The organism is Hydrogenophaga sp. (assembly GCF_030373225.1).
Lineage (GTDB): Bacteria > Pseudomonadota > Gammaproteobacteria > Burkholderiales > Burkholderiaceae_C > Hydrogenophaga.
The window spans coordinates 1-56,515 of the sequence record NZ_JAUCZG010000021.1 but is presented as its reverse complement, the minus strand read 5'-3'; the positions used below and the strand labels follow the sequence as shown (position 1 = coordinate 56,515).

Annotated in this window: 50 protein-coding genes and 1 tRNA gene (1 of these 51 cut by a window edge); 16 read left to right on the top strand and 35 right to left on the bottom strand. The window is 66.4% G+C overall.

Annotation, left to right across the window (positions count from 1 at the left end; all coding sequences use genetic code 11):
- The 18 genes from serA to gcl all read right to left on the bottom strand — a co-directional run.
- On the bottom strand, positions 1–475 hold the beginning of the coding sequence (serA, locus tag QUV35_RS12790; protein WP_300874517.1) for a phosphoglycerate dehydrogenase. 788 nt of this gene lie to the left of the window's left edge; 475 of the gene's 1,263 nt are visible here — the first part of the coding sequence; it begins with the start codon at positions 473–475; the stop codon falls past the left edge of the window.
- A gap of 60 nt (positions 476–535) precedes the next feature.
- Positions 536–1,537 carry a lipoyl synthase gene (lipA, locus tag QUV35_RS12785; protein WP_300874514.1) on the bottom strand — a complete coding sequence of 334 codons (1,002 nt, stop codon included), beginning with the start codon at positions 1,535–1,537 and terminating at the stop codon, positions 536–538.
- A gap of 61 nt (positions 1,538–1,598) precedes the next feature.
- Positions 1,599–2,933 carry an NAD(P)/FAD-dependent oxidoreductase gene (locus QUV35_RS12780; protein WP_300874511.1) on the bottom strand — a complete coding sequence of 445 codons (1,335 nt, stop codon included), beginning with the start codon at positions 2,931–2,933 and terminating at the stop codon, positions 1,599–1,601.
- A 110-nt stretch (positions 2,934–3,043) separates the two neighbouring features.
- Complete coding sequence (locus QUV35_RS12775; protein ID WP_300874508.1) at positions 3,044–3,697, bottom strand: NifU family protein; 654 nt, start codon at positions 3,695–3,697, stop codon at positions 3,044–3,046.
- Entirely contained in the window at positions 3,690–4,937 is a 1,248-nt protein-coding gene (locus tag QUV35_RS12770; protein WP_300874505.1) for a P-loop NTPase, read from the bottom strand. The genes QUV35_RS12775 and QUV35_RS12770 overlap by 8 nt, the downstream gene beginning before the upstream one ends.
- Positions 4,938–5,024: 87 nt before the next feature.
- The gene (locus QUV35_RS12765) at positions 5,025–5,585 is read right to left on the bottom strand and encodes a NifU family protein (protein WP_300874502.1); all 561 of its coding nucleotides are present in this window, start codon (positions 5,583–5,585) and stop codon (positions 5,025–5,027) included.
- A 56-nt stretch (positions 5,586–5,641) separates the two neighbouring features.
- Positions 5,642–5,962 carry a Grx4 family monothiol glutaredoxin gene (gene grxD / locus QUV35_RS12760; RefSeq protein ID WP_300874499.1) on the bottom strand — a complete coding sequence of 107 codons (321 nt, stop codon included), beginning with the start codon at positions 5,960–5,962 and terminating at the stop codon, positions 5,642–5,644.
- Positions 5,963–5,975: 13 nt separating this feature from the next.
- Complete coding sequence (locus QUV35_RS12755) at positions 5,976–6,224, bottom strand: BolA/IbaG family iron-sulfur metabolism protein (RefSeq protein WP_300874496.1); 249 nt, start codon at positions 6,222–6,224, stop codon at positions 5,976–5,978.
- A 35-nt stretch (positions 6,225–6,259) separates the two neighbouring features.
- A complete protein-coding gene (gene sufU, locus QUV35_RS12750) occupies positions 6,260–6,709 on the bottom strand; it encodes a Fe-S cluster assembly sulfur transfer protein SufU (RefSeq protein ID WP_133611376.1) in 450 nt (149 codons plus the stop codon).
- Positions 6,709–7,965 (bottom strand): cysteine desulfurase, encoded by a 1,257-nt coding sequence (locus QUV35_RS12745; protein ID WP_300874492.1) that lies wholly within the window; start codon positions 7,963–7,965, stop codon positions 6,709–6,711. The genes sufU and QUV35_RS12745 overlap by 1 nt, the downstream gene beginning before the upstream one ends.
- Positions 7,962–9,287 carry a Fe-S cluster assembly protein SufD gene (sufD, locus tag QUV35_RS12740; protein WP_300874490.1) on the bottom strand — a complete coding sequence of 442 codons (1,326 nt, stop codon included), beginning with the start codon at positions 9,285–9,287 and terminating at the stop codon, positions 7,962–7,964. Before sufD ends, QUV35_RS12745 begins: the two co-directional genes overlap by 4 nt.
- The gene (gene sufC / locus QUV35_RS12735) at positions 9,284–10,084 is read right to left on the bottom strand and encodes a Fe-S cluster assembly ATPase SufC (RefSeq protein WP_300874488.1); all 801 of its coding nucleotides are present in this window, start codon (positions 10,082–10,084) and stop codon (positions 9,284–9,286) included. Before sufC ends, sufD begins: the two co-directional genes overlap by 4 nt.
- Positions 10,081–11,517: a Fe-S cluster assembly protein SufB gene (gene sufB / locus QUV35_RS12730; protein WP_300874487.1), complete on the bottom strand. Its 1,437-nt coding sequence runs from the start codon at positions 11,515–11,517 to the stop codon at positions 10,081–10,083. Before sufB ends, sufC begins: the two co-directional genes overlap by 4 nt.
- Positions 11,518–11,571: 54 nt before the next feature.
- A complete protein-coding gene (locus QUV35_RS12725) occupies positions 11,572–11,922 on the bottom strand; it encodes an iron-sulfur cluster assembly accessory protein (protein WP_133611371.1) in 351 nt (116 codons plus the stop codon).
- A gap of 1,270 nt (positions 11,923–13,192) precedes the next feature.
- On the bottom strand, positions 13,193–14,518 hold the full coding sequence (locus tag QUV35_RS12720) for a glycerate kinase (protein ID WP_300874480.1): 1,326 nt from the start codon (positions 14,516–14,518) through the stop codon (positions 13,193–13,195).
- A 72-nt stretch (positions 14,519–14,590) separates the two neighbouring features.
- Positions 14,591–15,499, bottom strand: coding sequence for a 2-hydroxy-3-oxopropionate reductase (glxR, locus tag QUV35_RS12715; protein WP_300874478.1), 909 nt, complete (start codon positions 15,497–15,499; stop codon positions 14,591–14,593).
- A 20-nt stretch (positions 15,500–15,519) separates the two neighbouring features.
- Positions 15,520–16,317 (bottom strand): hydroxypyruvate isomerase, encoded by a 798-nt coding sequence (hyi, locus tag QUV35_RS12710; RefSeq protein WP_300874476.1) that lies wholly within the window; start codon positions 16,315–16,317, stop codon positions 15,520–15,522.
- Between the two features lie 42 nt (positions 16,318–16,359).
- Positions 16,360–18,150 (bottom strand): glyoxylate carboligase, encoded by a 1,791-nt coding sequence (gcl, locus tag QUV35_RS12705; RefSeq protein WP_300874473.1) that lies wholly within the window; start codon positions 18,148–18,150, stop codon positions 16,360–16,362.
- A gap of 130 nt (positions 18,151–18,280) precedes the next feature.
- On the opposite strand from gcl, the gene QUV35_RS12700 reads away from it, so the two are divergent.
- Both QUV35_RS12700 and QUV35_RS12695 read left to right on the top strand, forming a co-directional pair.
- Positions 18,281–19,195 carry a LysR family transcriptional regulator gene (locus tag QUV35_RS12700; RefSeq protein ID WP_300874470.1) on the top strand — a complete coding sequence of 305 codons (915 nt, stop codon included), beginning with the start codon at positions 18,281–18,283 and terminating at the stop codon, positions 19,193–19,195.
- Positions 19,192–20,637, top strand: a complete 1,446-nt coding sequence (locus QUV35_RS12695; protein WP_300874467.1) for an 8-oxoguanine deaminase — start codon at positions 19,192–19,194, stop codon at positions 20,635–20,637. Before QUV35_RS12700 ends, QUV35_RS12695 begins: the two co-directional genes overlap by 4 nt.
- Before the next feature lie 20 nt (positions 20,638–20,657).
- On the opposite strand, the gene QUV35_RS12690 is transcribed toward QUV35_RS12695, so the two are convergent.
- Together QUV35_RS12690 and QUV35_RS12685 are read right to left on the bottom strand one after the other, a co-directional pair.
- On the bottom strand, positions 20,658–22,247 hold the full coding sequence (locus QUV35_RS12690; RefSeq protein ID WP_300874464.1) for a methyl-accepting chemotaxis protein: 1,590 nt from the start codon (positions 22,245–22,247) through the stop codon (positions 20,658–20,660).
- Positions 22,248–22,260: 13 nt separating this feature from the next.
- Positions 22,261–22,749 carry a Cache 3/Cache 2 fusion domain-containing protein gene (locus QUV35_RS12685; RefSeq protein WP_300874462.1) on the bottom strand — a complete coding sequence of 163 codons (489 nt, stop codon included), beginning with the start codon at positions 22,747–22,749 and terminating at the stop codon, positions 22,261–22,263.
- A 304-nt stretch (positions 22,750–23,053) separates the two neighbouring features.
- Between QUV35_RS12685 and QUV35_RS12680 the strand changes: the two genes are divergently transcribed.
- The gene (locus QUV35_RS12680) at positions 23,054–23,863 is read left to right on the top strand and encodes an EamA family transporter (protein ID WP_300874460.1); all 810 of its coding nucleotides are present in this window, start codon (positions 23,054–23,056) and stop codon (positions 23,861–23,863) included.
- Here QUV35_RS12680 and QUV35_RS12675 read toward each other — a convergent pair.
- The 7 genes from QUV35_RS12675 to QUV35_RS12645 are packed head-to-tail and all read right to left on the bottom strand — an operon-like array spanning position 23,850 to position 31,445.
- The gene (locus QUV35_RS12675) at positions 23,850–24,137 is read right to left on the bottom strand and encodes a hypothetical protein (protein ID WP_300874458.1); all 288 of its coding nucleotides are present in this window, start codon (positions 24,135–24,137) and stop codon (positions 23,850–23,852) included. The two genes, QUV35_RS12680 and QUV35_RS12675, sit on opposite strands and share 14 nt — an antisense overlap.
- A complete protein-coding gene (locus QUV35_RS12670) occupies positions 24,137–24,820 on the bottom strand; it encodes a carboxylesterase (RefSeq protein ID WP_300874456.1) in 684 nt (227 codons plus the stop codon). The genes QUV35_RS12675 and QUV35_RS12670 overlap by 1 nt, the downstream gene beginning before the upstream one ends.
- A gap of 32 nt (positions 24,821–24,852) precedes the next feature.
- Positions 24,853–26,154, bottom strand: a complete 1,302-nt coding sequence (locus tag QUV35_RS12665) for a TRAP transporter large permease (RefSeq protein ID WP_300874454.1) — start codon at positions 26,152–26,154, stop codon at positions 24,853–24,855.
- Positions 26,144–26,650, bottom strand: coding sequence for a TRAP transporter small permease (locus QUV35_RS12660; RefSeq protein WP_300874452.1), 507 nt, complete (start codon positions 26,648–26,650; stop codon positions 26,144–26,146). Before QUV35_RS12660 ends, QUV35_RS12665 begins: the two co-directional genes overlap by 11 nt.
- Positions 26,650–27,681 carry a TRAP transporter substrate-binding protein gene (locus QUV35_RS12655; RefSeq protein ID WP_300874449.1) on the bottom strand — a complete coding sequence of 344 codons (1,032 nt, stop codon included), beginning with the start codon at positions 27,679–27,681 and terminating at the stop codon, positions 26,650–26,652. Before QUV35_RS12655 ends, QUV35_RS12660 begins: the two co-directional genes overlap by 1 nt.
- Before the next feature lie 41 nt (positions 27,682–27,722).
- A complete protein-coding gene (locus tag QUV35_RS12650) occupies positions 27,723–29,294 on the bottom strand; it encodes an indolepyruvate oxidoreductase subunit beta family protein (protein ID WP_300874446.1) in 1,572 nt (523 codons plus the stop codon).
- Between the two features lie 3 nt (positions 29,295–29,297).
- Positions 29,298–31,445 (bottom strand): indolepyruvate ferredoxin oxidoreductase subunit alpha, encoded by a 2,148-nt coding sequence (locus QUV35_RS12645; RefSeq protein ID WP_300874444.1) that lies wholly within the window; start codon positions 31,443–31,445, stop codon positions 29,298–29,300.
- Between the two features lie 122 nt (positions 31,446–31,567).
- Here QUV35_RS12645 and QUV35_RS12640 point away from each other — a divergent pair, with 122 nt between their 5' ends.
- The 4 genes from QUV35_RS12640 (at position 31,568) to QUV35_RS12625 (ending at position 36,129) form a co-directional block, all read left to right on the top strand.
- Positions 31,568–32,500 carry a LysR family transcriptional regulator gene (locus tag QUV35_RS12640; RefSeq protein WP_300874442.1) on the top strand — a complete coding sequence of 311 codons (933 nt, stop codon included), beginning with the start codon at positions 31,568–31,570 and terminating at the stop codon, positions 32,498–32,500.
- Positions 32,501–32,516: 16 nt separating this feature from the next.
- Complete coding sequence (locus tag QUV35_RS12635) at positions 32,517–33,326, top strand: fumarylacetoacetate hydrolase family protein (protein WP_300874440.1); 810 nt, start codon at positions 32,517–32,519, stop codon at positions 33,324–33,326.
- A 91-nt stretch (positions 33,327–33,417) separates the two neighbouring features.
- Positions 33,418–35,109, top strand: a complete 1,692-nt coding sequence (locus QUV35_RS12630) for an AMP-binding protein (protein ID WP_300874438.1) — start codon at positions 33,418–33,420, stop codon at positions 35,107–35,109.
- Between the two features lie 42 nt (positions 35,110–35,151).
- Positions 35,152–36,129: an NAD-dependent epimerase gene (locus QUV35_RS12625; RefSeq protein WP_300874435.1), complete on the top strand. Its 978-nt coding sequence runs from the start codon at positions 35,152–35,154 to the stop codon at positions 36,127–36,129.
- Positions 36,130–36,203: 74 nt separating this feature from the next.
- On the opposite strand, the gene QUV35_RS12620 is transcribed toward QUV35_RS12625, so the two are convergent.
- Complete coding sequence (locus QUV35_RS12620) at positions 36,204–36,509, bottom strand: H-NS histone family protein (protein ID WP_300874432.1); 306 nt, start codon at positions 36,507–36,509, stop codon at positions 36,204–36,206.
- Between the two features lie 70 nt (positions 36,510–36,579).
- Entirely contained in the window at positions 36,580–37,584 is a 1,005-nt protein-coding gene (locus QUV35_RS12615) for an RluA family pseudouridine synthase (protein WP_300874429.1), read from the bottom strand.
- A 615-nt stretch (positions 37,585–38,199) separates the two neighbouring features.
- On the opposite strand from QUV35_RS12615, the gene QUV35_RS12610 reads away from it, so the two are divergent.
- Positions 38,200–41,388, top strand: a complete 3,189-nt coding sequence (locus QUV35_RS12610; RefSeq protein ID WP_300874426.1) for an Rne/Rng family ribonuclease — start codon at positions 38,200–38,202, stop codon at positions 41,386–41,388.
- A gap of 94 nt (positions 41,389–41,482) precedes the next feature.
- Here the strand turns inward: QUV35_RS12610 and QUV35_RS12605 are convergent, their stop codons facing one another.
- The 4 genes from QUV35_RS12605 to hemC are packed head-to-tail and all read right to left on the bottom strand — an operon-like array spanning position 41,483 to position 45,780.
- Entirely contained in the window at positions 41,483–42,769 is a 1,287-nt protein-coding gene (locus QUV35_RS12605; protein WP_300874547.1) for a heme biosynthesis HemY N-terminal domain-containing protein, read from the bottom strand.
- A gap of 23 nt (positions 42,770–42,792) precedes the next feature.
- A complete protein-coding gene (locus QUV35_RS12600; RefSeq protein WP_300874423.1) occupies positions 42,793–43,962 on the bottom strand; it encodes a uroporphyrinogen-III C-methyltransferase in 1,170 nt (389 codons plus the stop codon).
- Positions 43,959–44,822 carry a uroporphyrinogen-III synthase gene (locus QUV35_RS12595; protein ID WP_300874421.1) on the bottom strand — a complete coding sequence of 288 codons (864 nt, stop codon included), beginning with the start codon at positions 44,820–44,822 and terminating at the stop codon, positions 43,959–43,961. Before QUV35_RS12595 ends, QUV35_RS12600 begins: the two co-directional genes overlap by 4 nt.
- A gap of 4 nt (positions 44,823–44,826) precedes the next feature.
- The gene (gene hemC, locus QUV35_RS12590; RefSeq protein WP_300874418.1) at positions 44,827–45,780 is read right to left on the bottom strand and encodes a hydroxymethylbilane synthase; all 954 of its coding nucleotides are present in this window, start codon (positions 45,778–45,780) and stop codon (positions 44,827–44,829) included.
- A gap of 152 nt (positions 45,781–45,932) precedes the next feature.
- Between hemC and ppc the strand changes: the two genes are divergently transcribed.
- From ppc to QUV35_RS12555, 7 genes are all read left to right on the top strand, one after another.
- A complete protein-coding gene (gene ppc / locus QUV35_RS12585; RefSeq protein ID WP_300874415.1) occupies positions 45,933–48,803 on the top strand; it encodes a phosphoenolpyruvate carboxylase in 2,871 nt (956 codons plus the stop codon).
- A 24-nt stretch (positions 48,804–48,827) separates the two neighbouring features.
- On the top strand, positions 48,828–49,682 hold the full coding sequence (locus QUV35_RS12580; protein WP_300874412.1) for a 3',5'-nucleoside bisphosphate phosphatase: 855 nt from the start codon (positions 48,828–48,830) through the stop codon (positions 49,680–49,682).
- On the top strand, positions 49,682–50,590 hold the full coding sequence (locus QUV35_RS12575) for a DMT family transporter (protein ID WP_300874409.1): 909 nt from the start codon (positions 49,682–49,684) through the stop codon (positions 50,588–50,590). Before QUV35_RS12580 ends, QUV35_RS12575 begins: the two co-directional genes overlap by 1 nt.
- A gap of 12 nt (positions 50,591–50,602) precedes the next feature.
- Positions 50,603–51,238 (top strand): L-threonylcarbamoyladenylate synthase, encoded by a 636-nt coding sequence (locus QUV35_RS12570; protein ID WP_300874406.1) that lies wholly within the window; start codon positions 50,603–50,605, stop codon positions 51,236–51,238.
- 61 nt (positions 51,239–51,299) lie between these two features.
- Positions 51,300–51,968 (top strand): site-2 protease family protein, encoded by a 669-nt coding sequence (locus tag QUV35_RS12565; protein WP_300874403.1) that lies wholly within the window; start codon positions 51,300–51,302, stop codon positions 51,966–51,968.
- A gap of 18 nt (positions 51,969–51,986) precedes the next feature.
- Positions 51,987–53,279 carry a tryptophan--tRNA ligase gene (locus QUV35_RS12560; RefSeq protein ID WP_300874400.1) on the top strand — a complete coding sequence of 431 codons (1,293 nt, stop codon included), beginning with the start codon at positions 51,987–51,989 and terminating at the stop codon, positions 53,277–53,279.
- A 247-nt stretch (positions 53,280–53,526) separates the two neighbouring features.
- Entirely contained in the window at positions 53,527–54,120 is a 594-nt protein-coding gene (locus QUV35_RS12555; RefSeq protein WP_083239785.1) for a response regulator transcription factor, read from the top strand.
- A 25-nt stretch (positions 54,121–54,145) separates the two neighbouring features.
- Here the strand turns inward: QUV35_RS12555 and QUV35_RS12550 are convergent, their stop codons facing one another.
- Positions 54,146–55,576: a HAMP domain-containing sensor histidine kinase gene (locus QUV35_RS12550; protein WP_300874395.1), complete on the bottom strand. Its 1,431-nt coding sequence runs from the start codon at positions 55,574–55,576 to the stop codon at positions 54,146–54,148.
- Between the two features lie 116 nt (positions 55,577–55,692).
- Here QUV35_RS12550 and QUV35_RS12545 point away from each other — a divergent pair.
- Positions 55,693–55,780: transfer RNA gene (locus tag QUV35_RS12545), tRNA-Ser, on the top strand.
- A gap of 406 nt (positions 55,781–56,186) precedes the next feature.
- Here QUV35_RS12545 and QUV35_RS12540 read toward each other — a convergent pair.
- Positions 56,187–56,462, bottom strand: a complete 276-nt coding sequence (locus QUV35_RS12540; protein WP_300874392.1) for a hypothetical protein — start codon at positions 56,460–56,462, stop codon at positions 56,187–56,189.
- Positions 56,463–56,515: the final 53 nt, after the last annotated feature.

The following is a 56,515-nucleotide window of genomic DNA, read 5'->3' as shown; positions in this document are numbered from 1 at the left end:
CGAAGGCGCCCTTTGCCGACTTGAGCCATCCGCCGCGATGCGCCGCAGCGCTCTTCTCAGGGATGCCGCGCATCAGCAGGATGGCTTCGGCCAACACCAGCTCGGCCACCGATCGGGTGTTGGAGAAGGGCGCGTTGAAGACCGCGATGCCCAGATCACGCGCCGCCGCCAGATCCACCTGGTTGGTGCCGATGCAGAAGCATCCCACTGCGGCCAGCCGGTTGGCATGCGCCAGCACTTGCTGTGTCAGCTGGGTGCGCGAACGAATGCCCAGGAAATGCACGCCACGGAGCTTGCTCTCGAGCGCTTCGCCAGACAGAGCGCCCGCGATGCTTTCTATCTGCGTGTACCCCGCCGCCTGGATCACGGCGACGGCCGAGGGATGAATGCCTTCGAGCAGCAGGAACTTGATCTTGTCCTTGTTGGTCGAGGTCTCGGTTTCGGTCACAAGCGCATCACGGGTGGGTTGTTGCATGGTGATTGGAGGGGATGAAAGCAGAAGCAGGGATTGCTGGAACCGGGGTTGGACAGCGCGTCAGCGTGGAAGGAGACCCACCGCTCGCGCCTGTTCGTCGGCGTGGTACGAGCTGCGGACTAGGGGACCGGAAGCCGCGTGCCTGAAGCCCATGCGGTTGGCTGCATCGGCATACATCCTGAAGACATCGGGATGTACATAGCGCCGCACGGGCATGTGGCCACTGGTGGGCTGCAGATACTGGCCGATGGTCAGCATGTCGACGCCATGGGCGCGCAGCGCCTGCAGCACGTCCAGCACTTCTTCGTCGGTTTCGCCCAGGCCGACCATCAGGCCGGATTTGGTGGGAATGCCGGGCTGCCGCGCCTTGAAGCCCTGCAGCAGGTTGAGGGTGTTCTGGAAGTCTGCGCCGGGGCGCGCTTCCTTGTACAGGCGCGGCACGGTTTCGATGTTGTGGTTCAGCACGTCGGGCGGCGCGGCGTCCAGGATGTCCAGCGCCAGGTCGAGCCGTCCGCTGAAGTCGGGCGTCAGGATCTCGATGGTGGTGCTGGGTGCCAGCGCGCGTATGCGCTGGATGCACCGCACAAAATGGCCGGCGCCGCCGTCGCGCAAATCGTCGCGGTCGACTGAGGTGATGACGACGTAGTTGAGTTTCATCAGCGCGATGGTCTCGGCCAGGCGCTGCGGCTCGTCGGCGTCCAGCGGGTCGGGCCGGCCCGTGCTGACGTTGCAGAAGCGGCAGCGGCGCGTGCATTTGTCGCCCATGATCATGAAGGTCGCCGTGCCCTTGCTCCAGCACTCACCGATGTTGGGGCAAGAGGCTTCTTCGCACACGGTGATCAGTTGGTGGGCGCGCACGATGTCCTTGGTCTCGCGAAAGCGGCCTGTCGGACTCGCCGCCTTGACGCGGATCCATTCGGGCTTGGGCAGGCGGTCGTCGGGATTGGTCGCGTCGCGCTTGGTCTTGAGGGCGCCCCTTTGCTGGTCCGGCCGGGGGTTGATCGTGGACGCGTGCGGCAGCACCGACACGATGCTTCTGAAGCGGATGGTTTCAATGTTCATGATGCTGTTGTCCTGGTTGACGCGCAAGCCGCAGTGCTGGCCATTCACTCATTTCAATCCTTCAGTCAAAAAATCTGGATTTGGTGCGCATGCCCGTAATGAGCCGGGCACCGCGCTCGTAGCTGACGTAGGACCAGAGCCACTGCGTCACGACGATCAGCCGATTGCGCACGCTGATCAGGAAGAAGACGTGAGCGATGCCCCATATCCACCATGCAAACCATCCCTTGAGCCGCAGGCGCCCGAACGCGATGACAGCGGTCTTGCGGCCGACCGTGGCGAGCAGGCCCCGGTCCCGATAGCGAAAGGGTGGCAGCGCGGTCTTGCCGGCGAGGTGCGCCCTGATGGCCTCGGCCACATAGGCCCCCTGCTGCTTGGCGACCGGGGCGATGCCGGGAAGTGGCTTGCCGGCAACATCCTGGACGAGCGCCGTGTCGCCGATGACGAAAACGTCGTCCATGCCGGGTGGCCGCAAATCGGGCCCGACCACTACACGACCAACCCGATCGCCTGCCACGGCGAGCCAGTTGACAGCTGGCGAAGCAACGATCCCGGCGGCCCAGATCATCGTGCCTGCGGACACGCTTTCGTCGCCCAGCGTGACCCCGGTCGCACTGCAGTGCGTGACGGCCTTTTGCAGGCGCACATCCACGCCGACTCGACGAAGCGCCCGTTCGGCATGGTTCGACAGTGGCTCTGGAAAGCCTGGCAGCAGGCGTGGCCCGGCCTCGACCAGAAGCACGTGCGTCTGCTGTGGATCGATGGAGCGGAAGTCGGCCGCGAGCGCTTTGCGCGCCAACTCGACTACAGCGCCGGCCAGTTCGACCCCGGTCGGTCCGCCGCCCACGATGACGATGGTGAGGAGCCGTTCACGCTCGCGCGCATCGGATTCCATCTCCGCGCACTCAAAGGCGAGCAGCAGACGGCGGCGGATCTCCGTGGCATCGTCGATCGTCTTCAGGCCGGGCGCATGGGCGGCCCAGCTGTCATTGCCAAAGTAGCCATGGGTCGCCCCGGTCGCGAGCACCAGAACGTCATAGCCAATATGGTGGTGCGCCATGATCACGCGCTTTTGCACACAATCGACGCCCGTGACCGCGCCCAGCAGCACGCTCGTGTTGCGCTGGTCCCGCACCAGACTTCGAATGGGCCAGGCGATGTCCGCCGGCGACAGGCCGGCCGTGGCCACCTGGTAGAGCAGCGGCTGAAAGAGGTGGTGGTTCTCCCGGTCGATCAGGGTGATGTCCACCGGCGCCCTGGCGAGCCGCTTCGCGACACTGAGGCCGGCGAAGCCGGCGCCGACGATGACCACGCGCGGGCGTCGGCCGTCCACGCTGCTGCTGGTCAAAGGTTGAAGCCGGCTTGGCCTTAGGGACTGCGCCGAATCGGTGGTCATGAACACGTTCCAAGATAGAAGGCACGTATGGCACCGCTGTTTCCGGCTTGCTGCCTGAGAGACGTGAAGACTTCGTGGGGCAGTCGTTTTGACATGCAGCTACTTTCTGATCACCCTGGCATCGAACCAGCGCGCGGGTAGAAGGGCTGCTTCCCCGCCGCGTGGTCCGTCGCATCGACAATGGCCGTGATCTCGGGCGCCACCCGTTTCACCATGACTTCGAAGCCCTCGCGCAGCGTCACCTGCGACGAGGCGCAGCCCTGGCAGCCGCCGCTCATGGTGATGAAGAGCCGGCCACCCTGCACCTCCACCAGCGAAATCTTGCCGCCGTGACTGGCAATGGAGCGATTGACCTCCCGGTCCAGCAGTTCCTGAACCGCTGCGCCCAGTTCGGCGTCTGACCTGGCCAGCGTGCCGCCGGGAGCCACCGTCTCCAGGATCGCCGGCATGCCGCTGAGCAGCTGCGCTCGGATGACCGAGCCTATGGCCGCTTTGAGTCCGGTCCAGGAAGCGTCCGGTGCCTTGCCGGTGGTCACCACGTTCCCGGCAATCAGCACGCTGGCGACACCGCCCAGCGCAAACAGCCGCTCGCCTAGCGGCGACCCGGCTGCGCGTTCTCTGTCGGCAAAAAAGAAGGAGCCGCCCGGATGCACGCTGCAGCTGACTGTGAATTTGCAGCTGTCGGGATCGACCAGCGATGCCTCGGCGCGGATGCTGACCGGCTGTTCCGCCCGAATCCGATCCGGCGCCAGGGCTTCAGACATCTTCGACGCTTTGCAGACCAGCCCGTTCGCCCAGGGCGCGCAGGTCGTTGAAGGCATAAATCCCGCTGTTGTGGCCGTCGTTCCAGTCGAACTGGATCGCGTAGTTGCCGATGCTGGTGATCTGGCGCGGGCTCACATCGGCCCGCACCGTCCGGGGGTCGAGCAGCTTGCGCCCGCTCATCTCCTCCAGACAGAGGGCGCAGCGACAGGCCAGGCGCAGGTCGCGCACATCGAGGTCGTCGCGATGGCCGTCTTCCCACAGCAGCGACAAGGTGCGCAGATCGCGGCGCAGCAGGCCCACCGGGACGGTGCGCGCGCCGGCAGGCTGCACAGCGCCTTCCATCCAGGCTGGTGCACCCTCGTTGCTGTCCCATTTCCAGACAAAGGGCTTGAGCACCGTGACCGCCGCGTGCACCTGCTCGACCAGCGCGTCGGCGATGGCGGCATACACCCGTGCGCTGAGCGACGCCGGTTGCGCGACCACGATGGGACGCCCTTCATCGCCGCAGGTGACGACCTCGGCGGCCAACGGCAAGGCGCCCAGGAACGGCACACCGAGTTCCTCGCTCATCAGCTCGCCGCCGCCGTGGCGGAAGATGTCCGTGGTCTCGCCGCAGTGTGGGCAGGTGAAGGTCCACATGTTCTCGACGATGCCGAGAATCGGGACCTGCACCTTCTCGAACATGCGCAGGCCCCGGCGGGCGATCTTCAGGCTCACGGCCTGCGGTGTCGTCACGATCACCACGCCCGACAGCGGCATGCTCTGCGCCAGAGTCAGCTGGGTGTCGCCGGTGCCGGGCGGCAGGTCCAGGATCAGGTAGTCCAGCTCGCCCCATTGCACGCCATCAACGAACATTTTGAGGTACTTCCCCACCATCGGCCCGCGCAGTACGGCCGGCTGGTCGTCGCCGGTCAGCATGCCCATGGACACGACCCTCAGGCCGTGCCGCTGCGCCGGGATCATCCGGTTGTCTGCCGTCATTGCTGGTGGCTCACCGGTCGGGATGCCCAGCATGCCTGGGATGCTGGGGCCCAGGATGTCGGCATCGACCAGCCCGATGCGCGCCCCGCGCTGCTGCAACGCCAGCGCCAGATTGACGCTCACCGTGGACTTGCCGACGCCGCCCTTGCCGCTGCCAACCGCAATGAGGTGACGGATGCCTGGCAGTTTCCCGGAGCCTATGGCTGGCTGGGGCCGGGCGCCTTGCGCGGGCTTTTGTGCGGGGTCTGTTTTCTGCATTGCGGTGTTACCTGCCTTGTGAGTTCAGGGATGAAGAGTTGTCATGGCAGGGTGTCTCGCGGGCTGCTGGCCTGTCGCGGCGGCAAGCTACACCGACACCACGGCGAGTTCCGGCTCGATCGTGCGCACCAGGTTCTGGATCGCGGCCAGCGTGCCGGAGATCGAGCTCGGGCAGCTGCCGCAGGCACCCTGGTAGTGGATGCTGAGGTAGTTGCCGGCCAGGCCCACCACATGCAGGTCGCCTCCGTCGGCCTGCAGCGACGGCCGGATTCGCTCATCGAGCAGCTCGCTGATGACATCCAATCGCCCCTGGTCTTCCTTGCTCATGTGGTCGATGGACACCCGTGCCGCAAACACGGCGGCGGCCGATTGCGCAGCGGCGGCCGGCGCGGCGCGCAGCGGTACGGCAATCAGCCGCACCAGCTCCGGCCAGTCAGCGCCGCCGTCCTGCGTCACGGTCAGCCAACGGTCCACGTAAAACACGTTGCTGACATGGGGAATGGCGAACAGCGCCGAGGCCAGCGCGTCGCCGCTGGCTTGCTCTGCAGTCTCATAGGAGTGCGAAACACCCCAGGTCAGCGGCTCGTGAAGCGTGAACTTGACCGCGTTCGGGTTCGGTGTGTCGTCGATTTCGGCAATTTTCGGCATTCAAGCCTCCTGAAGAAAATGCACCTAGCGGATGTGACGCGAGGGCAATGGCAAGGTCATGAAGCCCCTGACGGATTGACCAGCGTCTTTAGCTCGCCCGACTCGTACATCTCTCGCACGATGTCGGCGCCGCCCACCAGTTCGCCGTTGACGTAGAGCTGCGGAATGGTCGGCCAGTTGGCATAGGCCTTGATACCGGTGCGGATCTCCGGGTCGGCCAGCACGTCAACGGCAGCAAAGTTGTGCACGCCGCAGGCCTTGAGTATTTGCACCGTGGCGCCTGAAAAGCCGCACTGCGGGAACTGCGGCGTTCCTTTCATGTAGAGCACCACCGCATTGCCATTGACCTGTGCGTGAATTTTTTCGTGGGTGTTCATGTGAGTTCCAAAGTTATTGAGGAATCGATTTCGCCCAGGCCTCGGGCGTGAAGGTTTGCAGCGACAGCGCGTGGATTTCCGAGCGCATGCGATCGCCCAGCGCCTGGTAGACCTGCTGGTGCTGCTGGACCCGGGTTTTCCCGGCGAACTGCGGGCTCACGACCACCGCCTCGAAGTGCTGGCCGTCATCGCCCAGCACCTGGGCGTGGTCGCAGGCCAAGCCGTTCACGATGTAGTTTTTCAGTTCATTTGCCGTCAGCATGTTGGTCTTTCAAGGGAGTAAACCGTCATAAAAATCTACGTTTCTGTGCTGGCCATGGCCTGCGAATTGAAAGCGGCCTGCAGCGTGTGCCACGGCAAAATCGCGCACTTGACGCGCGTGGGCAGATCTCGCACGCCGGCAAAAACCGCGAGCCGCCCGATCTGGTTGGGCTGGTTCAGGTCGAGCTTGCCGGTGGCCATGGCCAGAAATTCCTGGCTCAAGGCCTGGGCCTGCTCACGCGTCTTGCCTTTGACGGCGGCCGTCATCATCGAGGCCGATGCCTTGCAGATCGCGCAGGACTCGCCCTGGAAGGCGATCTGGTCGATGGTCTCGTCCTGCAATCGCAGTGCCACGCTGAGATGGTCGCCGCACAGCGGGTTGTGGCCCTCGGCGTGGTGGCTGGGGTGGGCCAAAGTGCCGTAGTTGCGCGGCTTTTTGTTGTGGTCCAGGATCACCTCCTGGTAGAGGGCTTTGTAGTCGGCCATTACGCAAACACCTGTCGAACGCTGCGGATGCCGGCAATCAGCGCATCCACCTCGGCCATGCTGTTGTAGAACGCAAACGAGGCGCGCGTGGTGGCTGGTACCTTGAAGCGCGTCATCACTGGCTGCGCGCAGTGGTGGCCGGTGCGCACCGCAATGCCGTCCTGGTTCAGCAGCGTGCCAACATCGTGCGGGTGGATGCCGTCCAGCGTGAATGACAGCACCGCCGCCTTGTGCCGGGCCGTGCCGATGAGACGCAAGCCGGGCAGCTCGCGCAGCAGGCCGGTGGCGTACTGCAGCAGCGCGTGCTCATGCCGGGCAATCGCGTCCATGCCCAGGGATGACACGTAGTCGACCGCCGCGCCCAGCCCGATGGCGGCAGCAATTGGCGGTGTGCCGGCCTCGAACTTGTGGGGGATGGTGTTGTAGACCGTCTTCTCGAACGACACCGACAGGATCATGTCGCCGCCGCCTTTGAAGGGCTGCATTTTTTCGAGCAGCGCCGCTTTGCCGTAGAGCACGCCAATGCCGGTGGGCCCGCACAGCTTGTGGCCCGAAAAGGCGTAGAAGTCGCAGTCCAGGTCCTGCACGTCCACCGGCAGGTGCGGCACCGCCTGCGCGCCATCGACCATCACCGGCACCCCGTGGCTGTGCGCCAGCGCAATCATCTGCTTGACCGGATTGATGCTGCCCAGGGCGTTGGAAACATGGCTCACGCCAACCAGCCTGGTGCGCGCGTTGAACAACGGCTCGAACTGGTCCATGCACAGCTCGCCAGCATCGTTGATCGGCAGCGCGCGGATGATCGCACCGGTTTCTTCGGCCAGCATCTGCCACGGGACGATGTTGGAATGGTGCTCCAGCGTGGTCAGGATGATTTCGTCACCGGCCTTGATGAACTTGCGGCCGTAGCCGTGCATCACGAGGTTGATGGCCTCGGTGGTGCCGCTGGTGAAGATCACCTCGCGCTCGTCGGGCGCATTGATGAATCGCTGTAACGTGACACGCGCTGCCTCGTAGGCTGCGGTTGCACGCTCAGACAGGGTGTGCACCGCGCGGTGGATGTTGGCGTGCTCCGTGCTTTGGTAGCGCGCGAGGCGGTCGATGACGGGCTGCGGCATCTGGCTCGACGCGGCATTGTCGAGGTAGACCAGGGGCTTGCCACCGACCATGGTCTGCAGGATGGGAAAGTCGGCGCGCACGCGCTCGACATCCAGATCGGTGGGCGCGGCGATCACAGCATTCAGGCGGGCGTTCATGGCAGGCCGCCGGTTCGCGCCAGCATGCGCTGTTGCAACTGGTGTTTCAAAGAGGCGAGGGGAATGCGATCGAGGATCTCGGCGCCGAAGGCGTACGTCAGCAGCTGTCGCGCGGCGCTGTCCGACAGGCCGCGACTCTGCAGGTAAAACATTTCTTCAGCACCGAGCTGGCCAATGGTGGCGCCATGGGTGCATTTCACGTCGTCGGCAAAGATCTCCAGCTGCGGTTGGGTGTCGACCTGGGCCCGGCCGCTCAGCAGCAAGTTGCGGCTGGACTGCGCAGAGTCGGTGCGCTGGGCGCCGGGACGCACGATCACCTTGCCGTTGAACACCGCATGCGCGCTGTCGTCGGCAATGCACTTGTGCAGCTGGCGGCTGCTGCCGTGCGGCTGGGCGTGGTCGATGCAGCTGTGGGTGTCGGCCAACTGGCTGCCGGCCACCAGCGCGAGGCCGTCTACGGCGCACCCGGCACCCTCGTCCAGCAAAACCCGCAGGGAGTAGCGAGACAGCTGTGCGCCCATGGCCACGCTGACCGATTGGTAGTTCGCCGAGCGCCCCACGGACACTGCGCAGTTGGCAATGTGAAACGCCTGCGCAGCGTCGCGCTGCACGCGGACATGCGTGAGCTGCGCCTGCGCAGCCAGCACGATTTCCGTCACCGGATTCACCAGATAGGCCATGGAGGCTGAGTCCTGCAGCGCCACGTAGTCTTCAATCAGCGTCGCGCGGCTGCCCGCTTCGGCCAGCACCAGGCAGCGCGGGTGGCTGAGCGCGCCCGCCTGCGTCGCCACGAACAGCAGGTGCACCGGCTGCGCCAGCTCGATGGCGCGCGGCAGCACCACGACCGCAGCGTCCTGCACAAAGGCGGTGTTGAGCGCTGCAAACACGTCGTCGCCCAGCGCCTGCTGGCGACCCAGTTGCGCCACCAGCGCGGCCGTGTGGGTGGCCATGGCGGTCGGCAGGTCGCGCACGACCACCCCGCTTTCAGGGGCCAGGCTGGACAAGTGCGGCGCATGAACGCCATCCACAAACACAAGCCGGCAAACGGCGTCATCAAGACAAAACGGCGCGATGTCCTCAAGCTGCAGCCGGCTTGCCTGGAGCGCCAGCTGGAACTTCTGCTGGTGCAGCGGCGCCAGGTCGGTGAAGCGCCAGGCCTCGTCGCGCAGCGTGGGCATGGCAAGCGCACCCAGAGCCGCCTGGGCCTGTTCCCGCAGCGTGTTCACGTATGCCCACTGGCTTGGCGCCAGCAGCGGCTGACCGGCCAGCAGCGTGGCCAGGTGGTCCACCGTTGGCGGGCGCAGGGCGGTGGCGCTGCTCATGCATTGACCTCGTTGTGGCTTGCCGCTTCATGGTCGGCGCTGACCCAGTCGTAGCCGCGCGCCTCCAGGTCCAGCGCGAGCTCCTTGCCGCCGGTCTTGATGATGCGGCCGGCTTCCATCACGTGCACATAGTCGGGCACGATGTAGTTCAGCAGCCGTTGGTAATGCGTGACCAGGATGACGGCGTTGTCGGGGTTGCCGAGCTGGTTCACGCCCTGCGAGACGATGCGCAGCGCGTCGATGTCAAGACCGGAATCGGTCTCGTCCAGAATCGCCAGACGAGGCTCCAGCAGCGCCATCTGCAGGATTTCGTTGCGCTTTTTCTCACCGCCTGAAAAACCTTCGTTGACGCTGCGATCCAGAAAATCGGGGCTCATCTCAAGCAGCTTCATTTTCTCGCGCACATGGTCGTCAAACTCCAGCGGGTCCAGTTCTTCCTGACCTCGCTGCGCCTGCAGTGTGTTGTAGCTCAGGCGCAAAAACTGGCTGTTGGCCACGCCGGGTATTTCAATCGGATACTGAAAACCCAGAAACACGCCCGCCAAAGCGCGCGCTTCGGGTGCCAGCGTCAGCAGGTCTTGACCCTCGAACTGCACGCTGCCGGCAGTGACTTGATAAGCCGTGTGGCCGGCCAGCACTTTGGCAAAGGTGCTCTTGCCCGAGCCATTGGGTCCCATGATGGCGTGGACCTCTCCGCGCCTGACCGTGAAGTCCAGGCCCTTGAGAATGTCGATGCCGTTGACGCTGGCGCACAGGCCGCGCACTTCAAGTAAAACCGGGTTGTTGGGGTGAATCATCCGACTGCTCCTTCGAGTTTGAAGCCGAGAAGCTGAGTCGCTTCGACAGCGAACTCCATCGGCAATTGTTGAAAAACATCCTTGCAGAATCCATTGATGATCATGGACACCGCCGCTTCGGCGCTGATGCCTCGCTGGGCAAAATAGAACAGCTGTTCCTCGCCGATCTTGGAGGTCGATGCCTCGTGCTCGACCTGGGCGCCGGGATTGCGCACCTGGATGTAGGGGAAGGTGTGTGCGCCCGATTTGTCGCCGATCAGCATCGAGTCGCACTGCGAATAGTTGCGCGCGCCAGTGGCCGTGGGCGCCACCTTGACCAGGCCGCGGTAACTGTTGCTTGACCGCCCGGCAGAGATGCCTTTGCTGACGATGGTGCTGCGTGTGTTCTTGCCCAGGTGGATCATCTTGGTGCCGGTGTCTGCCTGCTGGTGGTGGTTGGTCACCGCCACCGAATAGAACTCGCCGACCGAGTTGTCTCCGCGCAAAATAACCGATGGGTACTTCCAGGTGATGGCCGAGCCGGTTTCAACCTGCGTCCAGGAAATGCGCGAGTTCACGCCTTTTGCCAGGCCGCGTTTGGTGACGAAGTTGTAGATGCCTCCCACGCCGTTTTCATCGCCTGCATACCAGTTCTGCACCGTCGAGTATTTGATGTCTGCGTTGTCCAGTGCCACCAGTTCAACCACGGCCGCATGCAGCTGGTTGCTGCTGAAGGCGGGTGCGGTGCAGCCTTCGAGGTAGGACACGGTGGCGCCTTCTTCGGCCACGATCAGCGTGCGTTCGAACTGGCCCGACTCCTCGGTGTTGATGCGAAAGTAGGTGGACAAATCCATCGGGCACTTGACGTCTTTGGGGATGAAGCAGAACGAGCCGTCGGTGAACACCGCTGAGTTGAGCGCGGCGAAGTAGTTGTCGCCTGTCGGCACCACCGTGCCCAGGTACTTTTTCACCAGCTCTGGGTGTTCCAGCACGGCTTCGGACATCGAGCAAAAAATGATGCCCGCTTCGGCCAGCTTGGCCTTGTAGGTGGTGGCCACCGACACGCTGTCAAAGATCACATCGACCGCCACGCCGGCCAGCGCCATGCGCTCGTGCAGCGGCACACCGAGCTTCTCGAAGGTGCGCAGCAACTCGGGATCGACCTCATCCATGCTGCTGAGCTTGGGCTTCTTCTTCGGTGCAGCGTAGTAGCTGATGGCCTGAAAGTCGATCTTTGGGTAGTGCACATTGGGCCAGGCCGGCTCGCTCATTCGCAGCCAGACTTGATAGGCCTTGAGCCGGAATTCGAGCAGCCAGGCGGGCTCGTTTTTCTTGGCCGAAATCATGCGAATGGTGTCTTCGCTGAGTCCCTTGGGGGCGACATCGGATTCAATGTCCGTGACGAACCCATGCTTGTAGGGCTGGTTGACGAGTTGTTGCAGTAGTTCACTCATGGTGTTCCTTCTGGCGGGTTGTCTGGCTTGAAGAAAACGTGGGCGGCACAGCGCCTAAGTTTTGGTGGGACTGGCCGTTTTCTTGACGTTGAAGCTTTCACCGCAGCCGCACTGGCTGTCGACATTGGGGTTGTCGAACTTGAAGCTTTGTTTGAGGCCTTCGGTGACGAAGTCGATGTTCGAACCGTCGAGAACCACCAGGCTCTCGGAATCGACCACCACGAGCGCACCGTGTGACATGAAGCTGTGTTCGCCGGGGCGAATCTCATCGGCGAGTTCGAAGGTGTGGGCCAGCCCCGTACAGCCCACCTTCTTGATGCCTATGCGCAGCGCGATGCCCGAGCCGCGTTTTTCGAGCTGGCGCCGGATCTGCGCTGCGGCACGGTCAGTCAATGTCATCGTCATGGTCGATCCTTGTTTGAAAACCTGCGCACCAACAACCCCGGCGGGGTCCTTGCAGTGCATCGCTGGTCCAGTCAGCCGCGATCGCGACCTGCAATGCGACTTTCTTTGTGGCATCCGACCCGTCGGACAAGACCGCTTTGCCAGCGTTGATACTTGAGTAATTCAGTCAACTATAGGCGTGTGCGGCGCTGCTGCGTGGGGGGCCGGGAATGGGGCGGATCAGCGCAGGGACATTCGCGTCACATCGAGCTGCCACGCAGGGCAGTCGGCGCATGTCGATTGAAGCGAGAGATGCGGCTGACATGAGCGAGGACAAAGCCCGGACGATCAAAGCCCCGACGCCGACAGGCGCGGCGGCGACACGATCGCCAAGCTCTGGGGCAGCCTTGCCGCCACATCACGCGGCCAGCGAGGACCAACGAATCGAACCAACGCAGCCTTGGGTATGCGGAGATAGAGATGAAAACGTCCAGGTACTACGGCATCAAGCGCCCGGTGGCGTCGCCGTTGGAGTTCACGAGTGGCCATCGAACAGCCGCTTTGTGGCAGCGAGATCCAGCGAATCTCCGTCGGCATTGCCCCAAGAGCTGACCTTCAATCCGTGTGCTTGCACTGGGCTTGATGACCGCAACTTGGAGGAGACAGTGCGCCAGTAATGGCGTCGTCAATGTCGTCAACCGCTGCGCACCAGTCCTGGACCTTGGCAGGTTGACCGGCTGCAACGGGCCCTGAACGGACGGTGAGATTCGAAATGAAGAGGCCTGCTATGGCTATTTGAGCAGGCTTATCACTGCTCCAGCACATGCCATCAATGCGAAGCAGACCAGCGCGGCGCAGCAAACGTGATAGGCCACAGGCCGTTCCGAGTGGGAGATGACGGCCCCCCATCGACGAAGCGGTGCCCTGCGACTCCAATGGCGAATCAGCATGGCGGTCGTCATCACGCCAAAAGCAAGCGCGGTGCTCGCAATGCCGTACTGATTCCGATAGCCCGCCCACATCGAAACCATAAGCACGAGGAGGAAAATGCCGCTGGCAATCCAGAGCCAGTCGAGAAGCCCTGGCCGCCTGTAGTTGGATGAGCCTCTGACTAAGACCTTCATGCTTTCTCGAACTTCCGCTTCTGGCCGATCGGCGTCATCGTAGCCGAGGCAGCATCACCCTCGGAAATGCGCTCCAAGCTTGGCGACAACACCCCAGGAGACGGTTGTGGTCAGGCGGAGCACTTGGCGCCAGTCGCTTTGACTTTGGCGTCCTGCGCCTGCCCGCGTCAGATAACCAGCACGGCGCGGAAATCGTTCACGTTGGTGTGCGTGGGGCCGGTGATCACCAGGTCGCCCAGCGGCTGGAAATAGCCGTGGGCATCGTTGCGCGCGAGGTGCTCGGTGACCCTGAGGCCTTTCGCTGCGGCGCGGGCCAGGGTATCCGGGGCAACGATTGCGCCGGCGTTGTCTTCCATGCCGTCGATGCCGTCGGTGTCGGCGGCGAGTGCCCACACACCGGGGATGCCGTTCAAGGCCTGCGCCAGGCCGAGGCAGAACTCACCGGCACGGCCGCCCTTTCCCCTGGCCTGTCCTTCGACGCGGGGTCGAACGGTCACGGTGGTCTCGCCGCCGCTGAGGATCACGCACGGCGTCTTGAAATCGCTGCGGCCCAGCGCGGCCGAACGGGCCAGCGCCGCATGCACCTTGCCCACCTCGCGCGACTCGCCTTCGATTTCGTCGCTGAGCACACAGGCGTGCAGCCCGAGCGCGCGTACGGCGGCGGCCGCCGCCTCCAGGCTCTGCTGCGGCGTGGCGATCAGGTGCACCTCGTGGCCCTGCAGCCGTGCGTCGCCGGGCTTGGGCGTTTCGAGTTCGCCGCGCTCGAGCTGCGCGCGCACGGCTGCGGGCACCTCGATGCCGTAGCGCTGCAGGATGTCGAGCGCATCGGCGCAGGTGGTGGCGTCGGCCACGGTGGGGCCGCTGGCGATCACGCTCACATCGTCGCCCGGCACGTCGCTGATGGTGAGGGTGACCACGCGGGCGGGTGCACAGCCGGCAGCGAGCCGCCCGCCCTTGATGCGCGAGAGGTGCTTGCGCACCGTGTTCATCTCCAGGATGTTGGCGCCGCTGTGCAGCAGCTCGCGGTTGATGCGCTGCTTGTCTTCGAGCGTGAGGCCCTCGGCCGGCAGCGTGAGCAGCGACGAACCGCCGCCGGAGATCAGGCAGAGCACCAGGTCGTCGGCGCTGAGGCCCTGCGTGAGTTGCAGGATGCGCTGCGCCGCAGCCAGGCCCGCGGCGTCGGGCACCGGGTGCGCGGCTTCCACCACCTCGATGCGTTCTTTCAGGCCTGCGGGACGCGGCGGCGTGTGGTCGTAGCGCGTGACGACCAGGCCCGAGAGGGGCGCGTCTGCGGGCCACAGCGCTTCCACCGCCTGCGCCATGGCGCCACCGGCCTTGCCGGCGCCGATCACCACGGTGCGGCCTTTGGGCGGCGGCGGCAGGAAGGCGGCCGTGTTGTGCAAGGGCAGCGCGCGCTGCACCGCCACATCGAACAGGTGGCGCAGCAGGGCTCGGGGGTCGGCGAGGCCGGAGGATGGGGTCGTGTTGGGCATGGCGGGGAGTTTAGAGAATGCAGTCCCTTACCCCAAACCTCTCCCGCGAGCGGTAGAGGGAGTGCATGGAAGTCACGCCCCCGGCTCTGGCGCGATCGGGTGGTTTGCCATCAGCTCGAGGCTTCGGCACAGCGCCGAGTGGTCCAGGGCCGCCATGCCGTGCGCCGCGCAGCTCTGCATCAACTGCGCCGCACTCGCCGTGTGCGGCAGGCTCAACCCCAGCTCACGGGCGCCCTGCAGCGCGAGGTTCAAATCCTTCTGGTGCAGCTCGATGCGAAAGCCCGGCTGGAAGGTGCGCTGGATCATGCGTTCGCCATGCACCTCCAGAATGCGGCTGGCTGCGAAGCCGCCCATGAGCGCCTGGCGCACCTTGGCCGGGTCGGCGCCGGCCTTGCTGGCGAACAGCAGGGCTTCGGCCACGGCCTCGATGTTGAGCGCCACGATGATCTGGTTGGCCACCTTGGTGGTCTGGCCGTCACCGTTGCCGCCCACCAGGGTGATGTTCTTGCCCATGGCCTCGAACAAGGGCTTCACGCGGTCAAAGCCGGCCTGTGAACCGCCCACCATGATGGTGAGGCTGGCGGCCTTCGCGCCCACCTCGCCGCCGCTGACCGGCGCGTCCAGGTAGTCGCAGCCCAGCGCGTTGATCTTCTGCGCGAACGCCTTGGTGGCCATGGGGCTGATGGAGCTCATGTCCACCACCACCTTGCCGGCCTGCAGGCCCTTGGCCACGCCGTGTTCGCCAAACAGCACGTCGTCCACGTGCGGCGTGTCGGGCACCATGGTGATGATGATGTCCGCGCGGCGGGCCACCTCGGTGGCGTTGGTGCAGATGGTGGCGCCCTGCTCGGCAAAGGCCTCGGGCACCTTGCTGCGGCTGCTCACGAAGAGGGTGTGCCCGGCCTTGAGCAGGTTGAGTGCCATGGGCGTGCCCATGGTGCCCAGGCCGATGAAGCCGACTTTGAGTCCGTTTTTGGTCATGTGGGTTCCGGGTGGTGGGTTCAAAGCTGTTGACCGTGCGCGGCCAGCCAGGCGAGGCCCCGGTCGGTGCCGCCAGGTGTCGCGTCTTCGGGTTTGTATTCGCAGCCGATCCAGCCGGTGTAGCCCAGCGCATCGATGTGGTGAAACAGGAAGCGGTGATCGATCTCGCCGGTGCCGGGCTCATGGCGGCCCGGGGTGTCGGCCAGCTGCATGTGATGGATGCGCGGCAGCAGGTCCCGGATGGTGTTGGCCAGCTCACCCTCCATGCGCTGCGCGTGGTAGATGTCGTACTGAAGGAACACGTTGTCGCAGCCGACCTCGTCCATCAGCTCGATGGCCTGGCGCGGGCGGTTGACGAAGTAGCCCGGCATGTCGAAGTGGTTGATCGGCTCGATGAGCAGTGGAAGGCCGAGCTTGCCGGCTTCGGCGGCCGCGTGGCGCACATTGCCCACCCAGGTCGCGCGCGCCTGCGCCTGGCTCACGCCGGCAGGCACCAGGCCGGCCATGCAGTGCCAGCGCTGCACACCGATCACCGGCGCATAGCTGGCCGCCTTGGCCACGCCGGCGCGGAATTCGTCTTCACGCCCGGGAATGCAGGCCATGCCGCGCTCGCCCGCGGCCCAGTCGCCCGGTGGCAGGTTGTGCAGCACCAGTTCGAGGTGGTGGTCCTTGAGCCGCTTGGCGACCTCCTCGGCGGGGTGGTCGTAGGGAAACAGGAACTCCACCGCCTTGAAACCGGCTTTTGAAGCGGCGGCAAAACGGTCGAGAAACGGCAGCTCGTTCCAGAGCATGGAGAGGTTGGCAGCAAAACGGGGCATGTCGGTTTTCTTTCAGCAATCAGTGGAGCCGTGGCGGGGGTGTCATTCCAATAATCCGGCTGCCACAAGACCTTCGCGGCCCTCGGGATGCAGGCACTCGATGTCTTCGAACTCGTTGATGGCGTTGATCTCGGTGCCCATGGCGATGTTGGTGACCTTCTCGAGAATCACCTCCACCACCACCGGCACACTGTACTGGCGCGCCATCCGCTGGGCTTCGCGCAACGCCTCCTGGATCTTGCCCGGGTCGGTCACGCGCAGCGCCTTGCAACCCAGGCCTTCCACCACCGCACGGTGGTCCACGCCGTAGCCCTTGAGCGCCGGGTCGTCCACGTTCTGGTTCTCGAAAGCCAGCTGCACGCAATAGTCCATCTCGAAGCCGCGCTGCGCCTGGCGGATGAGGCCGAGGTAGCTGTTGTTCACCAGCACCTGCACATAGGGCAGGCGAAACTGCGCGCCCACGGCCAGCTCTTCGACCAGGAACTGGAAGTCGTAGTCGCCCGAGAGCCCGACCACGGTTTTGGTGGGGTCGGCGGCCACCACACCGAGCGCAGCGGGAATGGTCCAGCCCAGCGGGCCGGCCTGACCGCAGTTGATCCACTGGCGCGGCCCGTAGACATGCAGGAACTGGGCACCGGCGATCTGCGACAGGCCGATGGTGGACACGTAGACCGTGTCGCGGCCGAAGGCGGCGTTCATCTCTTCGTACACCCGCTGCGGCTTGATCGGCACCTGGTCGAAGTGCGTCTTGCGCTGCATGAGCTTCTTGCGCTCGGCGCAGCGCGCCGCCCAGGTCGTGTAGTCGTTGAGGGCACCAGCTGCCTTGCGCTCACGCGCCACCTGCACGAAGAGTTCGAGCGCGATCTTCGCGTCGGACACGATGCCCAGGTCGGGATTGAACACGCGGCCGATCTGGGTCGGCTCGATGTCCACGTGCACGAAGGTGCGGCCCTGGGTGTAGACCTCCACCGAACCGGTGTGGCGATTGGCCCAGCGGTTGCCGATGCCCAGCACGAAGTCGCTCGCCAGCATCGTGGCGTTGCCGTAGCGGTGGCTGGTCTGCAGGCCGCACATGCCGGCCATCAGCGGGTGGTCGTCGGGAATGCTGCCCCAGGCCATCAGCGTGGGAATCACCGGCACGCCGGTCAGCTCGGCCAGCTCCACCAGCAGGTCGGACGCGTCGGCGTTGATGATGCCGCCGCCGGCCACGATGAGCGGCTTGGCGGAGGCCGCCAGCATGTCCAGCGCCTTCTCCACCTGCTTGCGCGTGGCAGCGGGTTTGTAGACCGGCAAGGGCTCGTAGGTGTCGATGTCGAACTCGATCTCGGCCATCTGCACGTCGATCGGCAGATCGATCAGCACCGGGCCGGGGCGGCCCGATCGCATCAGGTGGAAGGCCTGCTGGAAGGCGCGGGGAACGAGCGCGGGCTCGCGCACCGTCACGCTCCACTTGGTCACCGGTTTGCTGATGGCCTCGATGTCGACCGCCTGGAAGTCTTCCTTGTACAGGCGGGCGCGCGGCGCCTGGCCGGTGATGCACAGGATCGGGATGCTGTCGGCGATGGCCGAGTACAGGCCGGTGATCATGTCGGTGCCGGCCGGCCCGCTGGTGCCGATGCACACGCCGATGTTGCCGGCCCTGGCCCGGGTGTAGCCCTCGGCCATGTGGGACGCGCCCTCCACGTGCCGCGCCAGCACATGCGCAATCGTCTGGCGCTCGCGCAGCTGGGCATAGAGCGGGTTGATCGCGGCACCGGGCACACCGAAGGCCTGGGTGATGCCTTCCTTTTCCATCACGAGCACGGCGGCCATCGCGGCTTTCATCTTGGGCATGTCGATTCCTTCGGGGGGTGGGTGAATGAACTGGTGCCGATGCTAGGGAGGCCGTGCCGTTTTGAGAATGCCACTGGCGGTACGTCGATTCGATACCCCAGGTATGCAATCGCCCGGATAACATGCGCCCATGGACCGATACAAGGAAATCGAAGCCTTCGTGCAGGTGATGGAGCACGGCAGCCTGGCGGCGGCCGCGCTGCACGCCGGCATCACGCCGGTGATGATGGGTCGGCGCATCGACGCACTGGAGAAGCGCCTGGGCACGCAGCTCATGCACCGATCCACCCGCCGGCTCGTGCTCACCGAGCAGGGTGCGAGCTTTCTCGACGAATGCCGCGGCCTGCTGGCGCAGTGGGCCAGTGCCGAGGCCTCGGTTTCCTCGCAACGCCACAGCGCCAGCGGGCACCTGGTGGTGTCGGCGCCGGCGGCCTTCGGGCGCATGCACGTGGCGCCGCACGCCAGCGCCTTCCTCAAGGCCAACCCGCAGGTGCGCATTTCCTTCAACCTGACTGACCGCGTGGTGGACCTGGTGCGCGAGGGCTACGACATGGGCCTGCGCATCGGCAACGTGATCGACCCCAACTTCGTGGCCATCAAGCTCGCGACCAACCAGCGCGTGGTGTGCGGCACGCCGGCCTACTTTCGCAAACACGGCAAGCCGAAGACACTGGACGACCTCAAGCGCCACAACTGCCTGGCCTTCAACCTGCAGGGCGGCCAGCAGCGCGGCTGGTATTTTTTGCAGGACGGCAAGACGGTGACGGTGCGCGCCGAAGGCAACCTGGACTGCAACGACGGCGAGCTGCTGCACCGCTGGGTCAGCGAAGGCCTGGGCCTGGGCTGGCGCAGCACCTGGGAGATCCAGCTGCAGCTGCAGCGCGGTGAACTGGTGACCGTGCTCGACGAGTACGCCCTGCCCGAATACGACATCCTGGCGGTCTACCCGCAGCAGCGTCACCTGCCGGCCAAGGTGCGGTTTTTCATCGACCACCTGAAGAAGATCTACGCACGGCCGGGCTACTGGCTGCGCGACACACCATGACCACCCTGCTGATCCACCACGCCACCTGCATCGCCACCTTCGACCATGCCGACCCGGCACTGGGCCGCGAACTGCATGACGCCTCGCTGTTCGTTCGCAACAACCTGATCGAGTGGATCGGAGCGGCGGCTGACCTGCCGCCGGCGCTGGCGGCTGCCGACGAGACCATCGACGCGCGCGGCCACCTCGTGGTGCCCGGTCTGGTGAACACGCACCACCACATGTACCAGAGCCTCACCCGGGCGATTCCGGCGGTGCAGAACGCCGAGCTGTTCGGCTGGCTGCGCGGTCTCTATCCCCTGTGGACCGGCCTCACGCCCGAGATGGTGCGCGTGTCCACGCAGGTGTCCATGGCCGAGCTGCTCATGAGCGGCTGCACCACCAGCAGCGACCACCTCTACCTGTATCCCGGCGGCGTTCGGCTCGAAGACAGCATCGAAGGCGCGCAGGCCATCGGCATGCGCTTCGTGGCCACGCGCGGCAGCATGAGCGTGGGCCAGAGTGCCGGCGGCCTGCCCCCCGACTCGGTGGTCGAGCGCGAAGACACGATCCTCAAGGACAGCCAGCGGCTGATCGAAACCTGGCACGACGCTCGCCCCGGCGCCATGTTGCAGATCGCACTGGCGCCGTGTTCACCGTTTTCGGTGAGCACCGCGCTGATGAAGGAAAGCGCCGCGCTGGCCCGCTCCTTCAAGGGCCAGGGGGTGCGCCTGCACACCCACCTGGCCGAGAACGACCACGACCTCGCCTACAGCCGGGAGAAGTTCAACCGCACGCCCGCGCAGTACGCACAAGACCTCGGCTGGCTCGGCGAGGACGTGTGGCATGCGCACTGCGTGAGGCTCGACGACGACGGCATCTCGCTGTTTGCCGCCAGTCGCACCGGCGTGGCGCACTGCCCTTGCAGCAACATGCGGCTGGCCTCCGGCATCGCACCGGTGCGCCGCCTGCTCGACGCCGGCGTGCCGGTGGGCCTGGGGGTGGACGGCAGCGCCAGCAACGATGGCGCGCACCTGCTCGCCGAGGCGCGCCAGGCGCTGCTGCTGGCGCGCGTGGGCCGCGCCATGCAACCGCCCGAGGTGCGGGGTGGCACCAGTTTTTTCGGCTGCGACCTGGGACCGGCAGAAATGACGGCGCGCGACGCGCTGCATCTCGCCACACGCGGCGGGGCACGGGTGCTCGGTCGCAGCGACATCGGTCACCTCACCCCCGGCATGTGTGCCGACTTCGCGCTGTTCGATCTGCGCACGCTGGGTTTTGCCGGCGGCGCGGTGCACGACCCGGTGGCCAGCCTGCTGCTGTGCGCCAGCGCGCAGGCCACGCACACCGTGGTGAACGGGCGCGTGGTGGTGCGCCAGGGCCAGCTCACCACGGTGGACCTCGGGCCGCTGCTGGAACGGCACAACCGCCTGGCCAGGGAACTGGCGCAGGCGGTTACCTGATCAATGGGCGCGGCCCGGCTTCAGGCGCGCGCCACGCCGGTCTTGAAGACCGCCACCGACTCCACCAGCTGCAAGGCCTGCTGCTTGAGGCTGTCGGCCGCTGCGGCACTTTGTTCCACCAGCGCGGCGTTCTGCTGCGTGCCCTGGTCCATGCGGGTGATGGCCTGGCCGACCTGCGCCACGCCCGAGCTCTGCTCGGAACTCGCTGCGCTGATCTCGCCCACGATGTCGCTCACGCGGCGGATCGAGGACACCACTTCCTGCATGGTGGTGCCGGCCTGGTCGACCAGCGCCGAGCCTTGCTCGACACGGTCCACGCTGGCGCCGATCAGGCCCTTGATTTCCTTGGCGGCCTCGGCGCTGCGCTGAGCCAGGTTGCGCACCTCGCCAGCCACCACCGCGAAGCCGCGGCCCTGCTCCCCGGCCCGTGCCGCTTCCACTGCGGCGTTGAGCGCCAGGATGTTGGTCTGGAAGGCGATGCCGTCGATCACACCGATGATGTCGCTGATCTTGCGGCTGCTTTCGTTGATGCCCTTCATGGTCTGCACCACGCGGCCCACCACTTCACCCCCCTGGATCGCCACGCTGGACGCGCTCTGGGCCAGCTGGCTGGCCTGGCGCGCGTTGTCGGCGTTGTGGCGCACGGTCGTGCCCAGCTGTTCCATGGTGGCGGCGGTCTGCTGCAGTTCGCTGGCCTGCTGCTCGGTGCGGGCCGACAGGTCCTGGTTGCCCGAGGCGATCTCGCCGCTGGCGTGGGACACATAGTCCGAACTGCGGCGCACATCGGTCACGGCCTTGGACAGGCCTTGCTGCATGGTCTGCAGCCAGGCCAGCAGGCTGTCGGTGTCGCCCGCCTTGAGATGGATCGGTGTGGTGAGGTCGCCCTCGGCCACGGCCCGCGCAATGCTCACCGCGGTGCGCGGCTCGCCGCCCAGCTGCCTGAGCATGTTGCGGGTGATCATCAGTGCCAGCGCGATGCCGAACACCAGCGCCAGGCCGATCAGCCCCATGACGGCAAAACGCGCCTGGTCGTACACCGCGGTCACGTGCGCGGCCGATGTTTCACCGCCGTCGTAGTTGTACTGGATCAGGCCGTTGAGGCCCGACACCAGTTCGTCGAACGCCATGCTGGAGAGGCCGTCGGCGATGTCGGCGGCGTCCACCTGCTGCTTGTCGCGGCCGAGCTTGATGACCTTTTCGTTGGCCTGCAGGTAGGCGGCCCAGGCGGTGGACAGCGCTGTGGTCAACGCCGTCTCCTGCTCGCCCGACACACGTTCCTGGTAACCGGCGAACAAGGCCTGCAGCGACTTGCCGGCCTCCTTCATCTTGTCTTCGTACTCGGCGTGGTAGCTGCCGTCTTCGGTGCGGCTGTGCTTGATCTCGAATTCGCGGTACTCGACCGCCAGCGCTCGGGCATCCGACAGGGCACCCACGCCCTTGAGCCATTTCTGGGACAGCGCGATGGCTTCGGAATCCACGCTGCGCAGGCCGACCAGGGCAGTGGCGCCGAGTGCGGCCGTCAACACCAGGATGGACGCAAACGCACCGAACAGCTGCTGACCCACGGTCAGTCGACGCAGCCAGCCAAAAGGATTGGGAAGGTTTTTCATCGCGCCACTCCCGTCACTTCTTGTGACCGATGTAGCTCACGCCAATGATCTTGCCGCCAGCGTCCTTGATGGGGTTGTAGCAAGCGTCGAAGGCGGTGCCGAGCACGTCGATGGGGCCGCAGTACTGCTGGCCCTTGCTCACGGCTTCATAGGCGGCGTTGCGGGCGAGTTGCGTGCCCACACCGCGCTTGCCTTCGGGCGTGAGCACGTTGGTGCTCACACGCACGAACTCCTCGCCGTCCTTGACGAACACGGTGGCGGTGGCCTGGTGGCTCTTGCGGATGCCGTCGACCACATCGAAGTTGTTGTTGATCTTGCGCTCGCCGAAAAAGATCGCGGGCACGGCTTTGCCAGCCACGGTGTCGGTGCCCTCGACACGCGGTGCGCCGATCTTGCCCAGGCGGGCGTCGAGATCGGCGATGGTGGCCTTGGGGTCGGCAGCGTGGGCAAAGGAGGCAGAGACAGCCAGCGTGGCCAGCATGAGGGCTCGGTTCAGTTTCATGAAAACTCCATAGGTGACTGGGTTGAAGGGCATCCAGCGGATGTGAATCCTTATCGGTTGCAACCTGTCGGACTTGAATCCGACCCCTGCCCATTCTGGTGATCTCCGGCCCGATCCATCCCCCGAAAAGCCGGGGCTTCCGCGCCCAGTTCCTGCTGCCGGCGGGCTGTCTTCAGGTCTCGGGCGAAACCGGCCACTGCAGCGGCCGTTCTTGGAACTCGGTGTTGAGCACCACCGTGCTGGTGGTGCGCGCCACGCCGGGAATGGCCTTGATCTTGTAGAGCACGTCTTCCAGCGCACGGGCGTGCGCTTTGTGGCCGCCGGTGCCGTGATGCTGGCCATCGCCCGCTGGCAGGGGCTGCCCTGGCCCACGGCCGTGCAATGGCGCAGCAGCGCCCTCATCGGTTCGCTGATGGCGTTTGCCGCCATGGCCCTGGTGGTGCTGGCGCAGCGCCTGGGCATCGGCTCGGGCCTGATGGCCACGGTGGTCACCACCATGCCCATGTGGCTCGCGCTGTGGACGCGCTGGGGCGGCGAACGGGTGCCCGTCACCAGCTGGATCGGGCTGGCACTGGGCGCGCTGGGCGCCTTGGTGCTGGCGCTGGAAGGCGATTTTTCGGCCACCCCGCTGGGCGCGGTGCTGGCGTTCGCGGCGCCGCTGTGCTGGAGCCTGGGTTCGTACGCGTCGCGCAGGCTGGTGCTGCCCGCCCCGGCCATGGCCTCAGGTGCGCAATGGCTGATCGGCGGCTTGCTTGGCGTGGTCGTGGCCATGGTGTTTGAGCCCGGCGCGCGCCAGTGGGACGGGTCACAGGTCAGTGCAGCCTCCGCGATGGCCTGGATCTACCTCGTGGTGATGGGCACGCTGGTCACCCTCAATGCCTACCTGTGGCTGCTGAAAAACACCACCGCTGCGCTGGCGGGCAGCTATTCGTTCGTGAACCCGGTGGTGGCCCTGTGCGTGGGCGTGATGCTGGGCGCAGAGCAACTCACCGGCTGGGTGTTCGTCGCCATGCCGCTGATCCTGCTGGCGCTGGCGCTCATTCTCTATGGCCAGACCCTGGGCCTGTGGCTGCGCCAACAGCTGGCGCGCAGCCGTGAATTCACACCAGGGTGACCGCAACCAGCCACACCAGCGACGCCCAGCGAAGAGCGCCGCCGGCGGGCAGGCGCCAGACCGAGGCCACCAGGAACAGGTTGAACGGCAGGGGTGAGAAGTGCACGGCGGCGGCCAGGGCCACGCTGCCGCCCGCCGCGACCAGGGCCAAGGCCACGCCGGTGAGCAACACGTTGATCAAGCTGCCCACCAGCAGCATGTCGCGCCAGAACAGCAGGTGAAGCGGCACCTCGGCGCGCCAGCGGCGCGTGAAGAAGCCTCCGGCGTCCGGCATCAGGGCCTTGCCAGCCGACGCACCAGCCAGGCGTTCAGGTCGGCCACTTCCTGCGGGCACACCGAATGCTCCATCGGGTAGGTGTGCCAGTCGACCGCGCAACCCAGCGCCTGCAGGGCGTCGCGCGACTCGGCGCCGCGATCGAGCACCACCACCGGATCGTGCGCGCCGTGCGCGAGAAAGATCGGCACGTCGCGGTTGGCTTGGGAACGTTCAGCCGCCGTGCTGGCTGCCAGCGGCAGGTAACCCGACAAGCCGACCAGACCGGCCAGGCGCCGGGGTGCCCGCAACCCGGCCATGAGCGCCATCGCGCAGCCCTGCGAGAAGCCCATGAGCACGGTGCGCGCGGGTGGCACACCGCGCGCCGCTTCACGGTCCAGCAGGCCCTGCACCAGGGCACAGGACTCGCGCAGACCGACTTCGTCTTCCAGCCGGGACTGACCAATGGGCGGGTGGATGTCATACCAGGCGCGCATCTCGTAGCCACCGTTGAGCGTGACCGGACGCACCGGCGCACTGGGGAACACGAAGCGCACCGGACCAATGGCGTCCAGATCCAGCTCTTGCGCGATCGGCACGAAGTCGTTGCCATCGGCGCCCAGGCCGTGCAGCACGACGATGCTGGCCACGGGTGCGGCGGCGGGGTTGCCCCCGGTGATCAATTCAAGGGTGTGTGAAGTCATGGCCCCCAGCATACCGGCTGGGGGCCGCTTCGCTACTGCATGAAACCCGGCAACCAGAGTGAAATGGCCGGGAAGGCACACAGGATGAGCAGGCGCAACACATCCACCGCAATGAAAGGCATGGTGCCCTTGTAGATCGCGCCCAGCGACACGTCGCGTGCGATCGAGTTGATGACGAACACATTCATGCCCACGGGCGGGCAGATCATGCCGAAGGTCACCGCCATCACCACGATCACGCCGAACCACACCGGGTCGAACCCGAGCTGCATCATGGCCGGGAACACGATGGGCACGGTCAGCAGGATCATGGCCAGTTCGTCCATCACGGCCCCCAGGATCAGGTAGCCCACCATGATCAGCGCCAGCACGCCGTAAGGCCCCACCGGCAGGTGCACCAGAAAGTCCACCGCGTTTTGCGTGAACTGGGTGATGGTGAGGAAGTAGCCAAACAGGTAAGCGCCCACCACGATCAGCATGATGGCCGACGACACGCGCAGCGCCCCGATGAGTGCCGACTTGATCTGTTTCCATCCCAGGCGCCGACGCAGCATGCCGATACACAGCGTGCCCACGGCGCCCACACCCGCGGCTTCCTGCACCGTGAACAACCCGCCGTAGATCCCGCCCAGCACGAACACGAACAAGACCACCACCGCCCACAGCGCGCGCAGCGAGGCAAAGCGCTCGGCCCAGCTGTGGCGCTCGCCGCGTGGCATGGCCTCGGGCCGCAACCGCGCGACGATGGCCACCACCACACAGTAAAAAGCCACGGCCATGAGGCCGGGGATGATGCCGGCGGCGAAGAGCTTGGTGATGTCCGTCTCGGTCATGATCCCGTAGAGCACAAGGATCACCGAGGGCGGGATCATGATGCCCAGCGTGCCCCCAGCGGCAATCAGCCCGGCCGAGAAGCCCGGGCTGTAGCCAGCACGGCGCATCTCCGGCAGGGCCACCTGCGTCATGGTGGCGGCCGTGGCCACCGACGAACCGTTGATGGCCGAAAAGCCGCCACAGGCCGCAATGGACGCCAGCGCCAGACCGCCGCGCCGGTGCCCGAGCCACGCCCGGCCCGCCGCAAAAAGTTCGGTGCTCATGCCCGACTGCGAGGCAAACGCCCCCATCAGGATGAACATCGGAATGACGCTGAGGTTGTAGTCGGTGAGCACCGACAGCGGCACGTTGGCCAGCAGGTTGAGGCCAGGCTGCAGGCCGGTGAGCGCGGCAAAACCGCCCACCCCGGCAATTCCCATGGCCACCCCGATGGGCACGCGCACCGCCATGAGGCCGAACATGGCCACGAAGCCCAGCAAGGCCACCAGATCACGATCCATGAGCAGCCCCGTCCAATTCGTCGCTGCTGCCGTCGGCACTGGCCGCACTGCCTTGCCACAGATGCACCAGCCGCACCAGCGCCAACAGCGCTGCCACGCTGGCGCCCGCAGCCCCTGCCGCATAAAACCACTGCAGCGGCAGGCGCAGGTCCATGGTTCCCTGGCTGCCGGTGCCACCCACCTTGACCCAGACCATCCAGGCCATGGGGAACAGGAAAGCGGCGGTCACGGTGGTGCCGATCAGGTCCACCCAACGCTGGCCGGCGGGCTTGAGGCTCTCCCACAGCAGATCCACACAGATGTGCGTGCCGTAGTAGGTGGCCAGCGCGATGCCCCAGCACAGCGCAATACCCTGAAGCATGCGCGAGCCGTCGAACCAGTCGGGGATCTGCACGCTGAAGGCGTAGCGCAGCAGCACGTTGCCCGCGGTCAGCACCGCGATCAACAGCAACGAGAGAGCGGCCATCGTCTCGATGGCCGAGAGCGCGCGCTTCATCAGTTGGTGGCCTTGCGCGCCGCCAGTTCCTTGCGCAGGTCGTCCAACGCGGCCTGCCCTGGCACACCCACGCCGTCAGCGGCCTTGACCCACTGGGTGTAGACAGGCTCCACCGCCTTCTTCCAGACGTCGAGCTGGGCCGGCGTGATCGGCACGATGGTGTGGCCAGCCGTCTTCTCCAGCTTGCCCTGGCCAGCGTCTTCCTCGTCGCCCCAGGCCGCACCCACCTTGCCGGCCCACTCGTTGTTGCAGTGGTCGTCGATCACCTTCTTCTGACCCGCGGCCAGCTTGTCGTACCAGGGCTTGTTCATGACCCACACAAAGTCCGACGTGTACAGGCGCATGTCGCTGTGGTACTTCACGGCCTTGTCGATGCCGAAGGAAATGATGGAGTTCCACGGGAAGGTGATGGCATCGGCCAGGCCTTTGTCGAGCGCATCGCGCGACTCGGGCGCCGACACCTGCACGTTGGTGGCGCCCAGCAAGGTCATGGTTTGGGCCACGGTGCCGTTGGCCGAACGGATCTTCATGCCCTTGAGCTGGGCGGGTTCGGTGATGGGCTTCTTGGCGTGGAAGGTGCCGACGTGCACGTGGGCGAAACAGAACTTCACGTCCTTCATTTCGGTCCCTGCGTATTTGCGGTACCAGGCGTCCAGACCGGCCGATCCCGGACCGGGCTTGCCGATCAGGAAAGGCAGCTCGCCGGCAGCCACGATGGGGAAACGGCCCGCCTGGTAGCCGGGGTTGACCCAGGTCATCTCGGCGATGCCGTCGCGTGCCATGTCGAAGTGGTCGGCCGCCTTGCCGAGTTGCTGCGCGGGAAACAGCGCCACCTTGATCGACCCCTTGGAGGCCGCCTCCACCGACTTGGCCCATGGCTCGAAGCCGAGCTTGGCCAGCGGGTGCATGGCCGGGAGCCAGTGGGCGAATTTCATCTCCACCGGCTTGTCTTGCGCGTACGCGCCCATGGCGGCGAGCAGCAGTGTGGCGGCGGCAACGGCACGCAGGGCGTTGTGGTTGGGGGTCTTCATGGTGTGTCTCCTGTTGTGGTGGATGTCTGTCGGTGCAGGCTTCAGGCGCCCGTGCTCAGTGGCGCTTCCTTCGTGGGCCGGGCGGCCCAGAAGATGGGTTGGGCACCGGCCGGGGGCCGGTGCGCGGTGTTGAGTTTTCCTTCGGGATCGGCCAGCGTGGCCTTGAGCGCGGCGCGCAGACCATCCGCCGCGGTGTCGGCGGCCACGGCGCCGGTGAGTGCCGGCACCACGTGTTCGGCCCACAGGCGCGCGTAGTTCAGGCGGCCACGCGCCTGCGTGTCGCCATAGCCCTTGAGCACCTGCGGCAGGCCACTGAGCACCAGGGCCAGCGCGGGCGCCTGTGGCAACACCTGGCGCATGGCGCCCAGCCACACGCGCAGCGTCTCGTGTTCCTGCGCATAACGCAGCGAGCGAGGGCGCAGCGGGCGCAACCAGGCCAAGCCGCGCAGCATGAGGAAGCCCCACAGGCTGGTGGAGCGGATGTGCAGGCCCACATGGGCCCGTCCCATCCAGCCCCGCCGGGTGGCCAGCGAGACCAGTCGCTCGCCGAGTGCGCGCGGCAGCACGGCGGCCACTTCGTCGATACCGGGCTTGAAGTGTTCGGTGACCCGGACGATGTCGCCCGGGCTCGCCTGCGCCTCCAGGGCCACCCGCGCGTAGCGGCTGCGCCGCGTCTTGAGGTCGGCCACGCGGATCACGTCTTCAAAGCACATCCACAGCGCGAGATGGCGCACCGCCTCGTCCAGCGCTTCAGCCGCTGCAGGCGTGGACGCAGCCACCAGCCCCCGCACGTTCTCCAGGAAGTCGTTGGCGTAGGCATCGTGCTGGTAATCGCGGCATCGCAAGGCGCCGTGTGCAGCGAGCAGTTGCACCGAGGCGGACCAGACTTGCAGGCGCACCGTCCAGGCCTGCCGCAAAGGCACGGGCAAATGGGCTTCGGCCAGGACCTGCAGCGCATCGAGCGACACCACGGGCTCGGGCTTTGCTGGCTGGTGCGCTTCATCAAACGCGGCAGCAAAGCCGGCCAGGCTGGCCTGAACGCCCTTGCCCGCTTCGCGAATCACGTCTTCGCACACGCTGCGCGGCCAGGGCAACACACCGGCACCGGCGAGCGCACCGAACATCACGGCCGAGATCACCGTGCCGGTCTGCACGGCCGTGGCCTCCATGTCGAACAGCACGGTGTGCCGGGCCATCGCGCGCGCCGCGTCCAGCAGGCGCTGCGGGTCCTGCCGGCCGTCGGCCATGTGCATCTTCTCCAGCGTGGTGTAGACGCGGTGGGTTGACGACAGCAAGGTGGTGCGGGCGGTGACAAACCCCCGCTCGACCATGCGTGCGGCTTCCAGCAGTTCGCTGGCCACCACCACGTCCACGCAGCTGGGCACCGGCGTCAGGCCGAACACGGGTGACGCGGCGCCGGGCAAGGGCTCGCGCAGCAGCTCGATGTAATAGCTGGTGGCCCCCGTGCGTTGCGCCACGCCGGGCACCGAGGTGGCCTGCACCGGCAAGCCGTGGCGCAGGGCGCACTGCACCAGCCAGTCAGCCAGCACGCCGCCGCCCTCGCCGCCCAAGGCTGCGATCAGGATGCCGTAAGAAGTCGTTGATGGGTTCATGGCTCAGGCCGGCTGCAACAGGCCGATGAAGAAACGGTTGAGACGGTCGGTGGTGCGGTCCCACCAGCTCGGGTGGGTGACGATCTCGACCTTGTGGAACGAGGGGCAGAGCACGGCAGCGTCGGCCACCTCGCCGCACAAGCCACAGCCCACGCAGCCGTTGGTGACGTGAGCCACCGGTTCACGCCGCAAGGGGTCGGCAGTCTCCTTGACGGTGAGCGTGGGGCATCCCGAGAGGCGGATGCACGAGTGGTCGCCGGTGCAGGTGTCTTCGTCCACGCCGTAGCGCGTGCGCACGCTGCGCCGTCCTTCCTTCAGCCGGCGCGCGCGGATCGGCTTCAGGCGGCGCTGGCGCTCGAGCTGGCATTCGCCCTCGGCGATCACAACCTTCAGACCAGTGAATGGTGAGTTGACCGCCTCTTTCAGCAGATCACGCACCTGGGACACGCGGTAGTTGTGCACCGTCCTGATCCACTTCACACCCATGCCCTTGAGCGTGTTCTCGATGGTGAGTTCGTTGACCGTGGCGCTCGCCCCCTCGGCGAGCATGCGCGCGTCCGACGCGGGCGTGGACATGGTCTCCTGCGTGCCGGTGGCCGAGGTGTAACCGTTCTTCATGATCACCAACACACCGTCGCCCTGATTGAGCAGGGTCGAGCTCACGCCTGAGAGAAGGCCGTTGTGCCAGAAGCCACCGTCGCCCATGATGGCAATCGGTCGTTTGGCCGAGAAGTTCTTCACCGCCGCACTCGACGCCATGCTCATGCCGTAGCCGAGGATGGAGTTGCCAAACGAAAACGGCTCGAAGGTGGCGAACGAATGGCAACCGATGTCGGTGGAGATGTGCAGCTTGCCGACCTCGCGCTCGACCAGCTTGAGCGCGGCAAACACCGGACGCTCCGGGCAACCGGTGCAGAAATTGGGCGGACGTGCGGGCACACCGCCGCCGAGCTCAGCGAGGGCGCGCGTGCGTGTCTCGGCCAGGTCGGAGCTGAAGCGCTGCGCCACCGCCGTGTCGAGCGTGGGCAGGTGTTCACCCACAAACGCCGTGATTCCCTTCAACAGCGTTTCTGCGGTGTATTCGCCGCCCATGGGCAGCAGATCCTTGCCGTGCAGGCGGGCCTGCAGGTCGGCTCGGCGAAGCAGCGTGGCAATGTCCTGTTCGATGAACTCGGGCTGGCCCTCTTCAATCACCAGCACCGCGCGTTTGCCGGCACAGAAAGCCGCTATCTGGCCAGGCACCAGGGGGTACACCACGTTGAGCACCAGCATGGGCAGGTGGGTCTCCCCGGCGGCGTTGCCCAGGCCGGCCTGCTGCAACGCGCGGATGGTGGTGTTGTACAGACCGCCCTGCACGATCAGACCCACATCGGCATGCTGACCGTCGAAGTGTTCGTTGAGGCCTGCCTCTTCGATGAACTTGCGCGCGGCGGGCATGCGCACCTCGTACTTCAGCTTTTCGTGGCGGAAGGTCGCGGGCGGGTGCGAGAGACGGTCGTAGTTGAAGCTGGCGGCTTCCTGCTGCAGGTGGCGGCTTGAGATGGCGGGCGCGATGTTGTCGCTGGCCACAAAGCTGCCCTGCACGTGGCAGGCGCGGATGCGCAGCTCGATCATCACCGGCGTGTTCGACGCCTCCGACAGCTCGAACGCCTTTTCCGTCATGCGCACGATGGTGGGCAGGTTGGGCCGTGGGTCCATGAGCCACAGCGCCGACTTCATGGCAAACGCATGCGTGCGTTCCTGGATCACGCTCGCACCCTCGCCGTAGTCCTCGCCCACCACGATCACCGCGCCACCCATCACGCCGGGTGAGGCCAGGTTCGACAAGGCGTCGGACGCCACGTTGGTGCCCACCACCGACTTCCAGGTCACCGCGCCGCGCACCGGGTACATGATGGACGCAGCCAGCATGGCCGCGGCCGAGCTCTCGTTCGTGCATGCTTCCACATGCACACCGAGCTCGTCCATGTAGGGTTTGGCCTGCACCATCACGTCAAGCAGGTGCGAGATCGGTGAGCCCTGGTAACCACCCACGTAGGTCACGCCCGACTGCAGCAATGCCTTGGTCACGGCGAGGATGCCCTCGCCCTGGAAGGTCTCGCCCTGGCCGAGTTTCAGCGCTTCAATTTCATTGTGGAATGAACGTTCCAACCGCGTGTCTCCTTGTGTTGAGCACGGAATCTAGGACGTACAGCACCATCTGGCCAATGGATTGATCTGATTAGGTGCATTCATGAGATGGATAATCCGGGACAACCCTTAGAGGTCTTCAGATGAACTTCCGGCAACTCGATCTCAACCTGCTGCGTGTGCTCGCGGCCATCCACCGCACCGGCTCGGTGACCGCCGCCGGCAAGGCCCTTTCACTCTCCCAGCCCGCGACGAGCAACGCGCTGGCCCGGCTGCGCGACTACTTCCAGGACGACCTCTTCGTGCGTTCGCCCGGCGGCCTGCAGGCAACGCGCCTGTGCGAGCGCCTGGCACCCGAGGTTCAGACGCAATTGCAGCTGCTGGAAACCGCGGTGACCGTGCGTGACGACTTCGACCCCGCACGCAGCGACCTGCGCTGGCGCCTGTCCTTGTCCGACCTCGGCGAAATGATGTTCCTGCCGCCACTGGCGGCGGCCCTGCGCCAGCTGGCGCCTCAGGCACGCCTGACCAACATCTCGGTGGCCGCCGACGATGTGCCGGCCGCGCTGGAGTCGCGCGAGATCGATTTCGCCATCGGCATCCTGCAGCCGCAGCATCGGGGCGTGCGCGCCGATCTCCTGTTTCGCGAACACTACGTGGCCATGACATCACCGCGCTGGCGCCCTGCCAGCGGCAAGGCCGGGCGAACGCTGAGTGCGCGCCAGCTGGCGGAGTCGTCGCTGGTGGTGGCCGCTCCCACGGCCACCTTCCATGGCAGTGTGGAGCAGATGCTGGAGCGCTTGAAGCTGAGCGATCGTGTGGTGATCCGGGCGCGCCATTTCGGCGCACTGCCCGAGCTGGCACTCAACACCGACCTGCTCACCATCGTGCCGCAGATGTACGCGGCCAACGTGGGGCAGCGCATGAACATGCGGGTGTGGGAACTGCCGCGGGCGACCGCACCCAGCTACGACGTGCGCCTAGTCTGGCACGCGAGCACCGCCAGAGACCCGGCGCACCAGTGGATTCGCGCCCAGGTGCACAGTCTGTTCGGCCGGTTGAAGTCCACCCCGTGATGCCTATGATGCGGACATGCCACCCAGCACCGACACCCTGAAGCCACAAACCCTGCTTGATCACCTGGACCGCGGCAGCCGATGGCCCGCGCCGTGCGGGTTGACGCTGGAAGCCGCCTACGAAACAGCGCTCGCCGTGCGGCAGTTGCGCATCGCCCGTGGCGAGCAACCGCGCGGCTACAAGGTGGGCTTCACCAACCGCACGATCTGGCCGCGCTACAACGTGTTTGCACCCATCTGGGGCAGCGTGTGGGACAGCACGCTCACCCTGTGCGAGGGCGAAGGCAGGCTGTCGCTGGCACACACCTGCCAACCGCGGATCGAGCCCGAAATCGTGTTCGGCCTGAAGGGCACACCCGCTACCGGGGCGACGCTGGACGACCTGTTCGAGGCCATCGACTGGGTGGCCCCCGGTTTCGAGGTGGTGCAGTCGCACCTGCCGGACTGGAAATTCCAGGCCGCCGACACGGTGGCCGGCAGCGGCCTGCACGCACGCCTGCTGGTGGGTCGCCGCACGCCGGTGCGTGAGCTCGCCGCAGACGCCAACGCCCTCGACACCCTGCTGGCCGGGGCCCGGGTGAGCCTGCTCCAGGACAATCAGCTTGCCGAGGATGGTCAGGGCTCCAACGTGCTCGACGGCCCACTGCGTGCACTGCTGCATTTCACGCAGACCTTGCGGGCCTGCCCCGGCGCACCCGACCTGCAGGCTGGCGATGTGGTCACCACGGGGACATGGACCGACGCCTGGCCGGTTGCCCCCGGTGAGCACTGGTCGGCCCGCTTCACCTCGCCCTTGTCCGGTCTCTCGGTGCGCTTCACGGCTTGACCTGGGCAGGTGTTTGCAGGTGAAACCCTCTAAACACAAGGCCGCAGCCTTGGTAGATTCCTGCGTCACACCCACAACGGAGACAAGAGTCATGTCCAAGATTGCGCCAGAACTGTTGGCCTTGCAGCGCCTGTACCACTGGGAAAAGACCGCCCCCGACCGCGTTGCCCTCACGCAGCCCATGGGCAACGGCGCCGTGCAGGATTTCACCTGGGCCCAAGTGGGTGACCAGGTTCGCCGCATGGCCGCCCACCTCCAGTCACACGGCTGGGAGCCGGGCTCCAAGGTGGCCATCCTCTCGAAAAACTGCGCCTGGTGGATGATGAGCGACCTCGCCATCTGGATGGCGGGCTATGTATCGGTGCCCTTGTACCCCACCCTGGCACCCGAGACCATCCGCCAGATCCTCTCGCACAGCGAGGCCAAAGCCCTTTTCGTGGGCAAGCTCGACGGCTGGGAAGGCATGAAGCCGGGCGTTCCTGCCGGCCTGCCCTGCATGAGCTACCCGCTCTCGCCGCCAGACGCGGTGAAGAACTTCGAGGGCTGGGACGCGGTCTGCAAGCGCAGCCAGCCCCTCAAGGGCGAGCCGGTGCGCGACGGCGACGAACTCGCCACCCTCATCTACACCTCGGGCACCACCGGCATGCCCAAAGGTGTGATGCACACCTTCGCCAACTTTGCCTGGGCGCTCGACGCCGGCCTCAAGCGCATTCCCATGACCGGCAGCGACCGCATGCTGTCCTACCTGCCACTGGCCCACGTGGTCGAACGCATGCTGGTCGAACACGGCTGGCTGCGCACGGGCATGCATGTGTTCTTCGCCGAATCGCTCGACACCTTCGCGGCCGACCTGCAGCGGGCGCGCCCCACCATCTTCTTCTCGGTCCCGCGCCTGTGGGTCAAGTTCCAGCAAGGCATCCACCACAAGATGCCGCCGGCCAAACTCAACCGACTGCTGGGCATTCCGATCCTCGGCGGCATCGTGCGCAAGAAGGTCATGAAGGCGCTGGGCCTGGACCAGTGCAAGTTCGCCGCCGGCGGCGCAGCGCCCATGCCCATCGCCCTGCTGCAGTGGTACAGCAAGCTGGGCCTGAACATCAACGAAGGCTACGGCATGACGGAGAACCTCGCGCTCTCCCACATCACCGAGCCAGGCAAGAACCAGCAAGGCACGGTGGGCCCGGCCTACGAAGGCGTCGAGCACCGCATCGACCCCGCCACCGGCGAGGTGCAGATGCGCAACTCCGCCATGATGCTGGGCTACTACAAGGAGCCCGAGAAGAGCGCGGAGAGCTTCACCGCCGACGGCTGGCTCAAGACCGGCGACAAGGGCTCGATCGACAAGCAGGGTCTGCTGCGCATCACCGGCCGGGTGAAGGACCTGTTCAAGACCGGCAAGGGCAAGTACGTGGCACCGGCCCCGATCGAGGACAAGCTGGTCATGCACGAAGCGGTGGAAGCCTGCGTGGTCACCGGCGCCAACCTCGGCCAACCCCTGGGCATCGTGATGATCAATGCCGAGGCGGTGGCCAAGGTGGCCGATGCGGCTGCGCGCAGTGAACTGGAAACCTCGCTCGCAGCGCACCTCAAGACCATCAACGCCACGCTCGATCCGCACGAGCAGCTGCAGTGTCTGGTGGTGGTCACCACCGCGTGGACCGTGGACAACGACGTGATCACACCCACCTTCAAGGTCAAGCGCAACCGCATTGAAGACCTGTACGCGCGGCACTACGAGGCCTGGGAAGCCTCGGGCAAGAAGGTGCTCTGGCAACAGGGCTGAGCGCCCGCCGGTCCCGCATGCCGCGCTGGTTAACATCGCGGCATGCACATCCTCCTCACCGGCGCCGCCGGCTTCATCGGCATGCACACCGCCCTGCGCCTGCTGGCGCGCGGCGACACGGTGCTCGGCATCGACAACCTCAACGACTACTACGACGTGGCGCTCAAGCGCGCCCGCCTGGCACCGCTGCTGCTGCACGCGGGCTTTCGCTTCGAGCAGATCGACATCGCAGACCGGGAAGGCATGGCGCGCCTGTTTGCCGCGCACCGCTTCGACGGCGTGGTGCATCTGGCGGCCCAGGCCGGGGTGCGTTACTCGATCTCCCACCCCAACGCCTACCTCGACAGCAACCTGACCGGCTTCGGCCACGTGCTCGAAGGCTGCCGCACGCAGCAGCCGGCCCACCTGGTGTATGCGTCCAGCTCCAGCGTCTATGGCGGCAACACCAAGATGCCGTTTGAAGAGACCGACCCGGTCGACCACCCGGTGAGCCTGTACGCAGCCACCAAGAAGGCCAACGAGCTGATGGCCCACACCTACAGCCACCTCTACGGCCTGCCCACCACCGGCCTGCGCTTCTTCACGGTCTACGGCCCCTGGGGCCGGCCCGACATGGCGTACTACTCGTTCACCCAGGCGGTGCTCGCCGGCCTGCCGATCAAGGTGTTCAACCACGGGCAGATGAAACGCGACTTCACCTACATCGACGACATCGTCGAGGGCGTGCTGCGCGTGCTGGACAAACCGGCCACGCCCGAACACACGGGGGCGGCGCCCTACCGCATCTTCAACATCGGCAACCACGACCCGGTGCCGCTGCTGGAATTCATCGGCTGCCTGGAAGCCGCGCTCGGTCGCACCGCCGAGAAGCAGTTTCTGCCCATGCAGGACGGCGACGTGCCCGCCACCTATGCCAGCACCACGGCCCTGCGCGACTGGGTGGGGTTTGCACCGTCCACGCCCCTGGCCGAGGGCATCAACCGCTTCGTCGCCTGGTACCGCCAGTACCACCAGCGCTGAAGCAGGCGCCTGGACAGCCGCCACCAACGAAAAAGCCCGCCGAAGCGGGCTTTTTCGCGGCGATGCGCCAGAGCTCAGATGCGGAAGTCTTCCACACTTTTGCCAGACGCCAGCACGGCGCGAACCCACTCCGGCTTGCGGCCCGGGCCACCAGCCCAGAGTTCGCCGTTGGGGCCGCGGTACTTGGGCGCGGAAACCGATTTGGATTTCGCCGGCTTCTTGCCGCTGGCCGCACCCCCGAGGTCGGCCACCGAAATACCGAACTGTTTCATCTTGGACTTGATGTCGGCAATCACGGATGACAGTTCGTCTTTGCGGGCCTGTTCGGCTTGTGCCATCAGGGTTTGGGCTTGCGCCATGAGTTCGGAATAGCTTGCCATTGATGAATCCTCTTGGAAGTTGATGCGAATTGGACAGACAGATTGCAATCGGTCGAACCAGACCCGCATTCTAATCGCGTTTTTCAACGGGTGTCGGCACCCAGCTGCGCAAATCTTCCGGGAGTTCGGCCAGGAACTCAATCGGGGCATTTGTTACCGGATGCTTCAATCGCAGGCGCCAGGCATGGAGAAACATTCTTTTCAATCCCCATCGTGCCAATTGCCGGTTGAGTTCGAAATCCCCATATTTGTCATCCCCTGCAATCGGATGGCCGGCGTGGGAGAGGTGCACCCGGATCTGGTGGGTGCGGCCGGTCTTGATGGTGACCTCGAGCAGGCTCAGGCCCTGGGGCAGGCTGTCCGACAGGCCCGCTGGTGCGGGAATGCGGGCAGCCACCTTCACGAGGCTGACCGAATGCATGGCGTTTTCATCGTCCCGGGTGGTCACCTTGACCCGGCGCTCACCGTCGCCGAGCAGGTATTTGTGCAATGGCTGATCCAGCACCTTGAGACGGGCCGGCCACGCCCCTTTGACAAGTGCCACATAGGTTTTCCCGGTTTCCCGCTCCCGGAATTGATCCTGCAATGCCTTCAACGCACTCTTCTTTTTGGCAATCAGCAGCAGCCCGCTGGTTTCACGATCCAGACGGTGAACCAATTCAAGCAGTTTCGCATCGGGACGGGCCTGCCGCATTTGCTCAATCACGCCAAAGCTCACGCCACTGCCACCGTGCACCGCCACACCCGCGGGTTTGTCAATGACCAGGAAGGCGTCGTCCTCGAAAATCACCGGGAATTGGCGCGCGGGCGCGGGATGGAGTTGCTTTTCCTCGGCCTGCTGCGAGAGGCGGATCGGTGGAATGCGCAGGACATCACCGGGCTGGACCCGGTCATCGGCCCCGACGCGGCCCTTGTTCCGGCGCACTTCACCCGAGCGGATGATGCGGTAGATGTGGGACTTGGGAACCCCCTTGAGCTCGCGGATGAGGAAGTTGTCGAGGCGCTGACCGGCCGACTCTTCGTCCACCGTGAGCTGCCGCACGGCTGCGCTGGGGGGGGGTGGGGACTGGGGCAAGGGAAAGCGAGGGGAAGGCGGAGGGAAATAGGGCACCGGGGTAGCGCTTGGCTGTCTATAATGCGTCACTCGCGTCACGTGCTCTAAGTGATTGATTTGCCTTGAGTTTAAGGCAAGCACTGACGGCGCAGACCTCCCGGCCCGACAAAGCGGGAGACCGACGCGAGATGGTTGCCACCCGCAGCACCCGGCACCCCCCGCCGCACCGACAGTCATTCCCTGTGGAATCCTGGTGTGGTCAAGGTGCGGTAGACGCCGCGGGCGAACCGGTGATGAAAACAGCGAACCCGATTACGGAATACCCCGATCGACCAGCTCTCCAACGTGAAGCTGGTCGAGGACAAAGTGAACACAGAGATAACCCGGCCAGATCCATGTCGTCGACAGCCATCCAGCCTTCCCTGCTCACCCAACTCCGCGCGCCTACGCCCTGACCTGGCAGTTCGACGCGGCACTCCGGTGCCCGCCTGTGTTGAACGCCTGCCCCGAACTGCGGGTCAACGGCTCTCCGGCAATTCCCTCCCCGTTCGCTTTTTCCGCTGGTTCACGGCGAGTTGACGCCTGTGGTCTTCCGACCCGGGCGTCCTTGTGTGTTTGAACGAAGGAAATCGCATCATGAAACGCATGCTGATCAATGCCACGCAGGCCGAAGAGCGCCGGCTGGCCATTGTGGACGGGCAAAAACTGCTCGACTACGAAATCGAGATCGAGGGGCGCGAACAGCGCAAGGGCAACATCTACAAGGCCGTCGTCACACGCGTGGAGCCTTCGCTGGAGGCCTGCTTCGTGGACTACGGCGAGGACCGCCACGGCTTCCTGCCGTTCAAGGAAATTTCGCGCCAGTACTTCGCTGCCGGCGTGCCGGTCAACCAGGCCCGCATCAACGACGTGATCCGTGAAGGCCAGGAACTGCTGGTCCAGGTCGAGAAGGAAGAGCGCGGCAACAAGGGCGCAGCCCTCACCACCTTCGTGAGCCTGGCCGGCCGCTATGTGGTGCTGATGCCGAACAACCCGCGCGGCGGTGGCGTGAGCCGCCGCATCGAAGGCGAAGACCGCCAGGAACTCAAGCAGGCGCTGGACCAGCTCGAGTACCCCAACGGCATGAGCATCATCGCTCGCACCGCCGGCATCGGCCGCGACGCGCCCGAGCTGCAGTGGGACCTGAATTACCTGCTCAAGCTGTGGAACGCCATCGATGGCGCAGCCCAGGGCGGCAAGGGCGCCTACCTGATCTACCAGGAATCGAGCCTGGTGATCCGTGCGATCCGCGACTACTTCAATGGCGACATCGGCGAGATCCTGATCGACACCGACGACATCTTCGAGCAGGCGCACCAGTTCATGAGCCACGTGATGCCCGAACACGGCCACCGCGTGAAACGTTACCGCGACGACGCGCCGCTGTTCTCGCGCTTCCAGATCGAGCACCAGATCGAAACCGCCTACAGCCGCACCGTGCAGCTGCCCAGCGGGGGAGCCATCGTGATCGACCAGACCGAAGCGCTGGTGGCGGTGGACGTGAACTCGGCCCGATCCATCAAGGGCGGCGACATCGAAGACACCGCCACCCGCACCAACCTGGAGGCCGCCGATGAAGTGGCCCGCCAGGCGCGCCTGCGCGACCTGGGCGGCCTGATCGTGATCGACTTCATCGACATGGACGAGTCGAAGAACCGCCGCGACGTGGAAAACCGCCTGCGCGACGCGCTGCGCCAGGATCGCGCCCGCGTGCAGTTCGGCGCCATCAGCAAGTTCGGCCTGCTCGAGATGAGCCGCCAGCGCCTCAAACCCGCGCTCAACGAAGGCTCGTCCATCCCCTGCCCGCGCTGCGGTGGCTCGGGCCACATCCGCGACACCGAGTCGTCGGCGCTGCAGATCCTGCGCATCATTCAGGAAGAGTCGCTCAAGGACAGCACGGCCGCCGTGCTGGTGCAGGTGCCGGTTGAAGTGGCCAGCTTCCTGCTCAACGAGAAGCGCACCGAGATCACCAAGATCGAACTCAAGCAGCGCATCAACGTGCTGCTGGTGCCCAACAAGTCGCTGGACACGCCCAACTACAAGCTCGAGCGCCTCAAGCACGACGACCCGCGTCTGGACAACCTCGACGCCAGCTACAAGCTGGCCGACGAGCCGGACGAGGCCACCGGCTTCACGCGCCGCAGCCAGGAACGCACCAACAAGCAGGAACCGGTGATCAAGGGCGTGCTGCCCGATGGTCCGGCTCCGGTGGCGGCTCCCCGCCCCGAGGTGGTCGCGGCACCGGTGGTGGCACCCGCTGCCGCCAAGCCGGTGGCAGCGCCCGTGGTGGCTGCCCCGGCCGCCGCTGCGCCGGCCGAAAAAGGCTTCTTCGGCTGGCTCAAGAGCGTGTTTGGTGGCACCGAGGCCCCGACCGAAGCCCCGAGGCCGGCGGTGGCCGCACCGGTTGCCAAGCCCGGCGCGCGTGAAGAACGCGCCGATGGCCGTGGTCCGCGCGAAGGCGGCCGTGAGGGTGGCCGCGAAGGGGGCCGTGAGGGACGCAGCCGCGGTGGACGTGGCGGCGCCGAAGGCCGTGGCCAGCGCGAAGGCGGACGCGAGGGCGGCCGCGGTGGCCGTGACGGCGGTCGCGAAGGGCGCCCGGTGGAAGGCCGCGAACCGCGTGCGGAAGGCCGTGTGGAAGGACGCCCTGAGGGACGCCCGGAAGGTCGGTCGGAAGGCCGTGGCGATGGTCGCCGGAGTGAAGGCCGTGGCGAACCACGCGGGGAAGCCCGCGGTGAAGGCCGCGCAGAGCCTCGCGGCGAAGGCCGTGGCGAAACGCGCGGTGACGGTCGCCGGAGCGATGGCCGCCGCGACAACCGCCGCGACGCCGCTGCGGTGGACGGCGCAGCGCCAGCCGAGCTGGTGAACGGTGCGCCAGCAGCCGCACCGGGAGATGCCGCCGAAGGGGGCGACAACCAGCGCCGTGGACGGGGCGGGCGTGGTGGCGAGAACCGCCGCCGCTCCGCCGAAGGCACCGACGCCCAGGCCCCGGCTGCCTCGCCGGATGCAGCGCCGATCGCAGCGCAAGCTGGCGAGAGCACCGATGCACCGCGCGAAGGCGAGATGGCCGACGGCGGCGATGGCGCCCCGCGCGCCCCGCGCGAGCGCCGCAGCCGAGACCGCTACGGCCGCGATCGCCGCGAACGTGGCCCTAGGGACGCCAATGGCGCGCCCGAAGAAGGCGAGCAGGCTTTGGCGGCAGAACTGCCGGCAAGCGAAGTGGCCTTTGCCGCTGCGGCCACGCTGGCGCCGGTGCAAGAGCCGGTCGAGGAAGACGCTCCCGCACGCAGCTACTTCAGCCTGCCGGTGGAAGCTGCACCGGCACCGGTACCTGCACCTGCACCGGCAGCGGTGGTGAACGAGGTCCCGGTCGCAGCGCCCGTCGCTGTGCCTGCCGTGGAACCTGTCGCGCCTGCGCCGGCCATGGCACCGGCCGCGATGGCGCCGGTGTCGGCCCCTGTGGCAGCCCCGGCTCCCCGTGCAGCGGCGCCCAGGCCCGTGGCACCGGCGGTGAGCGAGGCACCCGCAGCCCGCGGTCTGCCCAAGGTGGCCAGCTTCTCCCTGCCCCTGGACGAGATGCAGCAGGTCGCCCAGGCCAGCGGTCTGGAGTGGGTCAATTCCAACGCCGACAAGGTGGCCCAGGTGCAAGCCGCGATCGCGGCCGAACCCAAACCCGTGCACGTGCCGCGCGAGCCCAAACCACCGGTGGTGCTGGAAGACGGCCCGCTGGTGCTGGTCGAGACGCGCAAGGACCTGCGCGACATGCAGTTGCCCTTCGAGTCACGCTGACCAGCGACACCCCTCGGGCGCTCGCCGCCAGAGGGTGCACCGCCCAAAAGAAAAGCGCCTTCGGGCGCTTTTCTTTTGGGTGGCGGACAGCGCCTCAGTCGAGCAGGGCCGCCTCTTTCCAGGCCGCCTGCGCAGCCGCCTCGTCACCGCGCTCTTCGGCCAGCCGGGCCAGGGACCGCCAGGTTCTGCGCAGCAATGCTGCATCGCCCAGTCCATGGCTGGCCTGGGTGAGCAACTGGCTGGCCTTGCCCCAGAGCTGGCGCTGCATGCAGGCCTGTCCGGCCAGGTATTGCAGCAGGGCGTTGTTGGGCGAGAGCCGTTGCTGCTGCTCCAGCCGCGCGAGCCAGGCACTGTCGAGTTGCGGCAGGCCCGGCTCGAACGCCGTGACGAGCTGTCGCTGCTGGGCGGGCTCCAGGGCATCGAACTGGAGCCACAGCGGCTCCAGCCAGGAGCGCAGGCGCCCGGCCACCCGGCGCGCTTCGTCATCGTCGGCATCGCTGCGCTGGAACACCAGCTGGTTGCCCCGTCGGGCCGCGGCCAACGCCAGCTCGGGCATGGCGCGTTCGCTGGCGTCCAGCCCGGTCCAGACTCTCTCCAGCTGGGCCATGTCGTGGGCATCGCGCAAGGCATCGAGAACCAGTCCCCGCACGATGCTGCGTGCCGTGTCGGGCGAAAACGCCTTGTGCTTGGCGAGCAGGCGGGCGGTGTCCAGCGCCTCGGCCGTGGCACCACCCAGGCGCGCCACCCGCAGCCTGAGGCGCAGCGCCTGGATGCGGCGGCCGGCCCCCTGGGGCAGCTCGGCCAGGCGGCTGCGGGCGGCTTCCACGTCCCGGTCCTCGACCGCCCAGCGAACCGCTCGCAACAAGGCGCCTTCGTGTGCGTCCGGTGCCCCCCTGGCCAGCGCCGGATCGAGTGCCGCCTGCAGGTTCAGGTCGCGCCGTTCGCGGTTCTGCAGCGACTGGGCGCTTTCGGCCACCAGCAGGTGGGCGAGCACCTGCAGCTGGTCGCGGCGCGGCCACTGGCCCGGTGCCACCGACTTGAGCTGGTCGAGCGCCTGCTGCGCAGCCGACTGTGCGCGCACGAAGCGCCCGGCGAGCTGGTGCGACAACGCGTCCATCACCGAGCCGACCACCGAACGCTCGACCTGCTGGCTGCGCCAGCGCTGCGCACGCATGGGCAGGTCGCGGATCAAGGCCACCGCCTGCAGCGCGGCGTGCAGCAGCAGGAAGCCGGCGATCAGGCAGAACAGGACCAGGTTGAACGAGACATCGAAGCGGTACGGTGGCCAGAACAGCGTGACCGTGCTTTCGTTGTGACCCACCAGCAGCGCCAGCGCCACCGCCACGGCTGCCAGCCCCAGCAGCCAGAACACGCTGCGCATCGCACCCCGCTGACGGCTGCGCATCAACGGCCTCCCGCGGCCGCGGCCAAGGCAGCCAGGGTTTCGTCGGGGCGGGGCACGTCGGTATCGACCAGATCGCGCCGCAGGCGCCCCACCAGGGCCTGCGCGCGGGCGACCGGCGCGGCGCTGGTGTCGAAGTAGCGGGCGATGGCAACTTCCACCGCGAGCAGATCGGCCTGGCTGGTGCTCAACTGGCGGGCAAGCAGGCCCAGGCGGGCATTGAGCAGTTTCAGCTTGAGGTTCTCGCGCAGGAAAAACGCCTGCTCGGGCGCGAGCAAGGCCGCCTCCGGACGGTCGATGCGACTCACCCGCACGAGCTCGCGCCCACTGCGCGTGATGTCGTTCCAGCTGCGCGTCCACACATCCCCCAGCCAGCCCGAGACGCGGGCCCAGCCGTCGCTCAGGCCGGTGTCCCCGGACGCTGCAGCGGTGCTGCCCTCCAGCGCCGGCTCCGGATGGGCCGCATCAGGCCTCCGGGACGGGGCGTCGGCAGGCGCCGCCTTGCCCAGCCCGACCTGGTTGAGCACAGGCCACTCATCGACCTGTCGAGCCAGTTCGTCCAGCCGCAGGACCAGCGCGGGAATGTCGGCCAGGGCCGCGGCCTGGATGCGGTCGATGTCTCGCGCGATGGCCCGCTGCACCGGGTTGAGGCGGGGCTGCGCTGCCCGCGCGATGCGTTGGTCGGCCGCGCGCAGCGCAGCCACCATGGGCTGGGTGCTGCCGGTGAGCTGGGCCTGCTGCTGCGCCAGCTTCACGGCCGATTCCAGGTCCTGCACCAGGTTGTCGTCGCGCGAACGCGAAAGCGCCAGCATCAGCTCTTCAAGCTGGCTGCGCTGCAGGCTGACCTCGGACAGCCGCACTTCGGCCACCGTCAGGCGCCCCTGCAGCTCCTGGGTCAGCGCCTCGGCCTGCGCGGCGAGCGTGCGCGCCTCCACGGCCTGTGCACCGCTCTCCTGGGCGCGCCGGGCCAGCTCCTGTTGCGCCAGGCCGAGTTTCTGCCAGAGCATGCCGGTGAAAACGAGGGCGATGGCGGCCAGCAGCAGGGCCATCCAGACCAGGCCCTGGCCGGGTCGAGCAGCAGCGGGCGCCGCCGGCGGTGGCGCGGCGGGGCCGGCCACCGGGGCGGACGCCGCGGGCTGGTCGGGAGGGTTCTGGGAGGGCAAGGTGCTCATGGTGCGGACCGTTCCGATTCTAGGGCGCGCAACACGTCGGGCAGGCTCGGCCGCGATTCGATCACCCGGCCAAAGCCGAGGGCGCGCGCCGCCTGGGCGATGCGCGGGTGGGTGGCCAGCGCCGTGACCGAGCCCCAGTCGGCATCGGGTTGCAACAGCTGCAGCGCGGCCAGGGCCTCGGAGCTGCTGAACAGCCAGAGGCTGCCGGCCTTCGTTGCGTCCATGATGCGTTGCCGACCGCCTTCGTCCAGTGCCGGCGCACGCCGTTCATAGGCCACGCAGCCGTCGACGCGCGCGCCCGCGGCCTCGCACTGCCGAATCAGCCAGTCGCGACCGTGGCCAGCCACCGTGCCGGCTGCAGGCGGTGCGTCGACCGAACTGCCGCGCACGATCAGCAGGCGAAAGCCGGGCCGCAGCTGCGGTGCGATCACCGGCCAGAGGTGCTCCGAATCGAACTGGGCAGCGTCCTCGGCGGGAGCGTCGATCTGCTCCCCGGAAACGCCCAGGACCGACAGCGCCTGCGCGAGCTGGCGCGCGGTGCCCGGTCCGGGTGCCCAGAAGCGCGTGTGCACCGGCAGCACCGGCGCTGCCAGCGCACCGGCCACAAAAAAATGGCTCACGGCCGCGCCGCTGACGAACATCAGCGCATCGACCTGCTGCCAGGCGGCGCGCCAGCCTTGCAAGGCGGCCCGGGCCTCGGCCGAGGCGGGCTCGCCGATGTCGATCAAGGGCAGGGCATGCGCCGGCCAGCCATGGGCGTGCAAGGCCTGCACCCAGTGCGCCGCCTCTGCCGCCGGCCGGGTGACGATCAGCCGCGCCACACGGCCGGACGCAGGCCGCCGGGCGGTGCTGTCACCCAAGGAATCAGGCCTCCACCGGCGGCGGCACGGCGCCGGCCGCGCGCAGGTCGGCGGCCACGCGCTGGCCGAGCGCTTCGGCCTCGGCCAGGGTCTGCACCCGCGCCTGGGCGTGCACCCGCACCACGGCCTGCTGCCCGCTGGGGTCGCCCCAGGCCGCGTCGAGTTTCAGCGAGCCATCGGCCTGCCAGTCGGCGTAAGCCGCCAGCGGCATGGAGCAACTGCCTCCCATGGCGCGCGAGACGGTGCGCTCGGCGGCGACACGCTGCCAGCTGGCCGGGTGGGCGAGCGGAGCCAGCGCATCGATCAGGTCCTGGCGATCGGAGCGGACCTCGATGCCCAGGGCGCCCTGGCCCGCGGCGGGCAACGAATCGGCCGGCTCGAAGACGTGGCGGATGCGCTCGCCCAGGCCCAGGCGCTTGAGGCCGGCTGCGGCCAGCACGATGGCGTGGTACTGGCCCTCGTCAAGCTTGCGCAGGCGGGTGTCGAGATTGCCGCGCAAGGGCTCGATGCGCACGTCGCTGCGACCCAGGCGGTCAAGCGATTCACGCAACAGCACCAGGCGACGCAAACTGGAGGTGCCGACCACCGCGTCGGCGGGGAGGTCGGCCAGCGATGCACAGCCCGCAGACACCCAGGCGTCGCGTGGGTCTTCACGCTCCATCACACAGGCCAGTGCGAACCCGTCGGGCAGCAGCATCGGCACGTCCTTGAGCGAATGCACCGCCATGTCGGCGCGGCCGTCTTCCAGCGCGACCTCGAGCTCCTTGACGAACAGCCCCTTGCCACCCACCTTGGACAGGCTGCGGTCCAGGATCTGGTCGCCCAGCGTGGTCATGCCCAGCAGCGTCACGCGGTGCCCCATGCCTTCGAGCAGGGACTTGACGTGTTCGGCCTGCCACAGCGCCAGGCGGCTTTCGCGGGTGGCGATGGTGATGGCCAGTGAGGTGGATTGGGACATGGAGGAAGGAAAAAACAGGAGGCGACGCAAGCCGCAAAGTTGGTACCCGGTTGGTAACCGGGCAGGGTGTTTTTGAATGCTAGCATGGCCTTCCCACCGGGTTTTCCCCAGATCACCCGGCCCTGTCGGCAGGCCCCTCGTCCCCTTCCACCATGAGCCGAACCAACGTCCGCACCACCCCCCGCCCTGCCGTCCGCTCCACCAGCCGCGTCGACAAGGACCAGCCCCTGATCGACGACATCCGCCTGCTGGGCCGGATTCTGGGTGACGTGATCCGCGAACAGGAAGGGCAGGCGGCTTTCGATCTGATCGAGCAGATCCGACAGCTGTCGGTGGCGTTTCGCCGCCACGACGACCAGTCGGCCGACAAGGCCCTCAAGAAGCTGCTCAAGGGTCTCAGTGGCGACCTGACGGTGAGCGTGATCCGCGCCTTCACGTATTTCAGCCATCTCGCCAACCTGGCCGAGGACCGCCACCACATCCGTCGGCGCGCGGTGCACGAACGCGCCGGCGACCTGCAGGAGGGCAGCCTGGCGCGCACGCTGCAGCGCTTGCACAAGGCGGGCATCGCCCCGGCGAAGGTCATTCACACACTGGCGCACAGCCACATCTCGCCCGTGCTCACGGCCCACCCGACCGAGGTGCAGCGCAAGAGCATCCTGGATGCCGAGCGCGCCATCGCGCGCCTGCTGGGCGAGCGCGACGAGCAGGAACGCCTGCCGCGCGAACGCGAGGACATCGACGCGCAGATCCGCGCCCGCGTCACCCAGCTCTGGCAGACCCGCCTGCTGCGCTTCACCAAGCTCACGGTGGCCGATGAAATCGAAAACGCGCTGAGCTACTACGAGTCCACCTTCCTCACCCAGATCCCGCGCCTGTACCGCGAACTCGAGGAAGGTCTCGGCGAAGACGGGGAGAACGCCCTGATCGCCCCGTTCCTGCGCATGGGCCAGTGGATCGGCGGCGACCGCGATGGCAACCCCAACGTGACCGCGCCCACGCTCGAACTCGCCCTGCACAGCCAGGCCGACATGGTCCTGCGCCACCACCTCACCCAGCTCCACCACCTGGGCGCCGAGCTGTCCGTCTCGGCCATGCTCACCCGCGTGAGCCCGGCCATGCAGGCGCTGGCCGAGCGCTCCCCCGACACCAACGCCCACCGCCTGGACGAGCCCTACCGACGAGCACTCACCGGCATGTACGCGCGCCTGGCCGCCACGCTCAAGGCGCTCACCGGTGGCGAGGCCGCGCGCCACGCGATCGCGCCCCAGGATGCCTACCCCGGCGCCGCCGAATTGCTCGCCGACCTGCGCACCATCGAGGCCTCGCTCAAGGCGCACCACGGCGCCGCCCTGGCGCGCGCGCGACTGCGGCCACTGATGCGTGCGGTGCAGGTGTTCGGCTTTCACCTGGCCACGGTCGATCTGCGGCAAAGCTCCGACAAACACGAAGAGGTGGTGGCCGAACTGCTGGCCACGGCGCGCATCGAGCCGGACTATTCGGCGCTGGACGAGACGGGCAAGCGGGCCGTGCTCATGGGCCAGCTCAACGACGCGCGCCCGCTGCGTGTGCCGGGCGCCAGCTACTCGGCCCACACCCTGGGCGAACTGGCCATCTTCGACACCGCGCGCAGCGGACGAGAACGCTTTGGCTCCCAGGCGATTCGCCACGCGATCATCAGCCACACCGAAACCGTGAGCGACCTGCTGGAGGTGCTGCTGCTGCAGAAAGAAGCCGGCCTGTTGCGCGGCACCCTCGATGACCATGCGGTGTGCGACCTGATCGTCGTCCCGCTGTTCGAAACCATCGAAGACCTGCGCAACGCCGCGCCCATCATGCGCGACTACCTCGCCCTGCCCGGCGTGCGCGCCATGATCGAGCGCGGCGCTGCCGACGGCTACTGCGAGCAGGACATCATGCTCGGCTACTCCGACAGCAACAAGGACGGCGGCATCTTCACCAGCAACTGGGAGCTGTACCGCGCGGAGATCGCACTGGTCGAGTTGTTCGACGCGATCAACGGGCAGGAAGGAAGATTCGCAGCGGGGGAGCGTGGGGGCGGCATCCAGCTGCGCATGTTTCACGGTCGGGGCGGTACTGTCGGACGCGGTGGCGGCCCGAGTTTTCAGGCCATCCTGGCGCAGCCCCCGGGCACGGTGCGCGGCCAGATCCGCCTGACCGAACAGGGCGAGGTGATCGGCTCCAAATACGCCAACCCCGAGATCGGCCGGCGCAACCTCGAGACCCTGGTGGCCGCCACGCTGGAAGCCACGCTGCTGCAGTCCACGCGCAACGCGCCCAAGGCTTTCCTGGCGGCCGCCGACGAACTCTCGCGCCAGAGCATGGCGGCCTACCGCGCGCTGGTCTACGACACCCCACGCTTCGCCGAGTACTTTTTTGCCGCCACCCCGATCCGCGAGATCGCCGAGCTCAACATCGGTTCTCGCCCCGCCTCGCGCAAGGCCACACAGAAGATCGAGGACCTGCGCGCCATTCCCTGGGGCTTCAGCTGGGGCCAGTGCCGCCTGACGCTGCCGGGCTGGTACGGCTTTGGTTCGGCGGTGCACGCTTTTCTGCACAGCGAAGGCCCCAAGGGCGTGGCCGCGAAGAAGGCCTTGTTGCAGAAAATGGTCGGCCAGTGGCCGTTTTTCAGCACCCTGCTCTCCAACATGGACATGGTACTGGCCAAGAGCGATCTGGCCCTGGCCTCGCTGTATGCCGAACTCGTGACCGACAAACGCCTGCGCAAGCAGGTGTTCACGGCGATCGAGGCCGAATGGCACCGCACCGCCGATGCGCTGGCACTCATCACCGGCGAGAAGCAGCGCCTGGTGAACAACGCCGCCCTGCAGCGGTCCATGCGCCACCGCTTTCCCTACATCGATCCGCTGCACCACCTGCAGGTGGAACTGGTGCGGCGTTACCGGGCGAGCGAGGCACGCACACCCACCGACGACAAGCTTCGCCGGGGCATCCACATTTCCATCAACGGGATCGCGGCAGGCCTGCGCAACACAGGGTGAACCGGTAAAACCTAGAATTGCCGAGTGAACACATTGACCAACGCCGACCTGCATTGCCACTCCGTCGTCTCCGACGGCACCCTCACGCCCGAAGCGCTGGCGCAACGCGCCCGCGACAACGGCGTGGAGCTTTGGGCCCTGACCGACCACGACGAACTCGGTGGACAGGGCCGCGCCATGGCGGCGGCGCAGGCGGCGGGCATGCGCTACCTCACCGGCGTCGAGATCTCGGTGACCTTCCTGGGCATCACGGTGCACATCGTCGGCCTGGGCGTGGACCACACGCAGCCCGCGCTGCTGGCCGGCCTGCAAGCCACACGCAACGGACGCGAACAGCGTGCCCGCGACATGAGCGACGACCTCGCCCGCGTGGGCATCAAGGGGGTGTACGAAGGTGCGCTGAAGTACGTGGGCAACCCCGAACTGATCTCGCGCTCGCACTTTGCGCGCTACCTGGTGGAAATCGGCGTGAGCAAGGACACCAACGATGTCTTTCGCAAGTACATCACCGAGGGCAAGCCCGGCTTCGTGCCCCACCGCTGGGCCAGGCTGGCAGACGCCGTGCGCTGGATCACCGAGGCCGGCGGCGTGGCCGTGATCGCCCACCCGGGGCGCTACAAGCTCACACCCAATGAGGAATTCGCCCTCTTTACCGAGTTCAAGGCCCACGGCGGCCAGGCGGTGGAGGTGATGACCGGTGCGCACAACGCGTCGGACTATGTGAAATACGCGGGCTACTGCCAGGAATTCGGCCTGGCCGCTTCCCGCGGCAGCGACTTCCACAGCCCCGAAGAGAGCCACACCGACCTGGGCAAGCTGCCCGATCTGCCCGGCAGCGTCACGCCGGTGTGGGACCTGCTCCAGGCGCGCATCCACTGATGTCCGAACTGGCACGGCGCACCCCGGCGCACGCCCTGCTGGGCATTGCTTTCCTGATCGCGGCCACGGCCTGCTTCGCGGTGCTCGACACCACCGTCAAGTACGTCGGTGCCTTCGTGTCCGTGCTGGTGGCGGTGTGGTTCCGCTATGTGTTTCATGCGGTGGCGGTCTCGGCCATCATGCTGCCGGTGCGCGGCCGCCAGCTCTGGCAGACCGCGCACCCGCGCTACCAGGTGCTGCGCGGTTGCCTGCTGCTCATGGTGAGCGTGCTGTCGTTTGTCAGCGTGCAGTTCATGCCGGTGGGCGAATTCACCGCGATCATCATGATCTCGCCGCTGGCGGTCACCCTGCTGGCTGCCCTGTTCCTGAAGGAGCAGGTGTCGGTGCTGCGATGGGCACTGGTGGTGGGTGGATTCGCCGGTGCGCTGCTGGTGGTGCAGCCCGGCGGCGATGTGATCGGCTGGGCCAGCCTGCTGCCGCTGGTGATGGTGTTCACCTACGCGTGGTTCCAGATCCTCACCAGCAAGATGGCTCGCACCGAAGACCCGATGACGATGCATTTCTTCACGGGCTGGGTCGGCGCGCTGGTGGCCAGCCTGGCGCTTCCGTTCGTTTGGCAGGCCATGCCCGATGCGCGCACCTTTGCGCTGCTGTGCCTCATCGGCCTCATGGGCACGGTGGGCCACTTCCTGCTGATCCTGGCGTTTGCGCGTGCGCCGGCCTCCACCCTGACGCCCTACCTGTACACCCAGATCGGCTTCGCCATGCTGTGTGGCTGGGTCGTGTTCGGACACACGCCGGGTCCGCTGGAGCTCGCCGGCATCGGCATGATCGTGCTCTGCGGCGCCACCGCCAGCTGGTTCACCGCGCGAGACCGGCGCCTGCCGGTCGAACAGCCCGAGGCCTGAACCCCGCACGCCATGTCACAGCTCTTTGAAGTTCACCCCGACAACCCCCAGCCACGGCTGCTCAAGCAGGCCGTGCAGCTGCTCGAGCGCGGCGGCGTGCTGGCGGTCCCCACCGATTCCAGTTACGCACTGGTCTGCCACCTCGACGACAAGACCGCCGCCGACCGGCTGCGCCGCATCCGCCAGGTGGACGACAAGCACCACCTCACCCTGATCTGCCGCGACCTGAGCGAGCTCGCAAGCTACGCGCGGGTCGACAACCGCCAGTACCGCCTGCTCAAGCTCGCCACGCCCGGGCCCTACACCTTCATCCTGGAGGCCAGCAAGGAAGTGCCGCGGCGCCTGAGCCACCCCTCGCGCAAGACCATCGGCCTGCGGGTGCCCGAGCACAAGGCCCTGCTGGAGCTGCTGGGCCTGCACGGTGCCCCGCTGCTGTCGACCACCCTGATCCTGCCCGGCCAGAGCGACCCGCTCAACGACGCGCAAGAGATCCGCGAGCGCCTGCAGCACGAGCTCGCCGGCGTGATCGATGCGGGAGCCTGCGCGCTGGAGCCCACGACCGTGATCGACCTCACCCCGATGGGCCAGGGCGGCGAGCCCGAGGTGATCCGCGCCGGCCAGGGCGCGCTGGCCCCACTCGGACTCTGAGTCCGGCCGCCGGGGCTTCGCTGCAGTCTGGGACAATACGCGTTTGCCTCCAGGCACCCCCATGGATTTCGCCCAGATCGTTCAAACCGTTGCCCTCTACGCCATCCCGGTGTTGTTCGCCATCACGCTGCACGAAGCGGCGCATGGCTATGCAGCCAGACACTTTGGCGACCGCACGGCCGAGCTGATGGGGCGCATCACGCTCAACCCGGTCAAGCACATCGACCCGGTCGGCACGATCGCGATGCCGCTGATTCTGTATTTCGCCACGGCCGGCGCCTTTCTGTTCGGCTACGCCAAACCGGTGCCGGTCAATTTCGGACGGCTGCGCAACCCCAAGCGCGACATGGTGTGGGTGGCCCTGGCAGGGCCGGGCGCCAACCTGTTTCAGGCGATCGCCTGGACCGTGCTGCTCTACGTGCTTGCCGCCCTGAACGTGCAGGAACCGTTTTTCCTGCAGATGTGCCGCGCCGGTGTGCTGGTGAACCTGGTCATGTTCGCTTTCAATCTTTTTCCCCTGCCCCCGCTGGACGGCGGACGCATCCTGGTGGGACTGCTGCCTCTGCGCCAGGCCGAACTGGTCTCGCGCGTGGAGCCCTGGGGCTTCTTCATCGTGATGGCGCTCGTCATCAGCGGCGTGGTGGGCAACCTCTGGCTGCGACCCCTGATGATGCTCACCGAGAGCGCCATCGTGGTGCTGCTCACCCCCCTTCGCATGCTGATCCTGTAAATCGAAGCCGCTCCATCCATGAAAACCCAACGCGTTCTCACCGGCATCACCACCTCGGGCACTCCCCACCTGGGCAACTATGTGGGCGCTGTGCGCCCGACCGTGCGGGCCAGCCGTCTGGCCGAGGTCGAGAGCTTTTATTTCCTGGCCGACTACCACGCCCTGATCAAGGTGGGAGAGCCCGCACGCGTGCAACGCTCCACGCTGGAAATCGCCGCCACCTGGCTGGCTTGCGGGCTCGACCCCGAGAAGGTCACGTTCTACCGCCAGTCCGACATTCCCGAGATTCCCGAACTGACCTGGCTGCTCACCTGTGTCACCGGCAAAGGGGCGCTCAACCGCGCACACGCCTACAAGGCCTGGGTCGACAAGAACACGGCGGCCGGCGAAGACCCGGACGCCGGCGTGTCGGCAGGCCTGTTCATGTACCCGGTCCTGATGGCGGCCGACATCCTGATGTTCAACGCCCACCAGGTGCCGGTGGGTCGAGACCAGATCCAGCACATCGAGATGGCGCGCGACATCGCGGCCAGCTTCAACCACCTTTACGGCGAACACTTCACGCTGCCCGAAGCGGCGATCGAAGACCACGTGGCCACATTGCCCGGGCTGGACGGCCGCAAGATGAGCAAAAGCTACGACAACACGATTCCGTTGTTCGCGCCGCGTGAGCAGCTGAAGAAACTCATCATGGGCATCGTGACCGACTCGCGCGCACCGGGCGAGCCCAAGTCCACCGACGGCTCCGCCCTGTTCCAGCTGTACCAGGCCTTTGCTTCGGCTTCGGAAACCACGGCGCTTGCACAGGCCTATGCCGACGGCATCGCCTGGGGCGACGCCAAACAGCTTCTGTTCGAGCGCATCGACCATGAGATCGCGCCCATGCGCGCGGTGTACGACGAGCTCATCCACGAGCCCGTGCGCATTGAAAAAACCCTGAAGGCCGGCGCCGAGAAGGCCCGGGCGATCGCCACGCCCTTCACCGCACGACTGCGGCACGCCGTGGGCTTGCGCCCACTGCAGGCGGTCGCGGCACCTGCGGCCAGCAAAGCCGGCAAGGCCAGCGCCCCCGCCTTCAAGCAATACCGCGAGGCGGACGGCTTGTTCTATTTCAAACTCCTGGACGCCCAGGGCTCCGTGCTGCTGCAAAGCACGGGCTTCACAGCGCCACGCGACGCCGCACAGGCCATGGCCCGATTGCAGCGCGAAGGCAGCACTGCGCTCACCTCACTCACGAACCAGATTGCGACCCGAGGCGAGTCCCATGCACTGGACGCCGCACTGCGTTTTTTCAGCGAACCGGGCACCTGAACGCCTCGCGCATGGACAAGGCGACGATGACCTGAGGAGGCGGGGCCGCAACCGCCGTGGCCCGCACAACCACCAGCGACCCATCGGCGTACCATATGGGGTATGGGGATCGGGCGCACTCGCCGACCGACATACCGTGCAGCAAGTCCCAACCCGGTCCCGTTTGCGCCCTGAGCAACTATCGCCAAAGCAACAACTTGTCGATATGCTCTTTGGTTGAAACCATCTATTACCAGCACAGCCCGTTATGAGTATTTTTGTTATTGACGACCATCCGCTGATGCGTGAGGCCGTCGTCATGTTGCTTCGCCGCTTGCGTGCCTCCACCCAGGTGATCGAGCTCGAACGACTGGCTTCGGTAAGCAAGGCAATCGCCGAACATGGTGAGCCCGAACTGGTCTGTCTCGATCTGAAATTGCCCGACACCAACGGTGTGTCCGGGGTGCGCGAAGTCCGTCAGATGCTGCCCGACACGTCCCTGATCGTGCTGTCGGCGTCGCCCTCTTCCGACTACGAAGACCTGGCGCGTGAAGCCGGTGCCGATGCCTACGTGGAGAAGTCGGCCGGTGCCGCGCAGATCGCCAAGGTTCTGCGAGAGTTTCTGGCCGAAGAGGTGGAAGACGAAAACGCGCCCACCATTCCCGACAAACTCTCCAAGCGCCAGAAACAGCTGCTGGTCATGCTGGACCGGGGTCTGAGCAACCGCGACATCGCCGAACAACTCCAGATCAGCGAGCACACCGTCAAGGTGCACCTGTGGCGCCTGTTCCGCCGCCTCAACGTGAAGAGCCGCTCGCAGGCCAGCCATCTGGCCCGCACCGCAGGCCTGCTCGACCTCTGAGTCCCACCCGCGCAGCGGACCGTGATCAGGTCTCGCTGCGCACCACCGTGGGCTCGGGCAGCCCGGTGGCTTCCTGCTGTGTGAAGGCCGGCAACATCACCCGGAACACGCTGCCGCGATTCGCCTCCGAACTCAGTGCCAGCTGATAACCCATCAGCGAGGCCAGCTTGGACACGATGGTCAGGCCCAGGCCCAGGCTGTCCTCGGTGCCCTGGTGTTGCGACACCCGGAAGAACTCCTGAAAAATGGCCTGCTGGTGCTCCCGCGCGATGCCCACGCCGGTGTCCCAGACCTCGAAAACCAGCATGTCGGCCCGATGGCGCAAGGCCAGCAACACGCCGCCCTGGTGGGTGTGCCGCAGCGCATTCGACACCAGGTTGCCCAGGATGCGGCGCAGCACCACCGGGTCTGACCACAGCGTGGTGGGGCGCGTGTGCGAACGCAGGCGCAGCGATTTGCCCACCGCCACCGGCTCGAACTGCAGCGACAGATCGGCAAACAGTTTCTCCACATCCACATGCTGCAGGCGAACCTTGTAGTTGCCGGCGTCGATGCGTGTCAGGTCGAACAGCGAGTCGAACAATTCATTGATGGCGCGTGTGGACTGCAGGATGCGCGGAGCGATGTCGCGCGCCATCTCGGGCTCGGTGGCCAGCCAGTCGGCGTACAGGCTCAGGGCGTGCACCGGCTGGCGCAGATCGTGCGCCGCCGACGCCAGGAACCGGTTCTTGGTGGCCACCGCCCGCAACGAGGCCCGCGTCTGCAGGGTGAGCGAGTCGATCAGTTCCTGGTTGGAGAACTGCAACTCGAAGCTCGCCCGGTGCACCTCGTGCATGCGCGTTCCCGTCATGAACAGCAAACCCCAGAACGCCAGCAGCAACACCATGAGGACCAGCCCGGTCTGCCACATGCCGGAGGGTTGGGGCAACAGCACGGTGACGAGCACCAGACTCGCCAGCACCGACACCATCAGCGCGTTGGCATAGGCCCGGTAGACCGGCAAATAGGCGCTGAAGGCGGTGAGCGTGAGCAAGCCCTGGCCCAGCACCACCAGCGCACACACGAACTGCGTGGCCATCGGCGCCTGCTGGTAACTCAGCAACACGGGCCCGCCCCACAACAGCGCCATGGCAACCCAGGTCCAGTGGTAGCGGTTGATGAAGGTGATGCGCTGAGGCCCTTCCAGGCTGTCGTGGCGCAGCCGGTAGATGCCGATCAGGCGGTACCGGTAGGCCAGCAGTGCCAGCATCAGCAGGGACCAGACCACCAGTCCCGCCGTGTTGACCTGGCCCGCCATCATGAAGACCAGAATGGGCAACGACACCAGCGCGGCCAGCAAAGAAGCGCCCATGTTGTCCATCAGGACGCCGATGAGCTGGGAGTTCACCCAGTGGTCACGCACCTCCGGCGAAGCCGGCATGTGCTGGTAGGTCGCGGGTTGGGTGTCGACGAGCATGGGCGGTGGGGGTCTGCGGTGGCCGGATTGTCTCACCGGCCCCGCACGCCCGGTGTGTCGAATGAGGTGCTCCAGGTGCCTGCTATACTCGCCGGTTCGCGCTGAAGACCAACACCGGAGAGGTGGCAGAGTGGTCGAATGTACCTGACTCGAAATCAGGCGTACCGCAAGGTACCGTGGGTTCGAATCCCACCCTCTCCGCCAATGTGCACAAGGGCTTGCCACTATCAATTTAGTAGCAGGCTCTTTTTGTTTTTGTGCCCGTGTAGCCACTGTGTAGCCAGCAGTACAGGGTTTCAGATGCGTCTTGCCGGTCGTTCTCCAGCAGTGTCGTGTACCCGGTTGTGCCCTGGGCATATTGACGAAGGCACCATGGCTGACTCCCTCTCTATGGGCTTCCCCCACTTGACCGGACGGTTTTCGTAGCCTGAGAAGCCTTGCTTGCCGTCAGAGGTTTCTCTGCCTTTTCGGCTGCCATTCACCCTAGCCAGCCTTGCGTACCCGCAATGCGTACCTTCCCCCGCCACAGGGCGTCCACTAGGGTCAAGTTTCACGCTAACCCACCCGCTAACTCGATGGCTTACAGGCTCACCCTGAATGTCTACAAAAGTCAGCAGGGGCCGCGTCTTGGCGCTTTCGTCTTGGCCTCACGCTCGATCTCGTGGATGCGGGCCCACTGCTCCAGCGCGCTCTGGGCGACCTGGCTTTGGTTGGCCGAGTGCTGGCATCGAACGACGCTGGCAGCCTGAACTCTTCCTCGGGCGGCAGCTGAGGACCCATTGCTGTCCATCAACCTGCGAAAGTGAACGACGGTCGAGCAGCGATTGCTGACTTTGGGGATGGGAAGCTGGGCCAGCAGTTCTTGCAGCATTTTGGTCATCCACATCTAGTGTCCTGTCCCGTAAATAACTGGCATTAGTCTTGCATGCCAGTGCGGTA

Excerpts from the sequence above, each read along its gene's own strand:
- lipA (WP_300874514.1), bottom strand. The coding sequence starts at position 1,537 with ATGAACATTGAAACCATCCGCTTCAGAAGCATCGTGTCGGTGCTGCCG.
- QUV35_RS12780 (WP_300874511.1), bottom strand. The coding sequence starts at position 2,933 with ATGACCACCGATTCGGCGCAGTCCCTAAGGCCAAGCCGGCTTCAACCT.
- QUV35_RS12775 (WP_300874508.1), bottom strand. The coding sequence starts at position 3,697 with ATGTCTGAAGCCCTGGCGCCGGATCGGATTCGGGCGGAACAGCCGGTC.
- QUV35_RS12770 (WP_300874505.1), bottom strand. The coding sequence starts at position 4,937 with ATGCAGAAAACAGACCCCGCACAAAAGCCCGCGCAAGGCGCCCGGCCC.
- QUV35_RS12765 (WP_300874502.1), bottom strand. The coding sequence starts at position 5,585 with ATGCCGAAAATTGCCGAAATCGACGACACACCGAACCCGAACGCGGTC.
- grxD (WP_300874499.1), bottom strand. The coding sequence starts at position 5,962 with ATGAACACCCACGAAAAAATTCACGCACAGGTCAATGGCAATGCGGTG.
- QUV35_RS12755 (WP_300874496.1), bottom strand. The coding sequence starts at position 6,224 with ATGCTGACGGCAAATGAACTGAAAAACTACATCGTGAACGGCTTGGCC.
- sufU (WP_133611376.1), bottom strand. The coding sequence starts at position 6,709 with ATGGCCGACTACAAAGCCCTCTACCAGGAGGTGATCCTGGACCACAAC.
- QUV35_RS12745 (WP_300874492.1), bottom strand. The coding sequence starts at position 7,965 with ATGAACGCCCGCCTGAATGCTGTGATCGCCGCGCCCACCGATCTGGAT.
- sufD (WP_300874490.1), bottom strand. The coding sequence starts at position 9,287 with ATGAGCAGCGCCACCGCCCTGCGCCCGCCAACGGTGGACCACCTGGCC.
- sufC (WP_300874488.1), bottom strand. The coding sequence starts at position 10,084 with ATGATTCACCCCAACAACCCGGTTTTACTTGAAGTGCGCGGCCTGTGC.
- sufB (WP_300874487.1), bottom strand. The coding sequence starts at position 11,517 with ATGAGTGAACTACTGCAACAACTCGTCAACCAGCCCTACAAGCATGGG.
- QUV35_RS12725 (WP_133611371.1), bottom strand. The coding sequence starts at position 11,922 with ATGACGATGACATTGACTGACCGTGCCGCAGCGCAGATCCGGCGCCAG.
- QUV35_RS12720 (WP_300874480.1), bottom strand. The coding sequence starts at position 14,518 with ATGCCCAACACGACCCCATCCTCCGGCCTCGCCGACCCCCGAGCCCTG.
- glxR (WP_300874478.1), bottom strand. The coding sequence starts at position 15,499 with ATGACCAAAAACGGACTCAAAGTCGGCTTCATCGGCCTGGGCACCATG.
- hyi (WP_300874476.1), bottom strand. The coding sequence starts at position 16,317 with ATGCCCCGTTTTGCTGCCAACCTCTCCATGCTCTGGAACGAGCTGCCG.
- gcl (WP_300874473.1), bottom strand. The coding sequence starts at position 18,150 with ATGCCCAAGATGAAAGCCGCGATGGCCGCCGTGCTCGTGATGGAAAAG.
- QUV35_RS12700 (WP_300874470.1), top strand. The coding sequence starts at position 18,281 with ATGGACCGATACAAGGAAATCGAAGCCTTCGTGCAGGTGATGGAGCAC.
- QUV35_RS12695 (WP_300874467.1), top strand. The coding sequence starts at position 19,192 with ATGACCACCCTGCTGATCCACCACGCCACCTGCATCGCCACCTTCGAC.
- QUV35_RS12690 (WP_300874464.1), bottom strand. The coding sequence starts at position 22,247 with ATGAAAAACCTTCCCAATCCTTTTGGCTGGCTGCGTCGACTGACCGTG.
- QUV35_RS12685 (WP_300874462.1), bottom strand. The coding sequence starts at position 22,749 with ATGAAACTGAACCGAGCCCTCATGCTGGCCACGCTGGCTGTCTCTGCC.
- QUV35_RS12675 (WP_300874458.1), bottom strand. The coding sequence starts at position 24,137 with ATGCCGGACGCCGGAGGCTTCTTCACGCGCCGCTGGCGCGCCGAGGTG.
- QUV35_RS12670 (WP_300874456.1), bottom strand. The coding sequence starts at position 24,820 with ATGACTTCACACACCCTTGAATTGATCACCGGGGGCAACCCCGCCGCC.
- QUV35_RS12665 (WP_300874454.1), bottom strand. The coding sequence starts at position 26,154 with ATGGATCGTGATCTGGTGGCCTTGCTGGGCTTCGTGGCCATGTTCGGC.
- QUV35_RS12660 (WP_300874452.1), bottom strand. The coding sequence starts at position 26,650 with ATGAAGCGCGCGCTCTCGGCCATCGAGACGATGGCCGCTCTCTCGTTG.
- QUV35_RS12655 (WP_300874449.1), bottom strand. The coding sequence starts at position 27,681 with ATGAAGACCCCCAACCACAACGCCCTGCGTGCCGTTGCCGCCGCCACA.
- QUV35_RS12650 (WP_300874446.1), bottom strand. The coding sequence starts at position 29,294 with ATGAACCCATCAACGACTTCTTACGGCATCCTGATCGCAGCCTTGGGC.
- QUV35_RS12640 (WP_300874442.1), top strand. The coding sequence starts at position 31,568 with ATGAACTTCCGGCAACTCGATCTCAACCTGCTGCGTGTGCTCGCGGCC.
- QUV35_RS12635 (WP_300874440.1), top strand. The coding sequence starts at position 32,517 with ATGCCACCCAGCACCGACACCCTGAAGCCACAAACCCTGCTTGATCAC.
- QUV35_RS12630 (WP_300874438.1), top strand. The coding sequence starts at position 33,418 with ATGTCCAAGATTGCGCCAGAACTGTTGGCCTTGCAGCGCCTGTACCAC.
- QUV35_RS12625 (WP_300874435.1), top strand. The coding sequence starts at position 35,152 with ATGCACATCCTCCTCACCGGCGCCGCCGGCTTCATCGGCATGCACACC.
- QUV35_RS12620 (WP_300874432.1), bottom strand. The coding sequence starts at position 36,509 with ATGGCAAGCTATTCCGAACTCATGGCGCAAGCCCAAACCCTGATGGCA.
- QUV35_RS12610 (WP_300874426.1), top strand. The coding sequence starts at position 38,200 with ATGAAACGCATGCTGATCAATGCCACGCAGGCCGAAGAGCGCCGGCTG.
- QUV35_RS12605 (WP_300874547.1), bottom strand. The coding sequence starts at position 42,769 with ATGCGCAGCGTGTTCTGGCTGCTGGGGCTGGCAGCCGTGGCGGTGGCG.
- QUV35_RS12600 (WP_300874423.1), bottom strand. The coding sequence starts at position 43,962 with ATGAGCACCTTGCCCTCCCAGAACCCTCCCGACCAGCCCGCGGCGTCC.
- hemC (WP_300874418.1), bottom strand. The coding sequence starts at position 45,780 with ATGTCCCAATCCACCTCACTGGCCATCACCATCGCCACCCGCGAAAGC.
- ppc (WP_300874415.1), top strand. The coding sequence starts at position 45,933 with ATGAGCCGAACCAACGTCCGCACCACCCCCCGCCCTGCCGTCCGCTCC.
- QUV35_RS12575 (WP_300874409.1), top strand. The coding sequence starts at position 49,682 with ATGTCCGAACTGGCACGGCGCACCCCGGCGCACGCCCTGCTGGGCATT.
- QUV35_RS12570 (WP_300874406.1), top strand. The coding sequence starts at position 50,603 with ATGTCACAGCTCTTTGAAGTTCACCCCGACAACCCCCAGCCACGGCTG.
- QUV35_RS12565 (WP_300874403.1), top strand. The coding sequence starts at position 51,300 with ATGGATTTCGCCCAGATCGTTCAAACCGTTGCCCTCTACGCCATCCCG.
- QUV35_RS12560 (WP_300874400.1), top strand. The coding sequence starts at position 51,987 with ATGAAAACCCAACGCGTTCTCACCGGCATCACCACCTCGGGCACTCCC.
- QUV35_RS12555 (WP_083239785.1), top strand. The coding sequence starts at position 53,527 with ATGAGTATTTTTGTTATTGACGACCATCCGCTGATGCGTGAGGCCGTC.
- QUV35_RS12550 (WP_300874395.1), bottom strand. The coding sequence starts at position 55,576 with ATGCTCGTCGACACCCAACCCGCGACCTACCAGCACATGCCGGCTTCG.
- QUV35_RS12540 (WP_300874392.1), bottom strand. The coding sequence starts at position 56,462 with ATGTGGATGACCAAAATGCTGCAAGAACTGCTGGCCCAGCTTCCCATC.